The following is a 43,703-nucleotide window of genomic DNA, read 5'->3' as shown; positions in this document are numbered from 1 at the left end:
CCCCCGCCACCGCCGGAAAGGTGGAAGTGAACGTGATCGCCGCTCAGTATGGCTCCAAGACCGCCGACTGGTGGAAGGGCTTCGAGGAGAAGTTCGAGAAGGCCAATGAGAACATCGATCTGGTTGTTGACGTTGTTTCCTGGAACGACATCTACACCGTGGTCAACACCCGCCTGGCCAACAATCAGGCTCCCGACCTACTGAACATCGACGTGTTCGCCGACTATCAGGCCGAGGATCTGCTGCTGCCCGCCGAGGATTGGGTGTCTGAGGAGACCTACGCCAAGTTCTATCCCCAGTTCCTGGAGCAGTCTGTCGTTGACGGCACTGTCTGGGCCGTTCCCGATCTGGCTTCTGCCCGCGCTATGTATTACAACTCTGACATTCTGGAAGCTGCCGGCTGCGAGGTTCCCACCACTTGGGCTGAGCTGAAGGACGTCTGCACCAAGATCAAGGCTTACGACCCCAGCATCTATCCCTGGGGCGTTGACATGACCACTGACGAGGGCCAGGCTTGCTTCGCTTACTACGCCTGGACCAACGGCGGCGGTTTCGTCGATGCTGACGGCAACTGGACCCTGAACTCCGCCGAGAACGTTGAGGCTGTGAACTACATCGTCGGTCTGGTCAAGGACGGTCTGACCAACACTGACCCCGCCACCGAGACCCGCTATGACCTGCAGGAGCTGTTCGCTGCCGGCAAGCTGGCCATGATGATCGGCCCCAACCAGATTTCTTCCTATGTTGCCAACTCCGCTGAGCCCATCAACTTCGGTATCGCTTCCATCCCCGCCAACGAGGGCAAGAGCACCTCTTCCGTTGGCGTTATGGACCGCTTCATGTGCTTCGACAACGACTACTCCGATGAGGAGCTGGCCGCTGTGACCGCCGTTATCGACGCTTTCTATGAGGATGAGAGCTACGCTGAGTGGGTCATCATGGAGGACTTCCTGCCCGCTACCTCCACCGGTGGCGCCATTATGGCCGCTGCCGATCCCGCTGCCGGCGCCTGGATTGATATCGTTGGTTCCGCCAACTTCTATCCTGCTGCCAAGGCTGAGTGGGCCGACGTGAAGCAGGGCGTCATCAACGTGCAGCAGAACGTGCTGCTGGGCGGCAATGCTCAGGAGCTGCTGGACGAGCTGCAGAACACCATCGCCGGCTGATTGTCTCCCGACATAAAATCAGCATAATCGCTAAGACATAACGATGGGCCGGGTCGCTTTGGCCCGGCCCATTTTGAATGCAGCCGCTTTCAAAGTGTGTCTGCTGTCCGATTCACATTTTGAAAACGGCTGCAAGCAGCATACTTGTACGATTCCCTGATCACATTACTTAGGGGGGGTATACTTGTGAAAAAGACCCTGCGTAAAGCGGAACCTTATTTCTGGATCCTGCCCAGCGTCATTTTGATGTCTATCTTTATCATTGTCCCCATTGGTCAGGTCTTTCGCATGGCGTTCAGCAAGGTGACCAAGACCGGCAAGGTCAAAGAATTCATCGGATTTGGAAACTTCATGGACGTTGTTGGCAGCAAGGAATTCGGCATCGTGCTTCAGAACACCATCGTCTGGACCATCGTGGTCGTCGGGCTGTCCACCCTGCTGGGTTTCATGCTGGCTCTGCTGCTCAATAACGAGTTCAAGGGCCGCAAGATCGCCCGCGCCATCGTAGTGTTCCCCTGGGCCACCACTCTGGTCATTCAGGCCAGCGCCTGGAAGTTCATCATCAACACCGACTACGGCGCCCTGAACACCCTGTTAAAGACTCTGGGCATCATCAACCACAACATCAACTGGACTCCGACTCCGGAAGCGTTCTTCGCATGGGAGATCGCCTGCGGTATCTTTGTCACCATCCCCTTTGTCTGCTTCACCACTCTGTCCGGTCTGCAGTCCATTGACGCCTCTCTCTATGAGGCAGCCACCGTGGACGGCGCCAACTACTGGCAGAAGCTGTTCCAAATCACAATTCCTCTGGTCAAGCCCAGCCTGACCGTCGCCACCGTGCTGAACATTATCTATGTGTTCAACTCCTTCCCCATCGTCTGGACCATCACCAAGGGCGACCCCGCAAGCCGCACCGACACACTGGTTACTTACCTGTACAAACTGGCCTTCTATAATGGCAAGCAGGGACAGGCCGCCGCCGTCTCGGTCATCGGCTTCCTCATCTTGTTGGTCTGCGCCAGCGTCTACATGGTCTACACTTTAAAGAAAGGAGACAACTGATTATGACGCTGAACAATAAGAAAATGCCGCTGGGCAAGGTCATCGCCCGACTGCTGCTCTACGTTGTGGTGTTTGACATCTGTATGCTGATCCTGTATCCCTACTTTGTCATGTTCTGCACCGCTCTGAAAAGCCGCACCGAGATCTTCTCCATGAACGGCACCATCCTCCCCATCAGCGCCATGTGGTCCAACTTTGTAGACATCTGGAAATTGGCTCCCATGGGCAGCTATATGCGCAACTCCATCATCATCGCCGGCGGCTCCACCCTGCTGGCCATGCTCTGTGGCATCCCCGCCGCTTATGCCCTCTCCCGTATGGAATTCAAGGGCCAGACCGCGTTCCTGGGCTTCATCATCGTCTCTCAGATGTTCGCCCCCGTCGTGCTGCTGATCGGTATCTATAAGGTCATCAGCGCAATGGGTCTGACCGATAATGTGCTGGGTCTGGTGTTCATCAACGCCGCCTTCAATCAGGCCTTTACCATCTGGCTGCTGCGGGGCACGTTCATGAGCATCTCCTCCGATATGGAGCAGGCCGCCACCATTGACGGCTGCAACCGGATCCAGGCTATGATCCGGGTCCTTCTCCCCGTGGCAGCTCCCGGTATCGTCACCACCCTGATCTTCATCTTCATCAATGCCTGGAACGAGTATACTGTGGCTCTGTGTCTGATCTCCACCGAGGAACTGAAGCCGCTGACCGTCGGTATCAACATCTTCAATGGCTACAACATGATCGAGTGGCAGTACCTGTTCGCAGGCTCCATCTTCGCCATCATTCCCGTTGTCATCCTCTTTATGTCCATCGAAAAGCACCTGGTTTCCGGCCTTACCTCCGGCGGCGTCAAGGGTTAAATCCGATCTTCCCGCTTTCCCCTAAAAATTAACGCGAAGGGCGTCCTCTCAACGATTCGAGAGGGCGCCCTTTTTCTATACGACCGTATCTTGAGCCAAGTATTGTTTTTTCTTCAGGGAGATCATAAAATAAAGGGGGGAGAAACCTCTCTTCACACCGGACACGGCAGTCCAACAACTGGGAGGCAATTTCATGAATGCTGTGGTTTATGAAAATTTAAAGGTAATTTGGGACTATATGCGCCTTAATATGACCGTGGAGCCAGGGGACTGCGTCGTGGGCTTCGGCTGCTATAACGACGACATCGCCCTTCGGTGCGCCCAGCTTTACCGGGACGGCTACGCCCCCCGGGTCCTGTTTACCGGCGGCCTGGGCCGCAACACCCTGGGGCTCTGGACCCAGACAGAGGCGGAACGGTTCGCCGCCATCGCCATGGAGGCCGGCGTTCCCCGGGAGGACATCATCATCGAAAACCGCTCCACCAACTCCGCGGAAAATATCCTGTTTACCCACGCCAAGCTGGAGGAGGCGGGTCTGGACGCCGGACGGCTCATCTGTGTCCACAAGCCCTTTATGGAGCGGCGGCTGTACGCCGCCATGCAGGTCTACTGGCCGGAGGCCAAGGCTATCTACACCTCTCCCCAACTGACTCTGGAGGAGTACATCCGCAATTCCGTGGCCCAGGGACTCAGTGAAAAGACCGTGATCGACGTTATGGTGGGAGACTTCCAGCGCATGGACGTCTACGCCAAAAAGGGCTATCAGATCCCCCAGGACATCCCCGCCCAGGCCTGGGAGGCTTTCCACGCGCTGGTCTCTCTGGGCTATACCGGCGAGCTGGTGGAGGCGTGACCAGGCGGTTTATACTTTACACGGAACAGTCCCTATCCACGTTCCGCCTGCCGCGCACGCAGCTATATGAATTCAAAAAATCGTACAAAGATCCGCCCCTGTGACAGACAGGGGCGGATCTTTTACTGCTTCGTGACCCGGGCGGTGTTTTTCAGCTTGCTCAGGTCCCGGTTTCTCCCGTTGTAGTCGGCCACCAGCCGGGCAATCTCCCCTCTGGTCTGCTCCACCTCCGCCTTGAAGGCCCGGGCGGACAGGCGCAGCGCCCCATGACCCAGGATGATCATTTGCTCCAGGCCGTCGGAGGTGGCCACCCGGACCCGGTGGTCCCGGCTCAGGTCATAGGTAGCCTTCTCGATGTAAGAGTCGGCGGTCTCCGCCTCTTTGGTGTACACCACGTAGATGCCGTTCTTCTTCTCCACCGACCCCGGATTGCCTTTCACCTTGTAGGCGTCAAAAACCAGAATGACCACGCACTTCCGAAATCCCTGGTAATTGGACAAAATATCCTCCAGCATGGCCCGGGCGGCGGCCACATCGGTCCGGGCCACCTCGTTCAACTCCTCCCAGGCGAAGATGATGTTGTAGCCGTCCACCAGCAGATATTCCGGGCCGGTCTTTTGCTCCCGAATGGTGTAGCTGTCGCTCAGACTGGTGCGGGCCGGCTTCTTCTGGGGCTGGAAGTCCTGGCGTTCCACCTTGCCGTAGGTCCGCTCAAAGACAGCCTGGAGCTCCTTGTCCTGCTCCAGAGAACCGCCCCGGTACTCCCGCCGCCCTCCGGCGGGACTGGTAGGTTCCGGCTCCTCCTCCCCCAGACGCAGGCCGCTGTCCACATGCATGTACTGCCGCACCTGGTCCCACTTCACGTTGAAGCCGCCCCCGTGGGCGCAGAACACGGAATCCGCGGGGTTGTCCACATCCCGCTCTGGGTCGTAGCCGATGGCGGCAGCGGCCGCCTCCTGGTCGCGGCAGGGCTCATAGCCCCGCAGCGCGCAGGACAGCCGCCCCATCCCCCGGGTATAGGCGGTGACCTCCTGCCAGTAGTCCCGTAGGCCGGCCACCGGGGCCCGCCCCGTCAGAACGGACAGCTCTCCCTGGGTCTCCGGACTCTCCACCTCTCCGCCCATGGTCTGAATGTCGGTCATGGCCCGGCCCACGCAGTCAGGGGGCAGCTCCAAGGTGAAGTCGTAAAAGGGTTCCAACAGGACGGACCGGGCCTGCATCAGGCCCTGGCGCACCGCCCGATAGGTGGCCTGGCGGAAGTCGCCCCCCTCGGTGTGCTTCAGGTGGGCTTTCCCCGCCACCAGGGCGATCTTCATATCCGTAATAGGAGAGCCGGTTAGGACCCCGGGGTGGTCCCGCTCCAGCAGGTGGGTCAAAATAAGCCGCTGCCAGTTCAGATCCAGCTGGTCGGTGGAGCATGCCGAGGCCACCCGCAGGCCGCTGCCCCGCTCCCCCGGCTCCAGAAGCAGATGGACCTCCGCATAGTGACGCAAGGGCTCAAAGTGCCCCACTCCCTCCACCGCCTCGGCGATGGTCTCCTTATAGACGATGCTCCCCGTCCCAAACTCCACATCCAGACCAAAGCGGTCGGCGATAAGCCGTCTGAGAATTTCAAGCTGGACCTGGCCCATGAGCTGGACGTGGATCTCCTTCCACCGGGGGTCCCACAGCACCCGCAGCATGGGGTCCTCCTCCTCCAGCTGGTGCAGCTTGGGCAGCACGGTGTGGGGGTCCGCCCCTTGGGGCAGGATCAGCTGGTAGTTGAGTACCGGCTCCAGCACCGGCCCCTTGGCCTCCGCCTCCCCGCCCAGACCCTGGCCGGGCCGGGTGTGGGTCAGCCCGGTGACCGCCACCACCATTCCTGCCTCCGCCTGGTCCAGGGGACGGAATTTTGTCCCGGAATAGAGCCGCAGTTGGTCCGCCTTCTCCTCCCAGGCGTCCTCCCCCAGTCCGCCGGTGAGGACCGTCTTCGCCTTCAGAACTCCGCCGGTGATCTTCATCCAGGTCAGCCGGGCATTCTGGCTGTCCCGGGATATCTTAAAGACCCGGGCCCCAAATTTTCCGGGGTACTCCGGCTGGCGTGTATAGGTCTCCAGTCCCTTCAGGAACTCCGCCACCCCATCCAGTTTCAGAGCGGAGCCGAACCAACAGGGGAACACCTTCCGTGCCCGAATCAGGCTGGCGGTCATCTCCTCCGGCACGGTCCCCGTGTCCAGAAAGCGCTCCAGGGCCTCCTCGCTCTCCATGGCGACTCCCTCGTCCCGGACCTCCGGGCCGCCGCCAAAGTCCACGCAGCCCCCGTCCAGTTGGCTCCGGAACTGCTCCAGCAGTCCCTCCCGGTCCGCCCCCGCCAGGTCCATCTTGTTGATGAACAAAAACGTGGGGACCCGGTACCGCGCCAGCAGCCGCCACAGGGTCCTGGTGTGGCTCTGGACCCCGTCGGTGCCGCTGATGACCAGAATGGCGTAGTCCAGCACCTGAAGCGTCCGCTCCATTTCGGCGGAAAAATCCACATGGCCGGGGGTGTCCAACAGGGTGATCTCCGTCTCTCCCAGGGTCAGCAGGGCCTGCTTGGAGAAGATGGTGATGCCCCGTTCCCGCTCCAGGACGTCAGTGTCCAGAAAGGCGTCCCCATGGTCCACCCGGCCCAGCCTCCGCAGGGCACCGCTCTCGTATAACAGCCCTTCGGACAGGGTGGTCTTCCCCGCGTCCACATGGGCCATAACACCGATACAAATTCGTCTCATATCGCAAAAATCACTTTCATACTGTTAAGCTTCGAGAAATTTTAAATGTAAATTCTCCTGCGCAGCGGCCATCATATCACAGCAGCCAGGGATATGAACAACCGCAGGCGGAAATCGTTTCTTCACTTTCTCCGGTCTTTCTTTATTATGGCAGGTTTTCTTCCATTCTTCAACGTTTATCTTCCGATCCGTCATTTTCCCGGTCACGTCAGCAGAAAAGCGCCTGGAATCATAGATTCCAGGCGCTTTTGGCCGGCAGGATGGGCCCCGCGACATATTTGGAAGCTCAATTCTTCGTGGCCACGATGAGCCGGATGCGTCCCCCGGCGGAATAGCCCAGGTTATCATACCATCCCGTCAGAGTATATTCAGAGGCGTTGATCTCCGACAGAGTGGTCGCGTAGTAATCCCGGGCGCCGGTGGTATCCCGCAGCAGGACCTGCACCCCCTCATCCAGGGCATATTGCTTGTTCCCGGACACGGCATACAGGTCACTCAGGGCGTCAATGCCGACCGCCGTGAGCTGGCGGATACTGTTCAGACTGCCGTCCTCATAGATCAGCGCCGCTCCGCCGGTGCTGACGCCGTATGCCCTTCCGCTGCTGCTGATGCTGTAAGTCGTCCCGTTCCGGATATATTGGTAACTTCCGGAAGCGTTCATATCTTCAAAGTCATTTTCCACCTTGGTCAAGTAGACATAGGGATTGATATCGCCCGTGGCCTCGTTGAGTACCAGACGATTGATGTCGCCGTTGGAGTCCAGGGTATAGTACCGCACATCGCCGGCGGTCAGCGTTGCCCCGGCCAGACGGGAGGGGTAGATGCGGACGTAGCCGCCGCTACCGTCGGTATCCAGGATCTCCACCCCGGGTGCGAGATCATACCCGGCAAACCGGGTGCCGTCGGCATTGACTGTGCCCGACAGGCTTTTGCCGGAAATGCCCTTGACGGTCGTATCCCCTTGGGCAACCGAGACACTCACCAGCCGTCCGGCGGCCAGTTCGCTGCCGCTGTGATAGAAGGTTCGGACGGTGCCGTCCGTGCAGGCCACCTGGGTCACTACCTGGACGCTGGCGGCAGCGGAGGAGGTGGTGGACGAGGAGGACGCCGCCTTGGCGCTGGACACCACCACGCCATAGTAGACTGATTCGCTGTCCTGGGGGGAGATCACGTCCACAATATCGCCGTTCATGCCCAGCAGCACGGTGACCAGATCGCCCGGGGCAAACTCGCCTTGACTGGACAGCTTATAGGCGGCGGTGGAAGTGGCCACCGGGTAGGTGACCCCGGCCACGGTGGCGGAGGTGGGGGAGGTTTTGCTGGGAGACAGGCTAGTGAGGGTGCCGGTCACCCGGTCGCTGTATACCCAAACGGTACGCAGGTTGGAGTTATAGTAGTAGACGTCGTACTGCTTGACGGCGGACAGGTCGGCGGCGGAGCCGTTCCGGTAGACGGCGATGCCGGAGGTGGAGAAGGGCACCGTCACCCCGCCGTCGGTGGCGGCCACATAGGGTCCCTTGGTGTTGCTGTTCACCAAGGCGGAATAGTCCACCTCGCCGTTGGTAACGGTGTAGCCCAGGGTGGTACCATAGACTGCGCCGCCGCTGGTGTCACTGACCAGCAGGTTGTAGAAGAGTGTGACACAGTCCCGGCGCGTCAAGGTCTGGCCCTGGGAAGCGGTCACATCGTCCAGCAGGCCGATGGCGCCGGCTTTAGACAGCTGGGCGGAGGGGAAGGAGCCGGCCAGGCTGCCCGAGTCATAGCCCAGCAGCCGCAGCAGGGCGGTGCAGGCCTCCTCCAGGGTGATGGTGTTCTCCGGACGGAAGGTGCCGTCCACATAGCCGCACATCCAATTCTGCTCCACCGCCAGCTTGATGTACTCGCCGGCCCAGTGGCCGCTCTTCACGTCTTTGAACAGGGAGACTCCGGAGCCCACGCCGATGGTATCCTGATAGCTGGAGGCGGCCGTCATCATGGTAACGAATTCCGCGCGGGTGACGGAAGCATTCAACTTCATATCGCCTTGGTCATCCCCCACCATGATGCCCAGGGCCCGGATGGTCTCCAGGGTGGTGGACTGGTCCACGGCGGAAGCCGTTCCCACACATCCCAGGGTCAACACCAGAGACAGCGCGGCGGCCAAGGCGGTCAAGCGATGTTTCATATCTCATCTACTCCTTTTTCAACTCAAATCAGGGCTCAGTCATAGCGCAGCGCGTCAATTGGGTTCAGCTTTGCCGCCTTTTTGGCGGGAAGGTAGCCGAACAGTACGCCGATGCCCACCGAGATGCCGAAAGCCAGCAGGACCGCACCCAGGGTAGGGGCCACGGTCAGCGTAGTCTCCATGGCTCTGGTGATGACCACGGAGGCCGCGGAGGACAGAATATACCCCAGCAGAATTCCGATGACCCCGCCCAGAGCGCTGGTGGCCGCCGCCTCGATGACGAACAGCTGCATGATGTAGCGTTCCTTGGCCCCCAGGGACTTTCGAATGCCGATCTCTCGCGTGCGCTCGGTGACGGACACCAGCATAATGTTCATAATGCCGATACCGCCCACCACCAGAGAGATGGCGGCGATACCAGCCAGTACACAGACCAGAATGTTTATCATACTGGTCATGGTCTCCAGCATCTGGGCCATGCTGGTAACGGTGTAGAAGTCGTCGCTTTCAAAAAAGCTGTAGAGCGCGTTTTCCAGCGCCGTCTTACTCTCATTCAAGGTGTCTTCACTTCTGACGGTGACCACAAAGGAAGAGATCTGCCCGGACAGGCGGGACGCGGTGGAATAGGGCAAAAAGAGGCAGTCGTCTGCGCCGCCTTCCTCCAGTGACTCGCTCTGCTGCTCGATGACCCCCACGATGGTCAGGCTGGTGCCCCCTACCCGAAGGGTCTGGCCTACGGCGCTGCCCCCGTAATACGCCTGGTCCACATAAGCGCCCACCACACACACGCGGCTGCGCTGGAGGATATCGCTGTATTGGAGGTTTCGGCCCTTGGAGATGGTGTAATTTTTAATGGCGAGGTAATCCTCGCTGACGCCGGAAACTGAAGTGCTGGTGGTGTCCGAGCCGATCTTGACCGATGCCATCATACCGGCGGTGGGGGAACACAGATCCAGGTATTGGCTGTTTTCTTCCACGATGCCGTACATGTCCTCCACATCTATGGTGCGGGTGGCTCCCCGGGACATGACTGAGACCGTGAGGGTGTCAGTGCCAAGGTCGGAAAAGCTGTCGGTAACGTAGCCTTCCAGGCCGTTGCCAAGACCCACAATGATGATAACGGCGGCCACGCCGATGATGATGCCCAGCATAGTCAGCAGGGTCCTGGTTTTGCTGGACACAATATTTTTCAGGGCCAGCTCCAGAGATTCCAGAATGCTCACAGGGCCGCGCCTCCCTTCGCTCTCGCCGCCCGGGGGATAACCACCGCCTCCGGTGCGTCGGAGGGACCGTCATAGACCACCCTGCCGTCCTCCAGACGGATGATCCGCTGTGCCTGGACGGCGATGGAGTTGTCATGGGTGATCAGAACCACGGTGTTTCCGGCGGCGTGGAGGTCCTGGAGCAGGGCGAGGACCTCCCGTCCGGTCCTGGAGTCCAGCGCACCGGTGGGCTCATCAGCCAGAATGACCGCCGGCCGCCCCACCAGCGCCCGTGCGATGGACGCCCGCTGCTGCTGGCCGCCGGACAATTGATTGGGACGGTGCTTCCACTTGTCCTCCAGCCCCACCCGCTCCAGGGATTCCATGGCGCGGCGGCGGCGCTCCGCCTTGCCCACGCCGGCGTACATCAGAGGGACCTCCACGTTTTCCAGCAAATTCAGCTTGGGCAGCAGATTGTACTGCTGAAAAATAAAGCCCAGCAGCTCATTTCGGATCTCCGCCAATTTGTTTTTATTCATCTCGCCCACATCCCGGCCGTCCAGGAGATAGGTGCCCTCCGAAGGGACGTCCAGGCAGCCGATAATATTCATACAGGTGGATTTTCCCGAGCCCGAAGAGCCCACGATGGCCACAAATTCCCCTTTTGAAATCTGAAACGAGATATGGTCGGCGGCTGTCACGGTGGAATCTCCCATGTGGTAATATTTGCAGACCTGTTGAAATTCGATCAGCGCTCTCATCTCAGAATCCTCCCCGGCCGCCGCCCGGGCCGTTCCCGCCGGGTCCTGCACTGGGCATACCGCCGCCCATGTTTGCGCCAGGCATGCCGCCCATCATTCCCATTTCAAACTCTCTGCTGGAGGAACCGGTTTGAATGTAGACCACGGTGTCCCCCTCCTGCAGGCCCGAGGTGACTTCCAGATAGCTGTCATTGCCTGTCCCTGTTGTAATCCGGACGGAGACATAGCCGTTTTCATCGGCCTCGCCGCCGGCGGCGCTGGGCGAGTCGGCCGTGACCAGTACCGTGTTGCCCCGCTGGAGGGCGGCGGAGGGGATGGCCAGCACGCCGCTGACGCTGTCCAGCACAATGGTGGCGTCCACATTCATACCGGGCAGAAGACCCTCAGTCTCATCAATGCGGATGGTGACGGGGTAGGTGGTGACGCCATTGGAGTAGGTACCGGCTACGCTGACCTTGGTGACCACCCCCTCATAGGTCTTGCCATCCACCGCGTCGGCGGTGATGGAGACGGTCTGGCCCGCCCGGATGTCGGAGATGTCCAGTTCGTCCACGCTCAGCGTCATGGTGAGATAACTCAGGTCATAGATGGTACACAGCACCTGGTTGGACTCGGAGATCTCACCGGCGTTATAGTTCTTGTCGATGATGGTGCCCTTGATGGGGGCGGTGATGGTGTAATCGTCCAGCTGGTCATAGCGGTTTTCCAGAGAGATCTCCGCGTTGCGAAGGGAGTCGGCTGCGTTCTGTACCGAGTCGTCCACGGTGTCGCTGGTCAGCACCACCAAGGTCTGGTTTTTGGACACCCGGTCGCCCTCGGATACCAAGACGCTGCTGACCTCGCCGGAAACCTTGGCGGTGACGGTTTTCTCCTGGCTGTACGTAAAGGTGCCGCTGCTGACGCTGGTGACGGCGCCTACGGCGGCGCTTGCACTCTGGCTGGTGGACAGGCCGCCGGGATTGCTCACATCAATGGTGACGGTCCGGACCATCACGTTGCCAGTGAGGATGACGGTATTGCCGCTGACTTTGGAAATGGTGCCGGGGAGGGTCTCAAAGGTGCTGTCCAGAGTCACGTCGGCGCCTTGACCCACATAGAAGCCTTCCGCCTCGTCGGCAAGGAAATCGACCTCCAGGCTCATGGTATCGGAGTCCCGGATGGTGGCGATGGTCTGTCCCGCATTGACCTCATCCCCTACCTCCACGTCCAGGGTATACACCCGTCCGGCCGCGGCGGCAGCAATATTCAGATCCTCCTGGTTCTCCAACTGCCGCTGATAACTGCGCTGGGCCTGCTGCAGAGAGATCTCAGACTGCTCCAGAGAATTGGCCGCATCGGAGGAATCGAGGGTATACAGCACAGCGCCCGCCTCCACCTCGTCCCCCTCCTCAAAGTCGGCGGTGAGGATGGTGTCCTCCAACAGGGTTGTCACGGAGTAGGAATCGGCGGCTTCCAGCGTGCCGCTCCCGGTGATCGACGAGGTGATGTCCCGCCGCTCCACGGCGGCAGTGGTATAGGAGAGGTCAGCCGCCGGGGCCGCGCCCCCTCTTCCGCCCAGGAAGTGGACTCCTGCGCCAACCACAAGGGCGCAGACCACCACCAGCGCAACGATCCGCTTTTTGCCCAAACGCTTGCGGGAAGCCTTGCCCTTTCCCCCCCCGCCCTGGGAGGTGTTAGGTTCCTCCTGTGGAGCGGATGACTTCTTCAATAATGGCAGGTTCATGGGAAAACCGTCCTTTCCATGTAAGGTAGTTCCATTGAAGGTCTCCATTGTATGCGCGAAATTTAAACAGCCGGGGGCAGAAAACGAAATTTTTTCTAAACAGAATCCAAATATTTTATGCCGCCTATTGGGGGGGCCCATTGGACAGCAGCAAAGGCAGGGAGTTCTCCCCGCCTTTGCTGAGCAATATACCCTACGATACGTCGCCGTGTCGTCATCATGACGGCCTGCGTCCCTAACCGTTCAGCCGGTAGCCCGCCCCCCACACGGTCTCAATGATTTTTGGATGGTTGGGGTCATCCTCGATCTTATCACGGACCCTTCCAATGTGAACGGTGACGGTAGCGCTGTCCCCTACATAATCATAGCCCCAGATGGTCTCGAACAGCCGGTCCTTGGAAAAAACAATGTTGGGGTACGACGCCAGAAATTTCAGCAGTTCAAATTCACGGTTTGGCATTTTGATTTCCTGGCCGCCTTTATAAACTTTCCAGCTCTGGGGGTAGATCTCCAGATCTGCCACCGCAATGACCTTGTCCCTGGCCTGAAGGACCTCGGGCCTGGTCAGCCGCTCATAACGGCTGAGATGGGATTTGACCCGAGCCACCAATTCAGCAGGGTCAAAGGGTTTGGGGATATAGTCGTCCGCCCCGAGGCCCAAGCCCCGGATCTTATCCACCGACTCCGACCGGGCAGTGACCATCAGGATGGGCACGTCGATCCGGTCCCGAATGAGCCGGCAGATGTCGTATCCGTTGCAGCCGGGCAGCATCAGGTCCAACAGGATCAGATCGTACCCGCCGTTGACGGCCTCACCCACCGCGGTCTGGCCGTTATCCACCAGAACAGTCTCGAACCCCTCGATCTCCAGATAGTCCCGCTCCAGCATGGCAATCTCCCGGTCGTCCTCTACAATCAGAATTTTGCTCATCTTTATCCTCCATGTACCTCTTCCGCCGGGTACTTCTCAATACAATTTTCCGGATATGGCGTACCTGCCATGATCCGCGGCCGCTGTACAGATGTGCAGTCTCAGATGACCGTATCACTTTCCGCGCCGCCGCCCTCTCGTCTGGGCAGGGCGATCTCAAAGACCAGTCCGTGGTCGTTCTTTGCCCGGATGGTCCCCCCGTGGGCCTCCACGATATATTTCACGATATACAGCCCAAGGCCGCTGCCCTCGCCGCCCCGGCTACTTCTGGATTGATCTCCCCGCCAGAACTGCTCAAAGAGGTGGGTGAGCTGTTCCTCCGGTACACCCTGGCCATTATCGGCAAAGCGCAGGCATTCCCACTCCCCCTGCCGCCAGAGCGTCAGGGTCAACACCAGGGGCTGGACCCCCGCGTAGCCCAGGGCGTTCTCCTTCAAATTGGTCAGCACACGGTACATCTGCTCCTCATCCAGTTGGACCGGACGGCGGACCGGCACTTGCTGTAGGACTACCTGACCGCCGGAGTGCTCCAGCTCCTCCCGGGCCTCATCGGCAAACCGCTGCACAAAATTGCCCAGGTCCGCTGGCACCAGGAAAAGAGGCAGATTGCCTGTCTCCAGCTTGGAGAAATAAAACAGCCGTTGAAGCAGCCGGTCCATGTCGCAGGATTTCCGGTAGGCAATATCCAAATACTGGGACTGCTTTTCGGGGGTGTTGGCTACTCCGTCCCGCAGCCCCTTTATGTAGCCCTTCACCGAGGTAAGCGGGGTTCGCAGATCGTGGGAAATGCCGGCCACAAGGTCGGTCCGCGCCTGTTCGTAGGCAGCATTCTTCTCCCGCTCCTGGAGCAGATGCTTTTGCATGTGGTCGAAGGCGGCGCATACAGAAGAAAACTCGTCCTGCCCCTTGTAGTCCACAGGCGTGGACAGGTCCCCCTCCTCCACCCGCTTGGCCGCGTCAGTCAGGGCATTGATCGGGCGCATGATCTGCTTGATCTGTTGGCGGGAAAACAGCAGACTGAGCAGGACGATGATGCCAATGGCAGTTACGCCGCTCACCAGCAGCGAGATCATGGTGGCCTCAGAACGCATTCTCTGCCGCCCAAACATTTCCGGCATCTGCGGCAGCGGCATGGCCACTATGGTATACTCTCCGCTGCGCCGTCCAACCATCAGGGTTCCTTCGTTCTGTATGGTCAGCGTTCCATCCTCCGGCCAGGAGGCGGCATCTGAAGTCCTCTGGTACAGCGCGTCCTGAAATTGGTTCAGGGAGGAATACACCGGCTGGTGCTCCTGCTCAACGACCAATCGGTAGTTCATCTCATGCAGCTGTCGATCCAGCTGAAGCCAGTCCCGGTCCAGTTCCGTCCAGTTGTTCAACAGCCCCTGGACCATGGCCAACCGGTCATCCGCCACCGGACTCTCCTGCTGCCGATAAAAATCGGAGATCCAGTGAACCGTCCCCCAATTGACCACAAGCATGATAATCAACGCAGCTATCACCGACAACGTATTATAGAAAAAAATTCGTTGTTTGATTCGCAAGCCTATCACCCCTATAATATATTTTACATCAAAAATATAAACAGGTCCGAATGAATTGCTAAACTTTTCTTAAACAATCGCTGAACCTTTTGAAATAGGCGCTCACTTATTTTCTGTAAGTCTCTTCTATAAACGTAGAAATATATCTTCACCCCTATCTTTCCAAAACAAAAAAGTCTAAAAAAACACCGTGTATCAGTTGCCTTCCAATTGGCCTGATACACGGTATTTATGTAGCGGAGTAATCGAGGGATTATATGAACAAGAGCCAGACAAACTGCAGGTGTTCGTCTGGCTCTCTTTTGTAACATCACAACATGATAGATGCTTCCATTCTCAGGGCTGCACCCAAAACCAAATCGAAGCCCAGCGAACGGGTTCGATTTGGAACGGAGGAGCAGCGGCAGGCGCGCGCTCTGACTTTTGTAAAAAAGTCGGAGCAAGCGATATAACGCTTGCTCCGACGTGGTGGAGCAAGTGAAACGGTAGACGAACCAATCCAAGTCCTTATTGTCAGACCGGCAGTCATACTGTTGAAAATCCAGCTCACTGTATTCCGCGGATAAAAGAATCTTGACACCGTTGGTCCCGCAAGTTATAATGAGGATAGAAAAGGCGTTGCCGATAAGCGGTCAGCCTTTCGTGTTAGTTTACAAAGCTAAGCCCTGAAACCGTCACTTGGCCGAGTGGCGGTTTCTGCTTTTTACAACAATCGTGATCGTGTAAGACCCGATGTGAAATGTAATACGCATAGCCTCACCTCCCTTTCAGGAAGTGTTGCTGACCGCCTACCGTTTTATGGCAACGCCTTGCTCCCATGTGGGAGCTTTTTTATTATAGCAACAGCTACATAATTTGTCAATTTATGGGGAGGGCAGTATGGCCAACAGATACACCGATTCGTTTAAGCGTAACATGGTACAGCTTGCATCGCAAGACGGCACAGACATAACCTCACTCTGCAAAGAAAACGGTATTTCCCGCAGCACTCTTTACAAGTGGATGTCAGATTACAAGCCGTTTCATGCGGACACGATCACTCTACACGAATTTGAAACGCTGAAACGCCAGGTAGAAACTCTTAGGCTTGAAAATGAAATCTATCGAAAGATACTTCCCTTACTTATGCTGTCAAGAGATCAGAAGGCATCGGTAGTGGATGCGTTAAAACCTGAATACAGTTTTTATACCCTATGCCGTCTGATCGGCTTACATCACAGCACCTATATCAATCGACAAAAAAGCAAAGGCAAGACAAAGGTCATTGATGCCGATGATGCTATTTTTCGAGAGCAGATCATTTCCGTTTTTGAGCAGAGCCAGCGCCGCTTTGGCGCTAAAAAAATTCGTGCCAAGCTGATGAAACAGGGTCTTACAATCAGCGAAAGAAGAATTTCCCGTATCATGAAAGAATCCGATTTACACCCGCCTAAGCCCTTGGAGAAAAACGCTACCTTTCAGCGGCAATATCGCTACTATCCCAATCGTCTGCGTCGGGAATTTGAACAGCCACGGCCAAACATGGTATGGGTCAGTGACATTACTTACGCCAGAGTTGCCGATGATGTAGCCTATATCTGTGTGGTAATTGATTTGTTTTCCAGAAAGGTTCTCTCCTACTCCATCTCTGAATTCATCAATACCAACCTTACCGCAGACGCTTTTCAAAAAGCATTTTTCCTGCGAAGAAAACCCAAAGATTTGATTTTCCATTCCGATCAAGGCGCACAATACACTTCGTTTGAATTTCGGCAGCTCCTATCTGACCACAAGGTGCAGCAGTCCTTTTCCCAACCCGGAAATCCATTGGACAATGCGGTGGCGGAGTCCTTCTTTGCTTCACTCAAAAAGGAACAGTTCAAATTCAACCTTTACAACAACCTTCATGAGCTTGAGAACAGTGTAACAGAATATATAGAATACTACAACGGCTTTCGCCCGCATCAGACACTTCATCAAAAAACGCCTGACGAATTTGAAGCAGAATATTATAAAAATACTGAGGCTTTTTGAGTGTCCGAAAGCGGATGTTCACAAAGCCTCAGTATTTCAAATGGTGGAGGCGGGGAGAGTTGAACTCCCGTCCGAAAACGCATCCACAAGAACTTCTCCGGGCGCAGACGGTTATTGCGGGAGTCTTGCTCTCCCCGTTCCCCTCACCCCGGGCAAGCCGTCACGCCCGGGGATCAGGTGAGCTTCATGATGCATGGCACGCGCAAAGCTTAGCGTACTCACGTCCACCACTAAACGACGCCTGATCCGGGCTCGTGGCCCTTCCCGGTCAGACGGCCGCCTTTAATTAGGCAGCGTAAGCGTATTCGTTGTTGTTCTTTAATTTATAAAGAAGCCCGTTTTAAGGTGGCCAGGCGCCACCGCCCGCTATTCCTGATTCAACGTCCCCGTCGAAACCGGTACGCCCCCTCGTCGTCGACGCAAGCTTCGTATCGTTCGCTTTCACGCAAGCGTAAAAGCTCATTCACTTCGCTGCGTCTCCTCTCCAAATCGGACCCGCTGACGCCGGGCTCCGATTTGGGCCGCCTGCGGCGGAAAACGCGCCTCAGGCGGCCGAGGAGAAAATTCCACAACAAAACGCTTTTATTGTAACCGGACGAGCCGGAATCACACCTTTTCAGGCTCGGGATACTCCACGCCGAAGGTGTCCACGGTGACCTTCTTCATCCGCTGGTCCTCACGGGGGCGGTCGTTCCAGTCGGTCTTGGCGGAGACGATGGCGTCGGCTACCTCCATACCCTCAATGACCTTGCCGAAAGCGGCGTACTGGCCGTCCAGGTGAGGGGCCTTCTCCACCATGATGAAAAACTGGCTGCCGGCGGAGTTGGGATTCATGGCACGGGCCATGGACAGCACGCCCCGGTCATGGGCCAGGTCGTTATGAAAGCCGTTCCCGGTGAATTCGCCCTTGATGGAGTAGCCGGGGCCGCCCATGCCGGTACCCTGGGGGCAGCCGCCCTGGATCATGAAACCGGGGATACAGCGGTGGAAGATCAGGCCGTCATAAAAACCCTTGTTCACCAGGCTGATAAAGTTGTTGACGCTGTTGGGGGCCACTTCAGGATACAGCTCCGCCTTGATGACGCCGCCGTTCTCCATCTCAAACGTAACGATAGGATTGGACATGATATTTGACTCCTTTTCTGTCTTCTGATCGGCACAGTATGCTCTGCCGCATATTCCGTTATCGGTTCCGGGTTTTCATGACCCGGTCCATCTCCCGCTTGGCGTCCTTTCGGGCGGCCGACTCCCGCTTGTCATAGAGCTTCTTGCCCTTGGCCAGACCGACCTCCAGCTTGACCCGGGGGCCCTTGAAGTAGACGGCCAGCGGGATCAGGGAGTAGCCATCCTGCTTGATCCGGCCGAAGAGCCGCATGATCTCCCGTTTGTGCATCAGCAGACGGCGGGGACGGCGGGGATCTTTGTTAAAAATATTGCCCTTCTCGTAGGGGCTGATGTGCATCCCCAGGACCGACATCTGCCCTTCCTTGATGATGCAGAAGGAATCCTTCAGATTCACGTTGCCCAGGCGGATGGACTTGACCTCGGTGCCTGCCAGTTCGATGCCGGCCTCGTATTTTTCCTCGATAAAATAATCGTGGTAGGCTTTGCTGTTTTTTGCGATCACCTTGACCGCCTCGCCCATGGCCGACACCTCCTTCCCTGGGAACGTGGTATGTTAATGTATCATATTTAATGAAAAAAAGCAAGGGGAAATAAGCGGAAGTATCCCCCGGAGGGCGCTGATCCGGGCCAGCGCCCTTTGTCCCGGCTTACAATGCGCAGTAGGCGCAGGGTTCCTCCACGGTAACGGTGTATTTTTCCAACAGGGACACCGGATGGTAGGACAGCTTGCTGGTACGCAGGCCCGGGTCCCCGGCATCGTCCTCCCGGTTGATGAAGTGGACGCCTTCATGGGCAAACTGCTGGGCAAACTGGGCCACCAGCATCTGGTAGCAGCCCTCATAATCCCGGTCCGCCTTCTCAATGTGGGTGAACAGGGTATCTCCCAGCACCTCTCCCAGGGAAAAGCCGGCGATCTCGCCCTCCACCAGAAGCATGCCGCCCAGCAGGTCATAGAGACTGAAGTTGTCCAGTACCTCATGGGTCTTGGCGATATCCTCATGGAAGGAGGCCGCCGACTTGTCCCAGCGGCTGGCGTACCGGTCCAGGAAGGCCTTGACCGCCGGGATATCCTCGGCCCCTATGGGGCGGAAAGTCCAGTTTCCATAGGTCTTCAGGAATTTGTTCACATGGTTGCGCTGGCCGCTGAGCTTTTTTCCCCGAAAATATTTCAGATCCTCCGCCCGGTACAGGTAGTCAAAGCTGTCCCGGGCCGCGATGGCGGCGCTGTTGGGGAAAAATTGCTGAAGCCGCTCCAGTTCATCCTTGGGGACGGGGTAAAAGGAGATGGGCATGTTCCGGCGGCAGCAGTAGTCGGCGATCTGGCGGTAGTGCTCCGGCCGTCCGCCGCCCAGGGGCAGCGTAAAGGTATTCCCCAGCTCGGGGTAGAACACTTTAAAGTAGAGGGAGCCGTCGTAGATGGCCCACTCGGTCTGATACATATCGCGCCAGATAAAGACGGTGCCGGGGGTCGTGTCGCAGATCCGGCTGCCGCTGTAGCCAAAAAACCGGCGCAGTTTGGGCAGGTCTTCCAGCTGAAGGGGTTGGAAATCAAGCATATATTCAAATCCTTGCGTTTATTTTTCTGTGGTCCTTTCCATTATACCCGACAGCCGGCCGTAATACCAGCCTGTGACGCCCTCTTTTTTGCACAAAATGCCCTGTCGCGTGGCGGCCACCACAGTCAGCCGGTCGCCCGGAGTCACGGGCAGGGCGTAGTCGGTGGAGTCTTCGCACCACAGGCCGTTTGGGCCACGTCGGAGGTAGCGGTTCAGGATAGGCAGGACCCGTCCGGTCTCCCGGTGGCGGCACAGGGAGGTCTCCTCCCCCTCCTCCAGCAGATCCAGGGCGCTGCGGCCCCAACGGATGTTGACGGAGTCCGCCGAGGCCTCCTGACGGTCCAGGGCCACGGCGGTGGGCAGGCCGTCCCAGGCGGTCCAAGACAGCTGGTCGGAGTCCTCCGAGGGAAGGATCAGGGCGTTGAGTTGGCCGTCGATCTTGAGCACACAGCCCCCGTCGATGGAAGCGATCTTCCGGTCGTGCAGGATGATGGGGGCGGCGGAGGGTATTTTGGGATCGTACAGGGTGACGGGCCAATGGCCTACCACCACCCATTTGGAGAAGGAGCGGCCCTGGTCCAGAAAGTCGTCGTTTTTCATGCAGCGCCAGCGGTCCAGCTCCTCCATCCCTTCCAGGGAGGGGACGCCGCCGTGGACAAAGACCAGGTGCTCTGTCTCCAGAATGGTGGGCAGGGACTTCAGCCAGGCCCAGATCTCCGGATAGGCGGCCCGCAGGTCGGCCCGGAGCCGGGGCAGGTCCTCCAGCTGCTCAAAGCCCCCCTCCCGGGCCAACTGCCGCAGGGTGGATTCGGGGTGCTGGGGGAGGTAAACGGAGAAAAAGCGCCGGTCCAGGGCGTCCGTCTCAAAGAACCGGAGGACCAGACCGTCGCAGTTGCCGCACAGGGGGTAGACGGTGTGGGTCCGGCACAGCTCCATCAGATGGCGCAGCAGGGCCAGACTGTTCCGGCCCTTTTCCAGCATATCCCCCACCAGCACCAGAATGTCGTCAGGGGTCAGCCTGATCTGCTCCATCAGTGCCCGGAAGAAAGGCAGATTGCCATGGATGTCGCTGACGGCGATGATCCGATGGCCGGTTGGGAAATTGGGGCGGACCACAGCGGCGCGTTCCATGGCAATACACTCCTTTCCTGATTTGATGGGCATGGATCAGCCCAGCTTGGCCTCCAGGGCCACCCAGCCGTTTTTCTCCCGCTTCCGCGTGATGGAAAGGCCGTTTTTCTTCAGTGCGGCCTCCACCTCATGGGCACGGGTGTCGATGATGCCGGAGCACAGGAACACCCCGTCCTCCGCCAGCATCTGGGGGACCCGGGCGGACAGGGGGATGATAACGTCGGCCACGATGTTGGCCAGCACCAGATGGTATTTCTCCTGGGCCAGCTCAGCGGCCAGAGCGGCGTCGGAGATCACGTCGCCGGCCCGGACGGTATACCGGTCCCGGCCGATGCCGTTGAGGGCGGCGTTCTCATAGGCCACATCCACCGCCTTGGGGTCGATGTCCACCGCCACGGCGGTGCTTGCCCCCAGACACAAAGCGGCGATGGACAAAATGCCGCTGCCGCAGCCCAGGTCCAGGACAGGCCGGCCGGGGACGGTGTGCTCCTCCACCCCCTCCAGACACAGCTGGGTGGAGGCGTGGGAGCCGGTGCCGAAGGTGAGCCCGGGGTTCAGATACAGGGGGCTGCGGCCCTGGGGAACGGGTTCCTCCCGCTCCCATTCGGGGACCACATAGAGCCGCTGGCCGATGGTCAGAGGCTTGTAGTACTTCTGCCAGCTGTAGGCCCAGTCATTGTCAGCCAGGGGCGTTACAGTATATTCCCATCCCAGGCCCCGGGTGTACCGCTCCAGCTGGGCCCGGCCGTCCTCGTCATCGGTGACGTAGAACTTGACCCGGGTGATCCCCTTCATCCGGTCCAGCAGCTCCTGGTCCACATAGTCCCAGTACTGCCGGTTCTGCTCCAGGAACCGGAGGAAATCCCCCTCGTCCTCAATGACCAGTCCGTCCATGCCTGCGGCGGTGAGCCGGACGGTGACCTCGTCCAGCTTTTCGGGGGTGGTGTTCACGGCGATCTCCAGCCATTTGGTATCAGCCATAATGGATTCTCCTTAGATTCATCATAATTTCATCAGTTTGCGGGGGTCTTTGGGCCTACCGCCCACCTTCTCAAATGGACCGGAATTCACCGCTCCACGCCCACATAGAACAGGGCCAGCGTGCCGGGGCCGGAATGGGCGCCGATGACGGGGCCCACATAGTTGATATACACGTTCTGCACGCCGAAGCGGTCCTTGACCATCTGGGCTACCAGCTCCGCGTCCTCGGGGCAGTCCCCGTGGCTGATGAAGACGGTCTGCTCCCGGGGGTCGATGGCGGTCTGCTCCATGCGGTCCACCAGCGCCTTCAGCGCGTTGTGCCGGCCACGGGCCTTCCCAATATTGATCAGATGGCCGTCGTTGTCCACATGGAGCACCGGCTTGATTTGGAGCATCGAGCCCACCACGGCGGTGGTGGCCGAGATCCGGCCGCCGCGCTTCAGGAAGTGGAGGTCATCCACGGTGAACTGGTGGCAGATGTTCAACTTGTGGGACACCACCCAGTCCCGGACCTCCTCGATGGACTTGCCCTTCTCCCGCTCCCGGGCGGCCAGCCAGACCAGCAGGCCCTGGCCCAGAGAGGCACACAGGGTATCCACGGTATACAGCTTCCGGTCGGGATACTTGTCCCGCAGCTCCTCCACGGCCATGGAGGAGGCGTTATAGGTCATGGACAGGCCGGAGGAGAAGGCCAGGATCAGCACATCCTTGCCGGCCTGGAGCAGGGGCTCCAGCACCTGAGTATACTGGGCCACATTGACGGCGGCGGTGGTGGCGTTCTCCTCCTTTCGCAGCATGTCGTAAAAGACCCGGGGGTCCATGTCACGGTGATCGGGGAAATCCTGATAGGTCAGTCCCCGAATGGTGAAGCTGAGGGGCAGGACCCGGATATCATATTGGGCGATCAGGTCGGGACCAAGATCGGCGGAGGAGTCGGTAAGGATCACAAAATCAGACATAAGATAACACTCCTTTGAAAACGGGATAAAGCGGCTCTGGGCAGTTCCGCTTATTTTTTTCCTTTTTTATGGGGGTCTTCTTCAGGCTGGAGCACATCCAGGATACGGGCACAGGCCAGCTGGCCGGCATAGCTCCGCAGGGCCAGATCCAGCGCGATCCGGGCCAGGTCCTCCCGCTGGGCATCCCCGTCGATGGCCTGGGCGGTCTCGGACAGCGCCCGGTCCAGCGCGCGGCAGAAGTAGTCATACAGCTCCTGGGAGCTCTTTCCTGTGGACTGGCCGGCAGCCAACAGGGTGCCGATGTCACGGACGGACAGTACCTTTTTCAGGGCGCACACGGCGGTGAGATAACCCAAATGGACCGGGCCGTACCGCTTGCCCTCTGCCCGGGGCACCAGGCCGTCCTTAATATAGTTGTTGACCATGGCGGAGGTCAGGGCCTCCCCCTCGTCAAAGTGGATCAGTTGCCGCGGCATGTAGGAGATGATCTGGTCCATATACAGCGCCAGATCGGGCAATTCCTCCCATGGGGTGGGACGCTCTTCCTCCATGCGTTTTTTCAGATCAAGCAGTTCTTCCACCGGTGAAAGCCTCCTCTCAATGTAATATTCATTATGCTATCACGCAATATTAAAAACTTCAACCCTGTTTTTTGCTCTCTTCCCTGCGCAGCTCCGTCCGGCGGCGGAGACGCTCCAGAGCCTGGGCATGGTCGGTGGAGCGCATCTTGGGGAAGGCGTTCATCAGACGGCGCTGGCCAAAGGTCTCGCCGTCCATCAGGTCCTGGAGCTTGTCCCGCAGCTCGGCCAAGTCGGCCTTGCGGGCGGCGCGGCGCTGGTCCTTCTGGGCCATCAGCTCGGCTTTGCGCTGGACCAGATTTTCCTTCCAATCCTCCAGATCCTCCTGGAACTCCGCCTTGCGCTCGGCCAGAGACTCCTCCAGATTCTCCCGGCGGTCGGACAGGTTGTCCATCCAATCGTCCAGTTCCTCCCGCAGGTCGGCGCCCTTCTCAGCGGCGTCCAGCACCCGGTCGGCCAGATTTTCTCCAAACTCGTTGGAGGCGGCTTTGATCTTGACAGCCATCTCATCGATCTGGCTGAGCTTGCGGTTGATCTTGGCAATGGTGCGGACCGTGGCCACCAGGTCCACCGCCATGACCGCTCCAAACAGACCCAGCAGCACCCAGCCCAGGGTGTGGGGGATTATGCGGATCAGAAATTCGATGGAGGGGTGGAGAATGTCCACAACAAACAGGCAGGCCAGACCCCAGGCGATGGAAAATTGCAGACAGATGTACCCGTTCAGGTTAAAGGGCTTGTCAGAGTAGTCCCACCAGCGCTGGTGAAAGATCTTCTCCAACACGAAGCCGGTGGCCCACTCCAGAGCGGAGGTAAGGACTACGGAGCCCAGAAACAACAGGAAAAAATTGTGCTTCAGGGGGATGAGGCAGGCCAGGACGATGACCACGCCGAAGCCGTAGATAGGACAGACAGGTCCATTGAGAAAGCCCCGGTTGACAAATTTTCCGGTACTCAGGGCGGCGTAGCTTACTTCGGTACACCAGCCCAGAAAGGCATAGATAAAAAAGATCCACAGGAACTGATACACGTTGGGTCCTCCTTTAAAAGCGGGCAAAAGCGGTCTATGAATAATATAGTATATCACTCCTAAGAAAAAAAGTCTATCCCGTCCTTTCCCCGTCCCCATTCCCCCCGGGTACTGGCAAAGAAATTCCCGGCGATCTCACATATAAATTGAAAAGGCGGATGAGACCTGCTATCATAAAAAACGAAACGGTAAATTCGAACGTATGGAACCATTTTATAGAATTGGAATGTCAGATTATGGAATTTTATGAAAAATTGCAGAAGCTGAGAAAGCAAAAAGGTCTTACCCAGGAAGAGCTTGCAGAAGCGTTATTTGTATCCCGCACCGCAATTTCAAAGTGGGAATCCGGGCGAGGGTATCCAAATATAGATTCTTTGAAAGCAATCTCAAAATACTTCTCCGTGTCGCTGGATGAATTATTATCCAGCGATGAAGCACTCACCATTGCCGAGGAATACAACAAGAGAAAAGAAACCCATTTCCGCGACTTGGCCTTTGGATTGCTGGATTGCAGCGTGTCTATGTTTCTTTTTCTTCCCTTCTTCGGGCAAAAGGCAGACGGTATCATACAAGCGGTCCCGCTGCTCTCGCTGACCGCAATGGAATCTTATGTAAAGATACCGTATTTGATTATTGTCTTTTGGCTCATCATATGGGGAATACTCATCCTTGCACTCCAAAATTGTGAATCGGCGTTATGGCTGCGGAGCAAGTATAAAGTATCTTTGGGCGCAAGTGCACTTGGGGCTCTTTTCTTCATGATAAGCCTACAGCCTTACGCGGCAATGTTTACCTTCATATTCTTGGCGATCAAGGCGCTGATGCTGATAAAATGGGTGTGACACGATTCGTATCATTGATGTGACACACCAATTCTTTCCTGATTTCTGCCGTCGGATTAGATTGTATTTCGGCCAGAGCCAAATACGATCTGAAAGGACGGTCTAGAAATGGAGAAAAAAGATCAGAAGAATTTTTGCGTTGCACTCTGTTTGCTGGTATCATTCGCGCTGTGGACGGCGGCAGTCCGCCGCATTGATGTACAGGCGATCGGGCCAAAGGGTTCCTCGGTGGGCTTTGCCACTTTGAATCGGTTGATTCACAACCTTACCGGGGTGCACATGTCCCTCTATACCATCACCGATTGGTTAGGGTTGGTCCCGCTGTGCTTTATATTGGGATTTGCGCTTCTTGGGCTTGTGCAGCTGGTAAAACGAAGAAGCCTTTTCAAAGTTGATTGCAGTATTCTGGTACTCGGCGGATTCTATATGATCGTAATGGCATTCTATTTATGTTTCGAACTGTTTGTGGTAAATTACAGGCCTGTATTGATCGAAGGATATTTGGAAGCTTCCTACCCATCATCCACAACCATGCTGGTGATGTGTGTCATGCCAACAGCGATGATACAGCTTGATGCCCGAATCAGAAATCAGGGACTCAGAAAGGGCGTCTTTTGTATGCTGAGCACGTTTACTGCATTCATGGTCCTTGGCAGATTGATCTCAGGGGTCCATTGGTTTACAGACATTGTCGGCGGTGCATTACTAAGCGCAGGGCTGGTCATGCTCTACTATGCTGCGATCCATTTGCTGACCCAAAAAGGCTGAACCACTTCTCCTGTTCCCCGGTTCCGTTCCGAAAAGCGGGGCGCACCGGAAATCCGGTGCGCCCCGCCTTGTTGCAGAAAAAAGAGCCCGATTTTCAAAAAATCGGACTCCTTTTTTCAGTTGATGTCAGGACGGGAGATCAGTCCTCGTCGTCTGCCTCCACGGTGTCGTCGCTCAGATCCAGGGAGTACTTGGTCCCGCAGTTGGGGCACTGGATAAAGCCCTCGGCCAGGGCCTCATCATCAATGACGAGAGACTCCTCACAGGTGGGGCACTCCACCTCGAACCAGTCGTCGTCATAGTCCTCCTCATCCTCGTCCATCTCGTCCTCGTCATCATAGACGATGGACTCCACGTCGGCCAGATCGTCGGACAACACGTCGATCTCCTCACCCAGAGCCTGGGAATTCTCCTCCAGGTCCTCGATGGACAGGCCAATCTCCTCCAGAATGCCGATCATCACGGAGATCAGCTTACCCTCCTTGGACTTCTCGGTATCCAGGTTCAGACCCTCGGCCAGGCCCTTCAGATAAGCGACTTTCTCGGAAATAGTCATAACTTGTTCCCTTTCTGAGGCTGTGCCTCACACAGAGGATTTCAGGGGCGCTCCCCCGCTTGAACATTCGGTCTGCAAGCCACGGCTCGCACTGGCTCAGACGCTTAGCCCTTGCAGCGCTCCAGGTACTCGCCGGTACGGGTGTCGATCTTGATCTTGTCGCCGGGGTTGATAAACAGGGGGACCTTGATCTCGGTGCCGGTCTCCAGGGTGGCGGGCTTGGTCACATTGGTGGCGGTGTCGCCCTTGAAGCCGGGATCGGTCTCGGTGACCTCCAGCTCCACGAAGGTGGGGGGCTCCACGCCGAAGACGCTGCCCTTGTAGGACATGACCTTGCAGCTCATGTTCTCCTTGACGAACCGGAAGCTGTCGCCCAGCAGGTCCTTGCTGATGGGCAGCATATCAAAGCTCTCCATGTCCATGAAGTAGTACAGGTCGCCGTCGTTGTAGCTGTACTCCATGTCCTTGCGCTCCACGAAGGCCTGCTCGAACTTGGCGGTGGGGTTGAAAGAGGTCTCGGTCACGCCGCCGGTGATGATGTTCTTCATCTTGGTACGGACGAAAGCGGCGCCCTTGCCGGGCTTCACATGCTGAAACTCGACAACCTGCATGACCTTGCCGTCCATCTCGAAGGTCACGCCATTGCGGAAATCGCTGGCGGAAATCATTGCCATAGGAATCATCCTCCACTATTTATATATAAGCTGATTTATTTTACCCCATTTTCCCCGCTTTGACAAGAGGGTTTCCATGGAATTGCGGGGATTCCCCGCGAATTTTTCGCGCCTTACAGCACGATCAGATCCTTGGGGGAGCGGGTAATATCCTCGCAGCCCCCTTCCTTCAGGATCAGCACATCCTCGATCCGCACGCCGAACCGGACGGGCAGGTAGATGCCGGGCTCGGCGGAGATAACCGCGCCCGCGGGCAGCACGGCGGTCTCGCTGGGGCTGGCGCTGGGTGCCTCGTGGATGTCAATGCCCAGACTGTGGCCGAAGCTGTGGGTAAAATATTCCCCATACCCCGCCTCTTCAATGACCCGGCGGGCGGCCGCGTCCACCTCCTGCCCCGTCACCCCGGCCCGAGCGGCATTGATGCCCGCCTTCTGGGCGGCCAGGACGGTGGCATAGACCCGCTCCATCTCCTCGGTAGGCTGGCCCAGCGCCACGGTTCGGGTCATATCGGAGCAATATCCGTTCAAAACGCAGCCGAAGTCCATGGTGATAAACATCCCCGTATCCACCATCTGGTCCCCGGGTACGGCGTGGGGCATGGAGCCGTTGGCGCCGGAGGCCACGATGGGGTCAAAGGACACCCGCTCTCCGCCCCGGCTCATCATCTCATAGACCAGACGGGCCGCGATCTCCCGCTCCGTCATGCCCGGGCGGATGAAATTCAAGATGGCCTTGAAGGCCTCGTCGGTGATCTTCTGGGCCCGGCGCATGACCTCCAGCTCCTCCTCGTCCTTGGAGGCCCGCAGGGAGTCCAGCAGGGGCTGGGCGGGCGTCAGGATACAGGGCAGCTCCTGGGCGTAGCGCCGGTGGGCGTCCACCGTCAGGCTGGCGCTCTCAAAGCCCACGTTATGCAGTCCATTTTCCTCGATGTAGGCCCGGGCCTGGGCCAGATGGCCGCTGCTCCGGGTGACCAGAGAGACCTGGGCCCCGGTGATCCGTTCCCGGGCGGCCTCGATATACCGGCCGTCGGTGGTGTAGTGGGCCCCCTCCCGGGTGACCAGCAGCATACCCTCCCCGTGGAAGCCCAGGGCATAGCGTTCTCCGGACTGGCTGGTGATGAGCATAGCGTCCAGGCCGTAGTCGGGCAGTTTTTGGGAAATGCGCGCGATATGGTTCATCTATCAAGACTCCTTAATCTCGGTTCTAATATTAAAGGAAAAAGCAGGCCACGCCGACCAGAACCAGCGCCATACCGCCGATCCGGCTGATCAGCAGTTCCCGCTGTGTGGGTTCAGTGTGTCTCTTGCGTCCTCCGTGGGCAAATTTCCACAGTTCCTTGGGGCGGATGGCCTCCAACGCGCCTACGGCGATCAAGACCGCGCCAAAAACAATATTGTCCATCGTCTCCTCCATTCCCGCGCCGCCTGCGCGGTGCTTCTTTTCTTTCTCAATGGTCCTTCCGGGGCTGTCTTGCATAGGACCACCCCCGAGAATATCCGGGGATACCGGGGCAGCCCCGACAAAGGCGTCCTTTATGGGATAAGCCGCTCCGTCACAGCCGCTTCCACTGCTCCTGATAGACCCGCTTCATGGTCAGCGCGTCCTCCGCCTGGGTGCCTGCCGATTCGCAGATAAACGTGGGGCTCCAGCCCCGGCGGGCGATTGCAGCGGCCAGAGGGTCCCAGTCGGGGCCGTAGCCGTCGTCATCGTCGAAGGTCCGGTGGCACTTCTCGCCCCCGTTGGGGGTGAACTGGATGTGGGAAAAGTGGCTGTGAAAGGTACTGGCCCGCTCTGCCCCCAGCGCCTCCTCCACCCGGTTCAGCATCCGCTCCACGGCCTCGGGGCCGTTGTCCGCCCCCAGGGAGCGGGCATACAGGTGGCCGAAGTCGATACAGGGTACCAGCCGCCCGTCCAGGGCGCACAGCTCCAGCACCTCGTCCAGGTCCCCCAACTGATTGATCTTTCCCATGGTCTCGGGGCACAGGGCGATGTGGCCGAAGCCCTGGTCGTCGCAGGCGGCCAGGACCTCCCGCAGGGACCGTTTCGCGATCTCCAGAGCTTCCCGGCGGGTCCGCTTCATCAGCGCGCCCGAGTGGATGACCACCCGGTCCGCTCCCATCCGCCCGGCCACTGAGCAGGCGCCGGTGATATAGCCGATTGTCTTTTTCAGACTGTCCGGGTCGGGGTTTGCCAGGTTGATAAAGTAGGGGGCGTGGAGAGACAGGGAAATACCCGCCGCCCGGGCGTTCTCCCCCACCCTGCGGGCGGTCTCCTCCCCCACATGGACACCCTTGCCGCACTGGTACTCATAGCAGTCCAGGCCAAAGTCGGCGATCCATTTCGGAGCGTCCAGAGAGGACTTGTGGACTTTGGAAAAGCTGTCGGAATTGCCGGCGGGGCCGAATCTGGCGCTCATACAAAGGGCCTCCTTCTTCCCAGGGCACGGAAGGGGGTCTCCACGGCGTAGCGGATATACCGCCCGGGGTTGCCCGCCAGGCGGATAGGCTCCACCAACAGGGGGACGACCCCCGCCCGGTTGGCGCCCAGGGTATCGGTAAAGATCTGGTCTCCCACCATGACGGTCTCCTCCGGCCTTGCGCCCATCCGCTCCATGGCCTTGAAATAACCGCCCCGCTTGGGCTTGCCGGAGTGGCCCTGGAAGGGAATACCCAGGGCTTCCGCGAAGTGCCGGGCCCGGTGGGGCTTCCGGCTGTTGGACAGCAGGAACAGGCGGATGCCCGCCCGCTCCAGGGCCTCCTTCCAGGCCACGATGTCCGGTGTGGGCTCGGGCACCTTGTAGGGCACCAGGGTATTGTCCAGATCGGCCAGCACCAGGCGAACGCCTTTGGCCGCCAGAGCCTCCGGCTCCAGGGCGGTCACCGAGGGATAGACCCCCCGTGGGATCAGTGAAAAGGGCACGAAGGTGTCCTCCTTTGTTCTAAATATGGGGCGCGCAGAATAGGTTTTGGAGAGCGCGCCGGGCGGGCTTCCGCCCGTTTCAAGTTATCATACCACGTTTGAAAAAAATGGACAAGGGGGAGCCGTTCATGTCGCAGGATACCTTTTATATTCCCATTTTGCCCCAGCAGCTCCGGGCCCTTCAGGGCTGGGACGTCACGCCCGCCCATCTGGCCTACCGCGTGGGCCGGGGCCCCCACCTGTTCCGTTCCGGAGGGGCCGTGCCCCTGAAGGGCGGGCTGATGGTGCTGGACAACCGGGGCTTCGACGGTCTGGGACCGTTGGCGCCCTTTTGCCAGGAGGTGGTCCGGGAATGTCTGGCCCGAAGCTTCTCCGGGGCGGTGCTGGACTTTGAGGGGCGAACGCCCCCTCTGGAGCAGATGGCCTCCCAGCTGGACGGCATCTTCGCCCGGAGGGGCTGGAGTCTCTTCGTCCCGGAACCTTACGGCCACTGCGCCCCCCATGCCAAAGTGCTGATCCCCTCCGCCCTGTCCGGCGGCTCCCTGGCGCTCCGGCTGGAGGAGGCCGCGGAGCGTTTCGGCCGAAACCGGGTGGCCCTGTCCCTCCAACGGACGGCGGAGGACTTTTTTCTCCCCTCCCCCTCGGGCAGCGGCGTCTCTCTGACCCGGGAGGAGCTGCGGGAGCGGCTGGACCGGTTCCGCCCCTCGGTGTTCTTCTCCCGGGAACTCTGCGCCCGGTACTTCACCTATATGAGCCGGGAGAGCGGCGCCCACTTTGTTCTCTTTGATGACGGGGATACCCTGTGCCGCAAGCTGGAGGTGGCCCGCCGGGCCGGCATCCACACCTTTCTGGCCCCCTGGGCCGAGGTGGAGGAGCACGCCGGACAGCTCGGCTTGCCCCGTACAGCCCCCCAGATGAAAAATATCCGCTGACCAAAACCGCCCGCGCCGGGCCCGGGCGGGCGGTTTTTATGCCGGCCAAGCCGGGAATTTTTTGAGAAAACTGTGAACTTTTCAGAAAGGGTCTGGACAGAAGGGGGCGAGCTGGATTATGATGTAATTTGTATGTAAACCGCATTTTGGCACGTATTTTGTCCTATCATCCGGAAAAAGGGGCAAAAATACGGGGAGGTCAGCCAATGAGACATTTCTTTTTCGGCGGGGTGAACCCCGCTCCCCATAAAGAGAGCACCAGGCGAAAGCCCATCGCCCGAATGGAGCGCCAGCCCAGCCAGGTGGTCATCCCCCTGGTCATGAGCACCGGAGAGGCCGCAACCCCCGCCGTCAAGCCGGGGGACCGGGTGGCCATCGGCCAGCCCATCGCTCTGGGGCAGGGGCTGAGCGCCTCCGCCCACGCCAGCGTCTCCGGACGGGTAGTCGCCATTGAAGAGCGGCCCCACCCCTGGGGCGGTGTCTGCGAGGCCATTCTTTTGGAGAACGACGGCCGGAACACCCCCTGGTCCGGCCGTCCTGAGCCGCTGGATCCCACCCAGGTCACCCGGGAGCTGCTTTTGGCCCGGGTGCGGGAGGCGGGGATCACCGGTATGGGCGGCGGCGCCTACTCCACGGCGGAAAAGCTCCGCCAAGCCGCCGGCCGTGTGGACACCCTGATCGTCAACGCCGCTGAGTGCGAGCCCTATATCACCGCCGACCACCGGCTGCTGCTGGAGCGCAGCGACAAGATCCTCCAGGGCGCCCAGACTCTGGCCCGGGCTCTGGGGGCCCAGCGGGCCGTTCTGGTCACCGAGGGGGACAAGCTCAACGCCGCCGAGGCGGTGGAGCGCCGGCTGCGTAAGCGCAGCGGCAAAGTGGAGCTGTGCACCATCGGCACGCGCTACCCTCTGGGCGCGGAAAAGCAGGTCGTCCAGACCGTCACCGGCCGGGAGGTCCCCCCGGGCGGCACCCCCCTGGAGGTGAAATGCGTGGTCCTCAACGTGGCCACCGTCTTCGCCATTCAGGAATCCCTCTTCCGGGGAAAAGCCCTGACCCACCGGACCGTCACCGTCACCGGCGGAGCGGTGGCCCGCCCCCGGAACCTGTGGGTCCCCATCGGCACCCCCCTGCGCTGCCTGCTGGAAGAGGCGGGAGGCCTGCGGGAAAAAGCCGATCTGATCCTCACCGGAGGACCCATGATGGGCACCCCCCAGCCGGATCTGGAGGTCCCGGTCATCAAAAGCACAAACGGACTGCTCTGTCTGACCGGCCAGGAGCGCCGGCCGGCCGACCAGGAATCGGTGTGCATCCGCTGCGGCAAATGCGTGGCCGCCTGTCCCATGCACCTGGCCCCCGTGTTCATCAGCCAGGCCGTCCGCCAGAACGAGCTGCGCAAGCTGCCCAAGCTCCACCCGGAGGACTGCATGGAGTGCGGCTGCTGCTCCTATATCTGCCCGGCCCGTATTCCCCTGGTGGAACTGGTGCGCCAGGCCGGCCAGCTGCTTGAGAAGGGAGGTCAGGCCCAATGAATTCCACCCGTTCCCTCCGCCTGCCCCCCCAGGTGGGACAACCCTCCAACACCTCCGCCATGATGGGGGACGTGCTGGTGGCCCTGCTCCCCACCACGGCCATGGCGGTGTTCTTCTTCGGCTTCCGGGTCCTGGTCCTCGCCGCCGTCTCCATCGGTTCCTGTCTGCTCTTTGAATTCCTTTACCGCCGCCTCACTGGCCAGAGTGACACCCTCCGGGACCTGTCCGCCTGCGTCACCGGTCTGCTGCTGGCGCTGAGCCTGCCCGCCACCGCCGCCTACTGGGTCCCCATCCTGGGCGCGGCCTTCGCCATCGTGGTAGTCAAACAGTTCTACGGCGGTCTGGGCAAAAACTTTATGAATCCCGCTCTGGCCGGCCGGATGCTGCTGGCCACCTTCCCCGTTCTGATGACCAACTGGTCCAAGCCCCTGGACCGGCTTCCCCTTTTGGGGGTGGATGCGGTATCCGCCGCCACCCCTCTGTCCTACCTCCATGCGGGCACCCTGCCGCCCCAGACCCCGGGGCAGCTGTTCCTGGGCCAGCAGGGGGGCTGCATGGGCGAGGTGTCCGCCGTCATGCTGCTACTGGGCGGGCTCTACCTGATCCTGCGCCGGGTCATCTCCTGGCGCATCCCCACCGCCTATCTGGGCACGGTGGCCCTGTTGGCCCTGCTGCTCCCGCCGGAGGGGGTGGGCTCCATGGCCTGGATGACTGCGCAGCTGCTCAGCGGCGGTCTGCTCCTGGGCGCCTTCTTCTTCGCCACCGATCCCACCACCTCTCCCGTCACGCCCCGGGGCCAGCTTATGTTCGGCGCGGGCTGCGGAGCCCTGACCATGCTGCTGCGCAGCTTCAGTTCCTACCCCGAGGGGGTAGGCTGGGCCATTCTTACCATGAACTGCTGCGTGTGGCTGCTGGACCGGGCCGGAATGCCCCGGCGGTTCGGCGCCGGCCGGTTCTCGGTCCTTCGCGAGTGGCTGAGCCGCCTGCGCCGGAATCTGGAGGAGATCCGCTTCATCAAGCCCAACCTCCACTTCACCCTGATCAAAGGCGGCAAAATGCCCGGCGAGGAGCATCTGGACCAGATTCGTGCCCAGGCCAAGGCTCTGTCCTGTCTGGGCGCGGTGATCCTAGCCACCGGCCTGGTCATCTTCGGCGTTCACCGCTTTACCGATTTAGACACCGCCCGGGCTGAGACAGATGCCCAGCAGGAGCTGCTGTCCCAGGTGATGCCCCAGGCCGCCTTCAGTTCTGAGATCCCCTACCGGGCCGTGGGCGCTCTGAGCATCCAGGCCGGCTACAGTGAGGACAATGAGCTGGTGGGCTACTGCGTGGAGATCCAGGCCCATGGTTTCGGTGGCGTCGTTACCATGGAGGTGGGCGTGGATCTGGACGGCCGGGTCACCGGAGTGGCCGTCACCGACCACAAGGAGACCTCCGGCGTCGGCACCGAGGCCATGACCCCCGCCGCCCTGCGGCGCTATGTGGGCAAATCGGGCACCATCCGTTCCTCGGGGGCTAACTCGGTGGACGCTGTGTCCGGCGCCACCGCCACTTCTCAGGCCATTACCGCCGGTGTCAACCGGGCACTGGCCATCGTAGCCAATCTGGATTTGGAAGGAGGCGACGTGAGCTATGTGGATGGAGAGGTCTGACGTCTCCCTGTACCGGGCTCCGTCGGGAAAGGAGGCCGCTCCATGGGTATTTTAGATCTGGCCGGGGTAGCCCTGGCCGCCCTGCTCTCGGAAAACTTCATTCTGGTCAACTGCATGGGCATCGGCACCCGGGTCCGCAGCTTTCGGGACCCCGTGGACGCCCTGCGGACCGGGTACTGCCTCACGGTGGTCATGGTGCTGGGAGCGCTGTGCTCCTGGCTGGCTGACTTTTTGGTCTTCACCCGGTTCAGCTGGCAATACTACCGGCTGCTGTTTCTGGCCCTGCTGATTCCCGGACTGGTGGCCGGACTGCGGAAGTTTATCCGGGTCTGCGTACCCGAGCTGTCCCGCCGCATGGACGGCAACCTGGCCGCCGTGTCCACCAACTGCGCCGCGCTGGGCTCCGCCCTGCTGGTGGCCCAGCGCAGCTACAGCCTGCCCGCCGCCCTCCTCTTCTCCTTCCTGGGCGGCATCGGCGCCACCGTGGCGCTGGCCAGCTTTGCCAGTCTGCGGGAGGAGGTCAACTTTGACAGCTGCCCCAGATGCTTCCGGGGCACCCCCATCCTGCTCATCACCGCCGGGCTGATGGCGTTAGCGCTGGTGGGTTTTTACGGACTGCATGTCGGCTGATTTTCTCGAAAACAGGAAAATCCGCCGCGGAACTTCATTCCGCGGCGGATTTTTTCATTTCTCAGGCCTCAGGATCACTTGGCCAGCTCGAAGGACGCACACTCGGTCCCCTCACACTTGGTGGGGGTGGAGTCGCAGCAGCCCACCTTGATGGACTCCAGCGAACAGCAATTATAGGGACCGTTGTGGAACGCGCAGCTGGAGACGCTGCACTTGATGCTGGTATTACAGGACTTCTGATCCATACGTCAAACCTCCTCATTTGGGATGGCCTTAGTATGGACACTCAGCAGCGGGATTATTCTCCGGTCTGTTCAGATTCCTGTTTCTCCTCCTCCGCACCGCTCAGCACCCGGGGAATAAAGCGCCGGGCAAAGCGGCCCTTGCCTCTCCCCTTTACGTAGAAATATCCGATGAAGGAAAACACCACCGCGCCCACGAAGTTGACCACCAGGTCCTTCATGGTGTCCAGAATGCCAACGTCCAGATAGCCTCCCACGCCCAGGGGGATCTGCTCTCCGTTTGCCACCACGATCACGTCGGTGATCCCTTTGATGGCCACGGGCGTATTACCCCCGGTGGGGTCCAGCATGACGGAGGAGATGCTGCTGAGCACCGTGTCCTTCTGCATGTCCAGCAGGAACAGCTGGTCCATGGCGCACTCGAAAAATTCCCACAGCACACCGATGGTCATGGAGAAACAGAAGGCCACGATGGCCATAAAGACGGGGGAGAGGGTCAGGGAAAACCGCTCGTTCCGGTCGAACATGTCCACCAGACAGAAGCCGATGGCGGCGCAGAGAAAGCCGTTAATGGTGTGGAGCATGGTATCCCACCCCTGGAAGGTGGTATAGAAGGCACGGATCTCCCCCAGGATCTCCGCCGCGAAAATAAACAGCATGATGACGATCTCCAGCGTGTCCGGAAGGTCGATCTTGAGTCTGCGTTCAAAAATGGTGGGCAGCAGGAACAGGACCAAGGTGAGCAAACACAGGAAGACATTTTCAAAATTGCGGTTGAAAAACTGGGCCACCATGATGAGAATGACCATTAAACGCAGCACCAGATATACTACGGTCACGCTTCTCTTCCGTTTGAGTTCCTGATGAGCCGCCTTCATGACCGCTTTCACCCCGGATTTTTTCATAAGTTTCTCCCTTCCAGCTTGTCCCTTTTGTATATTTTTATGATATACCTCTCCAAAAAGAAAGTCAAGAAACCGCCCCGCCCACATACACTATGGGTGGAGGTGATCTCTTTGGATCTACATAATCAGAACATCACGGTGGGGGAGCTGCTGGACAATCCCAAGTCCCGGGCGGTGTTCCAACGCCGGTTCGGCAAGCTGATGCAGCACCCCATGGTGGCGGCGGCCCGGACTCTGACGCTGAAACAGCTGGTGGAGATGGCGGCGGTCTATCTGCCCAAAAAGACCATTCAGGACACCCTGCGGGAGCTGCAGCAGCTCTGATCTCCCCGCGCCCGGCGTTTCCGACAGCAGCCGGCCTGACTGACAACCTGCGGCGTGCCGCCATTTTGGGCAGAACGCCCCCTTCCCCTCAAAAACATTGGCGCATTTCTCCCTTGTTATGGGTTGTCAGAACCAGAATTTTGGGATAAAATAAAACATCATCAGGGAAATGGAGGGACAGCCATGGACATTATCCGCCGGGAGCGCCATGGCGTCTCTTTTTATGCCTGTGCCCACCCCGCCTGGGCCGGGACCGTCCATGGCTTTTCCACACGCCTGGGCGGCGTCTCCCCCGCTCCCTGGGAGAGTTTGAATCTGGGGGCCAACCGCGGGGACGACCCCAACCGGGTCCGGGAGAATTTTTCCCGGTTCTGCGCCGCTCTGGGCGCCGATGTGACGGCGCTGGTCAAAAATCACCAGGTCCACAGCGACCGGGTCCGCCCGGTCACCGCGGCCGATATTCAGTCCGATCCCGCCGCCCCCGGCGTCTTTGAGGCCGACGGCCTCATTACCGATGTGCCGGGGGTAAGTCTCACTGTCTTCTCCGGGGACTGCATCCCCATTCTATTCTACGACCCCCAGGCCCGGGTCATTGCCGCCGTCCACGCGGGCTGGCGGGGCACCGCCGCCGGCATTGCCGCCCGGGCGGCGGAGGCCATGGTCCGGGACTACGGCTGCGCTCCGGAGCATATTTTGGCCGCCATCGGCCCCGGCATCGGTCCATGCTGCTTCGAGACCCACGCCGACGTCCCCGAGGGTCTGCGGGCCGGGTTGGGCGCCGACGCGGAACCTTTTATCCGCCCCCTGCCCGGAGGCGGGAAATTCACTGTGGATCTGAAGCGGGCCAACGCCCGGTGGCTGGAGCGGTCCGGCCTTACGCCGGACCACATTGCCCTCTGTACCGCCTGCACCGCCTGCCGGCTGGATACTTTCTGGTCCCACCGGGTCCAGGGGAACGCCCGGGGCAGCATGGCCGCCATGATCCAACTTATTTGAACGCGAAAAGGAACCTGTATGAGACGACTTCTCTCTCTGCTGTTATCCGCCGCCCTGGCCCTGTCTCTGGCGGCCTGCGGTCCGTCGGACGGAGCCTCGGGCAGCCAGTCCGGCTCGGCCTCGCCTGTCCCCGACGCCTCCCAGGTCCCGGTGGACATTCCCTTCTCTTTGGCGGTTTACCCTGCTTACAGCCTTCACCCCGTTCTGGCGGAAAACCGGGCCAATCTGACCTTGGTCCCTCTGCTCTATGAGCCCCTGTTCCAGCTGGACGGTTCCTTTCAGGCCGTCCCCGTACTGTGCCAGAGCTATACCGCCGGTCCGGACAACCTGTCCTGGACCTTTACGCTGCGGTCCGGCGTCACCTTTTCCGACGGCACCCCCCTCACGGCTGAGGCCGTAGCCGCCGCTTTGAACACTGCCCGGCAGGAGGGCTCCCGCTACGCCCAGCGGCTCCGGGACGTAACCTCCGTCACCGCCGGAGACGGCTCCGTCACCGTTACCCTCAGCCGCCCCAACGGGGACCTGCCCGCTCTGCTGGACATCCCCATCGCCAACGGCTCGGGAGACCGCCCCGCCGGCACCGGCCCTTATATACTGTCCGGTGAGGGGGAAGAACTGCTCCTCACCGCCCGCAGCGACTGGTGGCAGTGCAAGGCTCTCCCCGCCCGTGAGATCCCTCTGACAGCGGTGGAGCGCAGCGACGATCTGATCTCCTCCTTCGCCTCCGGCGACACCGGTCTGGTTGACGTGGATCTGATGGGCACCAACGCCCTGGGCTACTCGGGCAATTATGAAACCTGGGACTACGCCACAACCGATTTCCTCTATCTGGGCTTCAACGTCCAGCGGGGGATCTGTCAGCGTCCGGAGGTCCGCCGTGCCCTGGCCCTGGCCGTGGACCGGGATTCCATCGTTCAGGTGGACTACGCCCGCCACGCCGCCGCCGCTTCCCTGCCCGTCCACCCCGCCAGTTCCCTGTACGACGAGGAACTTGCCCAGGCGCTCTCCTATGACCCGGAACAGTTGGCGTCCCAGATCGAGGAGCTGCGGCTGTCAGGCCGCTCCCTCACCATGGTGGTGAACAGCGAAAACACCGCCAAAACCGCCGCCGCCCAGCGCATTGCGGATCAATTGGAGGCCGCCGGTCTGAAGGTCACCCTGTCCAAGCTGGCCTTTGCGGACTATACCGCCGCTCTGGCTGCCGGGAACTTTGACCTCTATTTGGGGGAAGTGGTCCTCACCGCCGACTTTGACCTGTCCCCCCTGCTGTCCTCCACCGGCACCTTGAACTACGGCGGGTGGCAGGACGGTGAGGCCGACCTGCTGCTGGCCGACCTGCGGGGCACCTCCGGCCTCCAGCGGAAGACGGCCGCCCAGGCCCTGTTTGCATATCTGGAGCAGCAGACCCCCATCGTCCCCATCTGCTTCAAAAACGGCTCTGTCCTCACCCAATGGTGCCGGCTGTCCGGTCTGGCCCCCATTCGGGGCAACGTGTTCGCCCAGTTGGAAAACTGGAGCATCTCCTGAGATACCCTCGGCAGAAAAGAACGGAGCGTGAAGATATTTTCCGCGCACGTTTTTCTGCGTATACAAAGATAAATTTTGAGCGTAAACCGCGGCGTGCGGAGGGGAAGCACCGGTCCCCTGATCATTTTTGCACTCCGCGCCCCGGTTTTCACGCTCTCAAATAAAGTGGAGGAATCAAAAGTATGAGTGTTTTTCGCTGTTATTCCCAGAAAAAGCCCGGCTTTGACGTAGAGGCCCAGGGGCTGTGCAAGGCCCTTCAGGAGCAGCTGGGCATCCAGGGTCTGAAGTCCGTGGCCATCCTGAACCGCTACGACGCCGACCAGATCGACCCCGCCGTCTACGAGCAGGCCAAGGGCATCGTCTTTTCCGAGCCCCAGGTGGACGTGGTCTATGACGAGACCTTCCCCCTGCCCGCCCAGCCCCACGCCATTCTGGCGGTGGAGGCACTGCCCGGCCAGTTTGACCAGCGCTCCGACTCCTGCGCCCAGTGTATCCAGCTGATGGCCGGCGTGGACCGCCCTCTCATCGCCCACGCCAAGGTGTACGTCCTGGAGGGCGAGCTGACCCAGGGCGACCTGGACAAGATCCGCGGCTACCTCATCAACCCCGTGGAGAGCCGGGAGGCCTCCCCGGACAAGCCCGAGACGCTGGTCCGTACTTATGACATCCCCGATCATGTGGCCACCATTGACAGCTTTACCGCCCTGGACGAGGCGGGACTCAGCGACCTGCTGTCCTCTCTGGGCCTGGCCATGGATCTGGACGATCTGAAGTTCCTCCAGGCCTACTTCCGTGACGAGGAGAAGCGGGACCCCACCATCACTGAGGTCCGCGTGGTGGACACTTACTGGTCCGACCACTGCCGCCACACCACCTTCTCCACCCATCTGGACTCCGTGGACATCGCCGACCCCGAGATCCGCGCCGCCTATGAGCGGTACCTGGCCGCCCGGGTGGAGGTCTACGGCGAGGAGAAGGCCGCCAAGCGGCCCCAGACCCTGATGGATCTGGCCACCATCGGCGCCAAGACCCTGAAGAAGCGGGGCCTGCTGCCCGAACTGGACGAGTCCGAGGAGATCAACGCCTGCTCCATCCACGTCCCCGCCCAGGTGGACGGCAAGGAGCAGGACTGGCTGCTGATGTTCAAGAACGAGACCCACAACCACCCCACCGAGATCGAGCCCTTCGGCGGCGCGGCCACCTGTATCGGCGGCTGCATCCGTGACCCCCTGTCCGGCCGCGTCTATGTCCACCAGGCCATGCGCTTCACCGGCGGCGGCGATCCCCGGGTTCCCTTTGACCAGACTCTGGAGGGCAAGCTGCCCCAGCGGAAGCTGGCCACCACCGCCGCGGCGGGCTACTCCTCGTACGGCAACCAGATCGGTCTGGCCACCGGCCATGTGGCCGAGGTTTACCATGACGGCTACATCGCCAAGCGCCTGGAGTGCGGTGCGGTGGTGGGCGCCGCCCCCGCTGAGAACGTGGTCCGGGAGCATCCCGCCCCCGGCGACGTGGTCATCCTGCTGGGCGGCCGCACCGGCCGCGACGGCATTGGCGGCGCTACCGGCTCCTCCAAGAGCCACAACAAGAAGTCCCTGACCACCATGGCCTCCGAGGTCCAGAAGGGCAACGCCCCCGAGGAGCGGAAGATCCAGCGCCTGTTCCGCAACGGCGAGGTGACCCGCCTGGTCAAGCGGTGCAACGACTTCGGCGCCGGCGGCGTGTCCGTGGCCATCGGCGAGCTGGCCGACGGTCTGGAGATCGAGCTGGACGCCGTCCGCAAGAAGTACGACGGTCTGGACGGCACCGAGCTGGCCATCTCCGAATCTCAGGAGCGTATGGCCGTGGTGGTGGCCGCCGAGGATGTGGACAAGTTTATCGCCGCCGCCGAGGCTGAAAATCTGGAGGCCTACCGGGTCGCCACCGTCACCGAGAGCCCCCGGATGGTCATGCACTGGAAGGGCCTGAAGATCGCCGACCTATCCCGTGAATTCCTGAACACCAACGGCGCTGTCAAGCACGCCGCTGTCTCCGTTGACAAGGCAGACCGCTCCCAGCTGGGCAAGGCCCAGTTCACCAATCTGAAGGAGATGGCCGCCAGCTTGAAGTGCGGCTCCCGCCGCGGGCTGACCGAGCGGTTTGACGGCTCCATCGGCGCCGCCTCCGTGCTGATGCCCTTCGGCGGCAAGACCCAGGCTACCCCCGCCCAGGCCATGGCCGCCCTGTTCCCCGTGCTGCCCGGCCAGGAGACCGATCAGGCCAGCGTCATGGCCTGGGGCTTTGACCCCGAGCGGACCAGCGTGGACCCCTACGCCGGCTCCCACGACGCCGTGTACACCTCCATGGCCAAGCTGGTGGCCACCGGCGCCGACTATCACAAGGCTTACCTGACCTTCCAGGAGTTCTTCGAGAAGCTGCGTAATGAGCCCCAGCGCTGGGGCAAGCCCTTCTCCGCCCTGTTGGGCGCCCTGGACGCCCAGCTGGAGCTGGAGGCCGCCGCCATTGGCGGTAAGGACTCCATGTCCGGCTCCTTCCTGGACAAGGACGTGCCTCCCACCCTGATCTCCTTCGCCATCGCCCCGGTGAAGGCGGACAAGGTCCTGTCCCCCGAGTTCAAGGCCGCCGAGCACCCCGTCTACCTGTTCGCCAGCCAGGACAGCAAGGCCGCTTGGGAGGCCTTCCACGCCCTTCATCAGGCCGGCAAGGTGAAGGCCGCCTGGGCCGTGGAGAACGGTCTGGCCGAGGCCGTGATGAACATGTCCTTCGGCAACCGGATCGGCTTCCAGGCCGGTATGGAGGCTGTTGATTGGTACGCCCCCCAGCCCGGCGCAATCGTGGCCGAGCTCACCGAGGAGATCAACGACCCCAACGCCATCCGTCTGGGTGAGACCACTCATGCTCCCTTCATCGCCCTGCCCGGCGAGGCCGTCTCTGTGGACGAGCTGCGTCAGCTCAACGACGGCGTGATGGAGAAGGTCTACCCCACTCTGGCGGGCACCAGCGAGGCAGTGGCTCCCATCTCCTGGGACAAGCGCTCCCCCGCTGTCTGCAAGCACAAGTGCGCCCACCCCAAGGCGGTCATCCCCGTTTTCCCCGGCACCAACTGCGAGTATGACACCGCCCAGGCCTGTATCCGGGCCGGCATCGACCCGGAGATCGTGGTGGTCCGCAACCTGACCACTGATTTCCTGGCCCAGTCCGCCCAGGCCCTGGAGCAGGCCATCCGCTCCGCCCAGATGGTAGTGCTGCCCGGCGGCTTCTCCGGAGGCGACGAGCCCGACGGCTCCGGCAAGTTCATCGCCTCCTTCCTCCGCTCCCCCGCCATCGCCGAGGCTATCATGGACCTGCTGAAAAACCGCGACGGTCTGATGCTGGGCATCTGCAACGGCTTCCAGGCTCTGGTCAAGCTGGGCCTGGTGCCCTACGGCGAGATCCGTCCCATGGACGACTCCTGCCCCACCCTGACTTATAACCTGATCGGCCGCCACCAGTCCCGGTACGTCACCACCCGGGTGGCCTCCGTCCAGTCCCCCTGGATGCTGAAGTCCAACGTGGGCGACCTGCACACCATCCCCATCTCCCACGGTGAGGGCCGCTTCGTGGGTCCCCAGTCCGTCATCGACAGTCTGATCGCCAACGGCCAGGCCGCCACCCAGTATGTGGATCTGAACGGCCAGCCCACCATGGACATTGCCGCAAATCCCAATGGCTCCATGGCCGCCATCGAGGGTATCTTCTCCCCCGACGGCCGCGTCTTCGGCAAGATGGGCCATCTGGAGCGCCGCGGTCCCTTCGTGGGCGTCAACATTCCCGGCAACAAGCACCAGCCCCTCTTCGAGTCGGGCGCCGAGTACTTTAAGTAAAACTTCCCGTTATCCCGCGGGGGCCGTCTTTGGACGGCCCCCGTTTTTTATGGAATTTTAATCTTCCTTTTCCCTCCCTTTTACCATAGTCTGGTATGATGCTGACATCATAGTAAAAGGAGAACGCATTATGATCACATTACTGACTCTTTCCATTCTCTGCCTGATCTCCATCCCCATTCTGTGGGTTGTCCTGGTCCTGCTGTCCGTCCCCATCGCTCTCTTCTGGGCTCTCCTGCCCTGGCTGCTTCGGCTCTCCGCCGTAGTCCTTTTCATCCGTGCCCTAATGGACCGGCCCTTCCAGGCGGAATCCCTGCTCCCCGCCGCCATTGCCTTCGGCTTGTCCCTGATCCTCCGCTGACCTCCGGGCACCTCCCTGGACTCGGACGAAAAAAATAAAAAAATAGAAAATTTCTGTTGACAAAACCGCCATTCTCCGCTATACTATCTCTTGCCCTGTTCGAGACGAGCAGACATGGCGGCATAGCTCAGTTGGCTAGAGCATGCGGTTCATACCCGCAGTGTCCCCGGTTCAAATCCAGGTGCCGCTACCAAAATAACAACGGATATTCGTCCGATTCTATATGGAGAAACGGCCCGGTGGTCAAGCGGTTAAGACTCCGCCCTTTCACGGCGGCAACACGGGTTCGAGTCCCGTCCGGGTCACCACCCTTTTCAGCCGTTCCATATGGAGGCATAGCTCAGCCGGTAGAGCGTCCGCCTCACACGCGGAAGGTCACAGATTCGAGTTCTGTTGTCTCCACCAAGAAATCCCTAGAGCCGTAGGGCTCTAGGGATTTTCTTTTTTCTCCCATTGACTTGACTTTTACGCTTGACGACAAAGCGACGATACACGTTCCCAAAAAACAATGCCCGATCTCCGTGTGTGAACAGGTCCAGTAAAAACGGACAGTGACAAAAGACCCCCTGATGTAGGAAAATAGACTACGTCAGGGGG

General features: G+C 59.9%; 39 protein-coding genes, 3 tRNA genes and 1 other RNA gene. 19 read left to right on the top strand and 24 right to left on the bottom strand.

The window, feature by feature from the left end; genetic code table 11:
- From I6E39_RS07465 to I6E39_RS07450, 4 genes are all read left to right on the top strand, one after another.
- Positions 1-1,166, top strand: a 1,166-nt coding sequence (locus tag I6E39_RS07465) for an ABC transporter substrate-binding protein (RefSeq protein ID WP_235380979.1), incomplete at its 5' end; no start/stop codon positions are given.
- 186 nt (positions 1,167-1,352) lie between these two features.
- Positions 1,353-2,231, top strand: a complete 879-nt coding sequence (locus I6E39_RS07460; RefSeq protein ID WP_235380978.1) for a carbohydrate ABC transporter permease — start codon at positions 1,353-1,355, stop codon at positions 2,229-2,231.
- A gap of 2 nt (positions 2,232-2,233) precedes the next feature.
- Positions 2,234-3,088 carry a carbohydrate ABC transporter permease gene (locus I6E39_RS07455; RefSeq protein WP_235380977.1) on the top strand — a complete coding sequence of 285 codons (855 nt, stop codon included), beginning with the start codon at positions 2,234-2,236 and terminating at the stop codon, positions 3,086-3,088.
- Between the two features lie 193 nt (positions 3,089-3,281).
- Positions 3,282-3,941: a YdcF family protein gene (locus tag I6E39_RS07450; RefSeq protein WP_235380976.1), complete on the top strand. Its 660-nt coding sequence runs from the start codon at positions 3,282-3,284 to the stop codon at positions 3,939-3,941.
- Between the two features lie 122 nt (positions 3,942-4,063).
- On the opposite strand, the gene I6E39_RS07445 is transcribed toward I6E39_RS07450, so the two are convergent.
- From I6E39_RS07445 to I6E39_RS07415, 7 genes are all read right to left on the bottom strand, one after another.
- On the bottom strand, positions 4,064-6,688 hold the full coding sequence (locus tag I6E39_RS07445; protein WP_235380975.1) for a translation factor GTPase family protein: 2,625 nt from the start codon (positions 6,686-6,688) through the stop codon (positions 4,064-4,066).
- Between the two features lie 286 nt (positions 6,689-6,974).
- Positions 6,975-8,852, bottom strand: coding sequence for an S-layer homology domain-containing protein (locus tag I6E39_RS07440; RefSeq protein WP_235380974.1), 1,878 nt, complete (start codon positions 8,850-8,852; stop codon positions 6,975-6,977).
- 35 nt (positions 8,853-8,887) lie between these two features.
- On the bottom strand, positions 8,888-10,069 hold the full coding sequence (locus tag I6E39_RS07435; RefSeq protein WP_478358356.1) for an ABC transporter permease: 1,182 nt from the start codon (positions 10,067-10,069) through the stop codon (positions 8,888-8,890).
- A 2-nt stretch (positions 10,070-10,071) separates the two neighbouring features.
- Entirely contained in the window at positions 10,072-10,815 is a 744-nt protein-coding gene (locus I6E39_RS07430; protein ID WP_235380972.1) for an ABC transporter ATP-binding protein, read from the bottom strand.
- Position 10,816: 1 nt separating this feature from the next.
- Entirely contained in the window at positions 10,817-12,538 is a 1,722-nt protein-coding gene (locus I6E39_RS07425; RefSeq protein ID WP_235380971.1) for an efflux RND transporter periplasmic adaptor subunit, read from the bottom strand.
- Between the two features lie 235 nt (positions 12,539-12,773).
- Positions 12,774-13,469 (bottom strand): response regulator transcription factor, encoded by a 696-nt coding sequence (locus I6E39_RS07420; RefSeq protein ID WP_235380970.1) that lies wholly within the window; start codon positions 13,467-13,469, stop codon positions 12,774-12,776.
- A 101-nt stretch (positions 13,470-13,570) separates the two neighbouring features.
- The gene (locus tag I6E39_RS07415; protein WP_235380981.1) at positions 13,571-14,950 is read right to left on the bottom strand and encodes a HAMP domain-containing sensor histidine kinase; all 1,380 of its coding nucleotides are present in this window, start codon (positions 14,948-14,950) and stop codon (positions 13,571-13,573) included.
- Positions 14,951-15,892: 942 nt separating this feature from the next.
- On the opposite strand from I6E39_RS07415, the gene I6E39_RS07410 reads away from it, so the two are divergent.
- The gene (locus I6E39_RS07410) at positions 15,893-17,026 is read left to right on the top strand and encodes an IS3 family transposase (RefSeq protein ID WP_235380969.1); all 1,134 of its coding nucleotides are present in this window, start codon (positions 15,893-15,895) and stop codon (positions 17,024-17,026) included.
- A 41-nt stretch (positions 17,027-17,067) separates the two neighbouring features.
- Here the strand turns inward: I6E39_RS07410 and ssrA are convergent.
- From ssrA to I6E39_RS07365, 9 genes are all read right to left on the bottom strand, one after another.
- Positions 17,068-17,434: a transfer-messenger RNA gene (gene ssrA / locus I6E39_RS07405) on the bottom strand.
- 198 nt (positions 17,435-17,632) lie between these two features.
- Complete coding sequence (locus tag I6E39_RS07400; RefSeq protein ID WP_235380968.1) at positions 17,633-18,151, bottom strand: peptidylprolyl isomerase; 519 nt, start codon at positions 18,149-18,151, stop codon at positions 17,633-17,635.
- Positions 18,152-18,209: 58 nt separating this feature from the next.
- Positions 18,210-18,671, bottom strand: a complete 462-nt coding sequence (gene smpB, locus I6E39_RS07395) for an SsrA-binding protein SmpB (RefSeq protein ID WP_235380967.1) — start codon at positions 18,669-18,671, stop codon at positions 18,210-18,212.
- 127 nt (positions 18,672-18,798) lie between these two features.
- Entirely contained in the window at positions 18,799-19,707 is a 909-nt protein-coding gene (locus I6E39_RS07390; RefSeq protein WP_235380966.1) for a DUF2156 domain-containing protein, read from the bottom strand.
- A gap of 18 nt (positions 19,708-19,725) precedes the next feature.
- Entirely contained in the window at positions 19,726-20,838 is a 1,113-nt protein-coding gene (locus I6E39_RS07385) for a metallophosphoesterase (RefSeq protein WP_235380965.1), read from the bottom strand.
- Between the two features lie 36 nt (positions 20,839-20,874).
- Positions 20,875-21,819, bottom strand: a complete 945-nt coding sequence (gene prmA / locus I6E39_RS07380) for a 50S ribosomal protein L11 methyltransferase (protein WP_235380964.1) — start codon at positions 21,817-21,819, stop codon at positions 20,875-20,877.
- Between the two features lie 86 nt (positions 21,820-21,905).
- On the bottom strand, positions 21,906-22,778 hold the full coding sequence (locus tag I6E39_RS07375) for a DegV family protein (protein ID WP_235380963.1): 873 nt from the start codon (positions 22,776-22,778) through the stop codon (positions 21,906-21,908).
- Between the two features lie 50 nt (positions 22,779-22,828).
- Positions 22,829-23,359: a DUF1836 domain-containing protein gene (locus I6E39_RS07370; protein ID WP_235380962.1), complete on the bottom strand. Its 531-nt coding sequence runs from the start codon at positions 23,357-23,359 to the stop codon at positions 22,829-22,831.
- 58 nt (positions 23,360-23,417) lie between these two features.
- Positions 23,418-24,386: a putative ABC transporter permease gene (locus tag I6E39_RS07365; protein WP_235380961.1), complete on the bottom strand. Its 969-nt coding sequence runs from the start codon at positions 24,384-24,386 to the stop codon at positions 23,418-23,420.
- A 236-nt stretch (positions 24,387-24,622) separates the two neighbouring features.
- On the opposite strand from I6E39_RS07365, the gene I6E39_RS07360 reads away from it, so the two are divergent.
- Positions 24,623-25,228, top strand: coding sequence for a helix-turn-helix domain-containing protein (locus tag I6E39_RS07360; protein WP_235380960.1), 606 nt, complete (start codon positions 24,623-24,625; stop codon positions 25,226-25,228).
- 108 nt (positions 25,229-25,336) lie between these two features.
- The gene (locus tag I6E39_RS07355) at positions 25,337-25,996 is read left to right on the top strand and encodes a phosphatase PAP2 family protein (protein WP_235380959.1); all 660 of its coding nucleotides are present in this window, start codon (positions 25,337-25,339) and stop codon (positions 25,994-25,996) included.
- Between the two features lie 139 nt (positions 25,997-26,135).
- Here the strand turns inward: I6E39_RS07355 and I6E39_RS07350 are convergent, their stop codons facing one another.
- The 6 genes from I6E39_RS07350 to I6E39_RS07325 form a co-directional block, all read right to left on the bottom strand.
- On the bottom strand, positions 26,136-26,552 hold the full coding sequence (locus tag I6E39_RS07350; protein ID WP_235380958.1) for a CD1247 N-terminal domain-containing protein: 417 nt from the start codon (positions 26,550-26,552) through the stop codon (positions 26,136-26,138).
- A gap of 104 nt (positions 26,553-26,656) precedes the next feature.
- Complete coding sequence (gene efp, locus I6E39_RS07345; protein ID WP_235380980.1) at positions 26,657-27,220, bottom strand: elongation factor P; 564 nt, start codon at positions 27,218-27,220, stop codon at positions 26,657-26,659.
- 119 nt (positions 27,221-27,339) lie between these two features.
- A complete protein-coding gene (locus I6E39_RS07340; RefSeq protein WP_235380957.1) occupies positions 27,340-28,404 on the bottom strand; it encodes an aminopeptidase P family protein in 1,065 nt (354 codons plus the stop codon).
- Between the two features lie 31 nt (positions 28,405-28,435).
- Positions 28,436-28,627: a DUF6199 family natural product biosynthesis protein gene (locus I6E39_RS07335; protein ID WP_235380956.1), complete on the bottom strand. Its 192-nt coding sequence runs from the start codon at positions 28,625-28,627 to the stop codon at positions 28,436-28,438.
- Positions 28,628-28,778: 151 nt separating this feature from the next.
- Complete coding sequence (locus tag I6E39_RS07330; protein ID WP_235380955.1) at positions 28,779-29,642, bottom strand: TIM barrel protein; 864 nt, start codon at positions 29,640-29,642, stop codon at positions 28,779-28,781.
- The gene (locus tag I6E39_RS07325) at positions 29,639-30,145 is read right to left on the bottom strand and encodes a YqeG family HAD IIIA-type phosphatase (RefSeq protein ID WP_235380954.1); all 507 of its coding nucleotides are present in this window, start codon (positions 30,143-30,145) and stop codon (positions 29,639-29,641) included. The genes I6E39_RS07330 and I6E39_RS07325 overlap by 4 nt, the downstream gene beginning before the upstream one ends.
- A gap of 128 nt (positions 30,146-30,273) precedes the next feature.
- On the opposite strand from I6E39_RS07325, the gene I6E39_RS07320 reads away from it, so the two are divergent.
- The 4 genes from I6E39_RS07320 (at position 30,274) to I6E39_RS07305 (ending at position 34,888) form a co-directional block, all read left to right on the top strand.
- Positions 30,274-31,077, top strand: a complete 804-nt coding sequence (locus I6E39_RS07320) for a glycoside hydrolase family 18 protein (RefSeq protein WP_235380953.1) — start codon at positions 30,274-30,276, stop codon at positions 31,075-31,077.
- 206 nt (positions 31,078-31,283) lie between these two features.
- On the top strand, positions 31,284-32,606 hold the full coding sequence (rsxC, locus tag I6E39_RS07315; protein WP_235380952.1) for an electron transport complex subunit RsxC: 1,323 nt from the start codon (positions 31,284-31,286) through the stop codon (positions 32,604-32,606).
- Positions 32,603-34,258 carry an RnfABCDGE type electron transport complex subunit D gene (locus I6E39_RS07310; protein WP_235380951.1) on the top strand — a complete coding sequence of 552 codons (1,656 nt, stop codon included), beginning with the start codon at positions 32,603-32,605 and terminating at the stop codon, positions 34,256-34,258. Before rsxC ends, I6E39_RS07310 begins: the two co-directional genes overlap by 4 nt.
- A 42-nt stretch (positions 34,259-34,300) precedes the next feature.
- Positions 34,301-34,888, top strand: coding sequence for an Rnf-Nqr domain containing protein (locus I6E39_RS07305; protein ID WP_235380950.1), 588 nt, complete (start codon positions 34,301-34,303; stop codon positions 34,886-34,888).
- 74 nt (positions 34,889-34,962) lie between these two features.
- On the opposite strand, the gene I6E39_RS07300 is transcribed toward I6E39_RS07305, so the two are convergent.
- Both I6E39_RS07300 and I6E39_RS07295 read right to left on the bottom strand, forming a co-directional pair.
- Complete coding sequence (locus tag I6E39_RS07300) at positions 34,963-35,133, bottom strand: DUF1540 domain-containing protein (protein WP_235380949.1); 171 nt, start codon at positions 35,131-35,133, stop codon at positions 34,963-34,965.
- 53 nt (positions 35,134-35,186) lie between these two features.
- The gene (locus tag I6E39_RS07295; protein WP_235380948.1) at positions 35,187-36,035 is read right to left on the bottom strand and encodes a DUF2238 domain-containing protein; all 849 of its coding nucleotides are present in this window, start codon (positions 36,033-36,035) and stop codon (positions 35,187-35,189) included.
- Positions 36,036-36,146: 111 nt separating this feature from the next.
- Between I6E39_RS07295 and I6E39_RS07290 the strand changes: the two genes are divergently transcribed.
- From I6E39_RS07290 to I6E39_RS07255, 8 genes are all read left to right on the top strand, one after another.
- Positions 36,147-36,359, top strand: coding sequence for a hypothetical protein (locus I6E39_RS07290; protein ID WP_235380947.1), 213 nt, complete (start codon positions 36,147-36,149; stop codon positions 36,357-36,359).
- A gap of 183 nt (positions 36,360-36,542) precedes the next feature.
- On the top strand, positions 36,543-37,355 hold the full coding sequence (pgeF, locus tag I6E39_RS07285) for a peptidoglycan editing factor PgeF (protein WP_235380946.1): 813 nt from the start codon (positions 36,543-36,545) through the stop codon (positions 37,353-37,355).
- An 18-nt stretch (positions 37,356-37,373) separates the two neighbouring features.
- Positions 37,374-38,882 carry an ABC transporter substrate-binding protein gene (locus I6E39_RS07280; RefSeq protein ID WP_235380945.1) on the top strand — a complete coding sequence of 503 codons (1,509 nt, stop codon included), beginning with the start codon at positions 37,374-37,376 and terminating at the stop codon, positions 38,880-38,882.
- 182 nt (positions 38,883-39,064) lie between these two features.
- Positions 39,065-42,745, top strand: coding sequence for a phosphoribosylformylglycinamidine synthase (locus I6E39_RS07275; RefSeq protein ID WP_235380944.1), 3,681 nt, complete (start codon positions 39,065-39,067; stop codon positions 42,743-42,745).
- Between the two features lie 130 nt (positions 42,746-42,875).
- Positions 42,876-43,106, top strand: a complete 231-nt coding sequence (locus tag I6E39_RS07270; RefSeq protein ID WP_235380943.1) for a phage-shock protein — start codon at positions 42,876-42,878, stop codon at positions 43,104-43,106.
- A 116-nt stretch (positions 43,107-43,222) separates the two neighbouring features.
- Positions 43,223-43,299, top strand: a tRNA-Met gene (locus tag I6E39_RS07265).
- Between the two features lie 40 nt (positions 43,300-43,339).
- Positions 43,340-43,414 (top strand) — tRNA-Glu (locus I6E39_RS07260).
- 21 nt (positions 43,415-43,435) lie between these two features.
- Positions 43,436-43,511: transfer RNA gene (locus tag I6E39_RS07255), tRNA-Val, on the top strand.
- Positions 43,512-43,703: the final 192 nt, after the last annotated feature.

Source organism: Pseudoflavonifractor phocaeensis, assembly GCF_021531375.1.
GTDB classification, from domain to species: Bacteria; Bacillota; Clostridia; order Oscillospirales; family Oscillospiraceae; genus Lawsonibacter; species Lawsonibacter phocaeensis_B.
The sequence above is the reverse complement of the archived record's forward strand: the minus strand, read 5'-3'. Positions and strand labels throughout refer to the sequence as shown.

What these genes read in the sequence shown, in the direction of transcription:
- I6E39_RS07335 (WP_235380956.1), bottom strand. Translation starts at nt 28,627, where the DNA reads ATGGACAATATTGTTTTTGGCGCGGTCTTGATCGCCGTAGGCGCGTTG.
- I6E39_RS07400 (WP_235380968.1), bottom strand. Translation starts at nt 18,151, where the DNA reads ATGTCCAATCCTATCGTTACGTTTGAGATGGAGAACGGCGGCGTCATC.
- efp (WP_235380980.1), bottom strand. Translation starts at nt 27,220, where the DNA reads ATGATTTCCGCCAGCGATTTCCGCAATGGCGTGACCTTCGAGATGGAC.
- I6E39_RS07385 (WP_235380965.1), bottom strand. Translation starts at nt 20,838, where the DNA reads ATGGAACGCGCCGCTGTGGTCCGCCCCAATTTCCCAACCGGCCATCGG.
- I6E39_RS07275 (WP_235380944.1), top strand. Translation starts at nt 39,065, where the DNA reads ATGAGTGTTTTTCGCTGTTATTCCCAGAAAAAGCCCGGCTTTGACGTA.
- rsxC (WP_235380952.1), top strand. Translation starts at nt 31,284, where the DNA reads ATGAGACATTTCTTTTTCGGCGGGGTGAACCCCGCTCCCCATAAAGAG.
- I6E39_RS07305 (WP_235380950.1), top strand. Translation starts at nt 34,301, where the DNA reads ATGGGTATTTTAGATCTGGCCGGGGTAGCCCTGGCCGCCCTGCTCTCG.
- I6E39_RS07320 (WP_235380953.1), top strand. Translation starts at nt 30,274, where the DNA reads ATGTCGCAGGATACCTTTTATATTCCCATTTTGCCCCAGCAGCTCCGG.
- I6E39_RS07445 (WP_235380975.1), bottom strand. Translation starts at nt 6,688, where the DNA reads ATGAGACGAATTTGTATCGGTGTTATGGCCCATGTGGACGCGGGGAAG.
- I6E39_RS07295 (WP_235380948.1), bottom strand. Translation starts at nt 36,035, where the DNA reads ATGAAAAAATCCGGGGTGAAAGCGGTCATGAAGGCGGCTCATCAGGAA.
- smpB (WP_235380967.1), bottom strand. Translation starts at nt 18,671, where the DNA reads ATGGGCGAGGCGGTCAAGGTGATCGCAAAAAACAGCAAAGCCTACCAC.
- I6E39_RS07430 (WP_235380972.1), bottom strand. Translation starts at nt 10,815, where the DNA reads ATGAGAGCGCTGATCGAATTTCAACAGGTCTGCAAATATTACCACATG.
- I6E39_RS07420 (WP_235380970.1), bottom strand. Translation starts at nt 13,469, where the DNA reads ATGAGCAAAATTCTGATTGTAGAGGACGACCGGGAGATTGCCATGCTG.
- I6E39_RS07415 (WP_235380981.1), bottom strand. Translation starts at nt 14,950, where the DNA reads ATGCTTGTGGTCAATTGGGGGACGGTTCACTGGATCTCCGATTTTTAT.
- I6E39_RS07375 (WP_235380963.1), bottom strand. Translation starts at nt 22,778, where the DNA reads ATGTCTGATTTTGTGATCCTTACCGACTCCTCCGCCGATCTTGGTCCC.
- I6E39_RS07340 (WP_235380957.1), bottom strand. Translation starts at nt 28,404, where the DNA reads ATGAACCATATCGCGCGCATTTCCCAAAAACTGCCCGACTACGGCCTG.
- I6E39_RS07300 (WP_235380949.1), bottom strand. Translation starts at nt 35,133, where the DNA reads ATGGATCAGAAGTCCTGTAATACCAGCATCAAGTGCAGCGTCTCCAGC.
- I6E39_RS07310 (WP_235380951.1), top strand. Translation starts at nt 32,603, where the DNA reads ATGAATTCCACCCGTTCCCTCCGCCTGCCCCCCCAGGTGGGACAACCC.
- I6E39_RS07390 (WP_235380966.1), bottom strand. Translation starts at nt 19,707, where the DNA reads ATGCTTGATTTCCAACCCCTTCAGCTGGAAGACCTGCCCAAACTGCGC.
- I6E39_RS07280 (WP_235380945.1), top strand. Translation starts at nt 37,374, where the DNA reads ATGAGACGACTTCTCTCTCTGCTGTTATCCGCCGCCCTGGCCCTGTCT.
- I6E39_RS07440 (WP_235380974.1), bottom strand. Translation starts at nt 8,852, where the DNA reads ATGAAACATCGCTTGACCGCCTTGGCCGCCGCGCTGTCTCTGGTGTTG.
- prmA (WP_235380964.1), bottom strand. Translation starts at nt 21,819, where the DNA reads ATGGCTGATACCAAATGGCTGGAGATCGCCGTGAACACCACCCCCGAA.
- I6E39_RS07425 (WP_235380971.1), bottom strand. Translation starts at nt 12,538, where the DNA reads ATGAACCTGCCATTATTGAAGAAGTCATCCGCTCCACAGGAGGAACCT.
- I6E39_RS07455 (WP_235380977.1), top strand. Translation starts at nt 2,234, where the DNA reads ATGACGCTGAACAATAAGAAAATGCCGCTGGGCAAGGTCATCGCCCGA.
- I6E39_RS07360 (WP_235380960.1), top strand. Translation starts at nt 24,623, where the DNA reads ATGGAATTTTATGAAAAATTGCAGAAGCTGAGAAAGCAAAAAGGTCTT.
- I6E39_RS07450 (WP_235380976.1), top strand. Translation starts at nt 3,282, where the DNA reads ATGAATGCTGTGGTTTATGAAAATTTAAAGGTAATTTGGGACTATATG.
- I6E39_RS07350 (WP_235380958.1), bottom strand. Translation starts at nt 26,552, where the DNA reads ATGACTATTTCCGAGAAAGTCGCTTATCTGAAGGGCCTGGCCGAGGGT.
- I6E39_RS07355 (WP_235380959.1), top strand. Translation starts at nt 25,337, where the DNA reads ATGGAGAAAAAAGATCAGAAGAATTTTTGCGTTGCACTCTGTTTGCTG.
- I6E39_RS07270 (WP_235380943.1), top strand. Translation starts at nt 42,876, where the DNA reads ATGATCACATTACTGACTCTTTCCATTCTCTGCCTGATCTCCATCCCC.
- I6E39_RS07330 (WP_235380955.1), bottom strand. Translation starts at nt 29,642, where the DNA reads ATGAGCGCCAGATTCGGCCCCGCCGGCAATTCCGACAGCTTTTCCAAA.
- pgeF (WP_235380946.1), top strand. Translation starts at nt 36,543, where the DNA reads ATGGACATTATCCGCCGGGAGCGCCATGGCGTCTCTTTTTATGCCTGT.
- I6E39_RS07410 (WP_235380969.1), top strand. Translation starts at nt 15,893, where the DNA reads ATGGCCAACAGATACACCGATTCGTTTAAGCGTAACATGGTACAGCTT.